The sequence below is a fragment of the Brachybacterium nesterenkovii genome, assembly GCF_900163655.1.
Lineage (GTDB): Bacteria > Actinomycetota > Actinomycetes > Actinomycetales > Dermabacteraceae > Brachybacterium > Brachybacterium nesterenkovii.
Map to the genome: position 1 here is coordinate 1 of NZ_FWFG01000014.1, position 52202 is coordinate 52202.

The window sequence follows — 52202 nt, forward strand, 5'->3', positions numbered from 1 at the left end:
CCGCGCGCCCACCGCCCGCTCATCTCTCCCCCGCCCGCCGGTTCATCCCCGTTCACGATGCCCACGATGTGAACGCGTCCTTGCCGCAGGCGAGACGGTCGGGCACTCTCGTGGCATGACCTCCGCCGCACACCGTGTCGAGGCCGCCTCCCCGGTGGCCTCCGCCGTGCTGCCCGCGGGCGCGATGCCCTCGATGCGGATGTCGATGATGCACATGCAGATGATGCGCATGCTGCAGCGTCAGCCGAGCCTCTGAGCTCGAGAATCCACGGCGAGAGCCACGGGGTCGGCTGACAGGAGCCGGCCGAGAGGCGCGGGCTCCAGGTGCCGCCGGGAGCACAGCCCCACGCCGCGACCGCCGATCCGCCGCAGGATCGTCACGACGCAGGCTCGGGATCCCGGGAGCCCCCTCAGCCGCTGAGTGCCGTGCGCTCGTGCCCCCTGGAGACCAGCATCATGACCATCGCCCTGGACCGTCCCGTCACCCTCACGATCGACCTGCCCGCGGGCACGCCCGACGTCGAGTCCGCCCGCCTCGCCGATGCCCTGCGCCAGCAGGCCCAGCGCCTGACCGCGGGGCGCCGGGCGCGGGCCAGCGTCGACGTCTCCTCGCCCCACCCGTTCACCGCCGCGGGGCCCCGCTCCTCGCGGACGCTCGGCCCCGCGGCGACCGCGACCGCCCCGGCGGCACCGGCGAGCACCCGCCGCCCCGGCGTCGTCTCCCCGTCCTCCCCCGCGCGTCGCGACGTGGAGATCGCCCGCCGTCGTGCCCTAGCGGCCACCGCGGTGAGCCCCTCGGCCGCGCCCGGCCCGACGACTGCCCTGGTCATCGACCTGTACGGGCGCCGCGTGCGCCTCGACGGCACCGACATCGAGCTCACCTACAAGGAGTTCGAGCTGCTGGCGCACCTGGCCGGGCGGGCGCGGAGCATCGTGTCCCGCGACGATCTCATGGCGACGGTGTGGGCCGACGCCGAGGGCGACACCGGCGAGCGCACGGTGGACGTCCACATCCGCCGGGTGCGCACGAAGCTGGGCCGCTACCGCCGCCTCATCTCGACCGTGCGCGGCGCCGGGTACCGCCTGGACCCGGGCAGCGACGTGGCGATCATCGGCTGAGGAGATCGGCAACGGCGAACCGGGATGAGGCGTGGACAATTGCACGTCCCGGCTTCCGTACGGCGGGCTCGGTACAGGTGATTCGACGCCCAGGACCGGGTACGAGGGGCCCATCCGCGGTGGCCTGCCCACGGGGCCTGTCGAGCACGGGCACTATGGCGGGGGCTGCGACGATATCGTCGCAGCCCCGCCATAGCGCCACCACTCGACACGGCCCGCCCCGAGACCCCGCAGACGAGCGAGCGGCCCGGAGCTCTCTCCCGTCATACGGGGGGCTCACGGGCCGCTCGACGACCTGTCGTCCGTCAGGGGGTGGGTGCGGGCGAACAGGCGGGACGAGCCACCGCAATGGTGGGGGAACCGGATCGGCGGCTCATCCACCGCCTTCCCCGAGGGGGGTCTGGGAAGGCGGAGCTTATGGGGTTGTCAATCGGTGCTGCGCCTCGAGCATCTCCGGATGCGGTGATGTCTCGAGTCCTGTGAGTCTAGGACCCCGGTTCGAGCGCTGTAAACGCAGGCGAGGGCCGAGAAGGTCAAGATTTCACCAAACCTCGCGGGGGCGGGTGTCCGCGACCTGGGGAGACGCCCGGAATGCCCCACCGGGGTATGCGCGCAAGGTCACTCTCGGGGCGCGGAGCGACCGACCGGGTGGATGGCGATCGTGGCGTCGTCATGCGGCTTGCGGGGACCTGCGCCGCACTCGACCAGGCGGTCCTCCGCGGTGCGGATCTCCGCGATCAGCGCCTGCGCACCCCCTGCCGTGCGGCACCGCCGCGCGAGGTCGGCGTCGTCCCCCAGGTCCAGCAAGTCCACTGCGCGCGTCACCCCGTCGGAGACGAGGATCGCGGCATCGAGATCGACGAGGGGCGTCGCGCCGATGAGGGCCTGCTCGGCGGCCTCGGGCTCGTGGCGCGCGAGCCAGAATCCGCCGGGGGCGTTGCGCTGGGCCTCGACGGCAGCGGGCGTCCGCTCGCGCGCGGTGACCTCGTCGACCCGCAGGTCGGTGATCCGGCGGACGCTCCCGTCGCGGTGGAGCAGCAGGAGGGATGAGTCGCACAGCACCAGGTGCTCCAGCATGCCGTCGCGCTCGCGGACGGCGACGACAGTGGCGGACGGGCCGCCGCGCTCGAGGTCGCAGGTGTCCGCGTGCAGGGACGCGACCTCGGTGATCGCCTGGGCGAGGGCGTCGCGCATCGTGAGCTCGGGGTCGGCGAGGGCTGCGGCCAGGGCGTCGGTGAGGGCGTGGGAGTACCAGGCGACTGAGTGCGAGCAGCCGGCGCGCCAGGCGGGACCGACACCGGCGCCGTCGGCGAGGACGGCGATGCCCGGGGCGAGGCGGGCGGAGTCCTCGTTCGGGGCATCTGGGCGCGCGGGGTCGGTGACGACGACGGCGGGAGTGGCGGGTTCAGAGGCGGCGGGCCTCGGGGCGGCAAGGGCCGGGGCCGACGGATCGGAGGCGACTGGCCGTGAGGTGGCGGGAGTCGGGGTGGCGGGATCGGGGACGGCTGCGGGCTGCGATCGGACCGGCATGCCTCCACGCTAACGGGGCGCCGCGCTTCCTCCACAGGTCGCTCTCCTCCACCGAGGTGCTCGTCCGTCGGGCCCCGCGCCTACCCTGGGTCCCATGCCCGCACGCCGCCTCCACCTGGTCGTCGACGCCGATCTCGGCCCGGCGCTGTGGGCGCGCGAGCAGACCGGTCCGGGGCGGTCGCGCGCGCTGGAGGATCTGGCCCCGCTCGCCGCGGGCGCGCCCGAGCCGCTGCAGACGGCACTCGCGCCACTGGGCGGCCGTCTGCGGCATCGCGTGCGCCTGGCGTCCGGGGGTGCTGCGGGCGGCGACCGGCGCGTGCCCGCCCGCGCGCTCGCGCCGCGTGAGCTGACCGCGCTGGTCACGGCGGTGCACGACCACCTCGACCGCGCCTCGGCCGCCGATGCCCCTCCCCTTCTGGAGCGTCTGGCCCCGCTGCTCGAGGCCGGGTCGTCGGCACGACTGACCGATGCTCTGATCGCGATGCCCGATCTCCTCGCGGCCCTCCCCGCGGACGAGGCTGCCCGCGTGCTGGTCGAGGCACGGCATGTGCTGCCCGTCCTCGAGGAGCGCTTCGGGCGGATGCGGGCCCGGTGGGCGCCGATCGGAGTCGACGGTGCGCGGCTCGAGGATCCGCTGCTCGGGGCCCTCGTCGATGCCCGGGCGCGTCAGGTGCTCGATGAGGTGCTGGCGCCCACCACGTCCGGGGCGCTCGCGGCCGGCGCATCCAAGCAGCCCGCAGTCGAGACATCCACGGCGCCCACGTCCGGCGCGTCCACCGCGCCCGCGGTCGACAGCGTGTCGCAGGCGCCTGCGGCAGCCGGAGTCCCCGAGCCCCAGGACCCGCTCGGCCTGCTCGCGGCCCTGTCCTCGAGCGCCGCTCCTGTCGACGCCGACATCCCCGTGGCCCGTCGCGTCTCCACCGCGTTCGACGCCTTCGCGACGTCGGCGCGCGCCACGGTGCAGCTGGCGTCGACGGATCTGGAGCTCGTGGTGCGTCTGCACGAGCCGCCCGTCGGCACGGCCTGGCCGCTGCAGACCTGCCTGCGGGAAGCGGACGGCACGGTGCACCCGGTGGCGGATCTGCGGGCCGTCGGGGATCTCACCGCCGCGGGCGCGGTGGAGGCCGCCGGGGAGATCCTGCGCATCTCCCCCGTGGTCCGCACCGCCGCCTGGGACGACACCGGTGTCGACTGGCTGCTGACCACGGCGGAGGCCTCGACGTTCCTGGCGCGCGACGCGCAGCTGCTCGAGGATGCGGGCGTGGTCGTGATGCTGCCGCGGCAGTGGACGAAGGTGCGCGCGAGCGTCCGCGCCGAGGTCGCCGATGCCCCTCCGGAGAAGACCGGTCCCGGGGTGGGGCTGCAGGCCATGGCCTCGTTCCGCTGGCGCGTGGCGGTCGGCGAGACCGAGCTGACCGAGGACGAGATCCAGGAGATCCGCGACGCCCAGACCGAGCTGGTGCGCCTGCGCGGGCAGTGGGTGCGCCTGGACTCGACGACGATGCGCGCGGCCGAGCGCTTCCTCGACGCCTTCAGCGCGAAGGCGCGGCGACGGGTGCGCGACGGCGGGGAGGACGATCCCGGGCACAGGGCGACGCCGGCGAGCAGCGGCACGGGAAGCGGAGCGGCCGTGAGCGGCGCGGGAGCGGCGAGCCCGTCGGGGTCGCCCGCGTTGCGCGGGATGTCCGGCCCCTCCGCCGCCGTCCCGCGCGGTGACGGCGGGCCGCACGGTGGTGCCGGGATACGCGAGGACGTCGAGCCGCGCGGGTATGCCGAGCCGCGGAGGGATGTCGGGACAGGCGGCGACGATGCCAGGACCGGCGGCGACGGCGGGCCGCACGGGGACGTCGGCCCGGGTGCACCCGGCACCGAGCCCGTGCCCGCTCCGGCGCCGGCCACCGCGGCCCAGGGCGACCTGACTCTGCGCGAATGGTTCGCCCTGCTGGGCGGCGAGGCCGCCGAGGGCACGGACGTGGACGCACTGGACGTGGGCGGGGAGATGGCGCGCCTGCTCGACGCCCATGCGCAGGCGCCCGAGCTGCCCGCCCCGGCCACGCTGCGGGCCGAGCTGCGGCCCTACCAGCGGCGGGGCCTGGACTGGATGTGGTTCCTCGACTCCCACGAGCTGGGCGGGATCCTCGCCGACGACATGGGCCTGGGCAAGACGATGCAGGTCCTGGCGCTGCTGTGCCGGGAGCGGGAGGTCGCCGCCGAGCGCGGGGAGACCGTGGGTCCGACGCTGCTGGTGTGCCCCATGTCGGTGGTCGGCTCCTGGCAGCGGGAGGCGGCGACGTTCGCGCCCGAGCTCGCGGTGCACGTCCACCACGGCGGGGCGCGGGTGCGCGACGCCTCCTTCGTCGAAGGCGCTCGCGAGATGGACCTCGTGCTCACCACGTATGCGCTCATGGCCCGCGATCTGCCGTTGCTGCAGCGGGTGCCGTGGCATCGGGTGGTCCTGGACGAGGCCCAGCACGTGAAGAACCCGCAGACCGCCGTCTCCCATGCGGCCCGCTCCCTCCCCGAGGGGAGGCGCCTGGTGCTGACGGGCACGCCCGTCGAGAACCGACTGGCGGACCTGCACTCGCTCATGGAGGTCGCCAACCCCGGACTGCTGGGGCCGCTGGCCCGGTTCCAGGAGCGCATCGCCACGCCCATCGAGACCGACGGCGATCCCGCGGCGGCCTCGCGTCTGGCGCGTCTGACCGGGCCGTTCCTGCTGCGGCGCGTGAAGACGGATCGGACGATCATCCGCGACCTCCCGGAGAAGACGGAGATCACCCAGAGCGTGAACCTCACGCCCGAGCAGGCGGGCCTGTACGAGGCGCTCGTGGCGGAGATGATGGCCGAGATCGATGAGGCCGGGCCCGATCGGCGCCGCGCCGTGGTCGTCTCGACGCTCACCAAGCTCAAGCAGGTGTGCAACCACCCGGCGCACTTCCTGGGCGACGGATCGGGCCTGCTGCGCGACGGCGCCCACCGCTCCGGCAAGCTCGAGCTGGTGGACGACCTGCTGGAGGCGGCCTTCGCCGAGGGCGAGAAGGTGCTGCTGTTCACCCAGTTCACGACGTTCGGGCACATGGTCGCGCCGTACTGGAGCGAGAAGTTCGGCATCGAGATCCCGTTCCTGCACGGCGGCGTCGCCAAGGCGGACCGCGACACGATGGTCGCCCGTTTCCAGGAGCGCACCGATGAGCCCGGGGCGATGCTGCTGTCCCTGCGCGCCGGCGGCACCGGCCTCACGCTCACGGCCGCCAATCACGTGGTCCACATCGACCGCTGGTGGAACCCGGCGGTCGAGAATCAGGCGACCGACCGGGCCTTCCGCATCGGCCAGCGCAAGGACGTGCAGGTGCGCAAGCTGGTCTCCGCGGGCACGGTCGAGGAGCGGATCGACCGGGTCCTGGCCGACAAGGCGCAGCTCGCGGATCTCGCCGTGGGGTCGGGCGAGGGGTGGATCGCGACGCTGGGCGATGACGAGCTCGCGGCGCTGCTGTCGCTCGATGCGGGCGAGGTCGACGCCGCACCTGACGAGCGGGGGCCAGGGGCCGCGGGCAGCGGTTCTGCATACGACGGCGACACCACGCAGAACGGTCGGACCGAACAGGGCGGCGGGGCTGACGGGCGAGGAGGCCGACGATGAACGTCCCCCTGCGCTCCCGACGCGGTCAGGTGGGCACGAGCCCGCTGGCCGTGTCCCTGCGCGAGCTGCTCGAGGCGCAGATGCCGCCGTCGCGCGCGACCTCCGGCAAGCGCGCCGCACGGGCCGGCCACGTGCAGTGGATCGACATCGCCCCCGGGGCGGCCCGCGCCGAGGTGCGCGACGAGATGACCGGCAACGGCGTTCTCGCCCGGCTCGACGTGCGGCCGATCCTGCCCGGGGACCGTGAGGTGCTGCTGCGGATCGCCCACGCCCATCCGGAGCTGCCGGCGCTGCTGGTGGCGGGGCAGTTCCCCGCCGATGTCGCCGCCGAGCTCGAGGCCGAGGAGATCTCCCTGCTGCCGCGCGGCATCGAGGAGCTGTCGCACGACTGCTCGTGCCATGACTGGCCGGGACCGTGCGTGCACGTGGCCGCCCTCGCCTACGTCCTGGTGGAGGCGGTCGACGCCGATCCGACCGTCCTGCTGACCCTGCGCGGGGTGACCCTCGAGGACCTCGCGGCGCCGATCCCTCGCGGCGGGGCGAGAGCAGGCGCGGAGCGCAGCAGCGCGGGGGCAGTCGCAGAACGAGCCGGCGCGGGGGCGGCCGCAGATCGCAGCGGCGCGGGGGCGGCCGCGGAGCGCGGGGGCGCAGCGGCTGGCACGGAGCCCAGCGCCGAGCCGATGGTGTCGGATCGCGAGGCCGCGGCGCCGGGAGACGATGAGCCCTCCGCTCCGGCAGACGCCTCCGACACCCCTGACACGTCCGAGGCCCCTGATGCGTCAAGCGCACCTGGCGCTCACGACGCCCCCGAGGCTCCGCGCTTCGACCCCTCCCGCGCCGACGCCGCGCTGCTCGTGGACGCGCTGGGCATGGACGTGGCCCGCGTCCTCGCGCGCTTCTACGGCGCGGCCGACCCCGCGGCTCCCGACGCACCCGGCTCCTGAGCAGCGCCACCGATCCCGCAGCTCCCGACGCGCCCGGCTCCTGAGGGCACAACCGCTCGCGCAGGCCCGGCTCGCTCGGCGCCTGCCTGACGGCGCCCGTCTTCGTCCGTCCCACCCCCGTCCTACAGTGGACGCCATGCCAGCTCACGACGCCGCCCCGCAGTCCCCCACGCCCGCACCCACCGCCGCGCAGTCCGGCGGGGCGATCCCCGCCGATGTCCTCGCGCGGATCGAGGAGCTCTTCGAGGGCGCCGTCACCGAGAACCGGACGGCGGGCATCGCGTGGGCGATCGTCGGCGGCCACGCCCATGAGCAGGACGTCCTGGCCGCAGGAGCCGCCGGCGACCAGGAGCTGCGCGACGGCTCCCCCGCCCCGGGCTCGCGCCCCGTGTCCGTCGACTCGATCTCCCGCATCGCATCGATGACCAAGTCGTTCACGGCCGCGTCGCTCCTGCGCCTGCGCGATGAGGGCCGCCTGCGCCTGGACGACCGCATCGAGGAGCATGTCCCCGAGGCCGCGGACCTCCTGGACGGCGACGCCGCGGGCATCCCGATCACGCTCCGCGACCTGCTGACGATGAGCGCCGGTCTGGTGACCGACAACCCGTGGGGCGACCGCCAGGAGGCGATGACCCGCGAGGACTTCGCCGCGATGCTCCGGGGAGGCCTCGGCCACAACTCCCGGCCCGGCACCGGCTTCGAGTACTCCAACACGGGCTACGCCATGCTGGGCCGTGTGGTGGACGAGGTCTCCGGCACCTCGTTCATGCAGGACATCACCGAGCACTGGTTGCGGCCGCTGGGCATGGCCGACACCGTCTTCTCCGTCGAGGAGACCGACCGCGAGCGCCTGGCGATCGGGCATCGGAACGCCGACCGCGACGACCGCACCCGCTTCGAGCCCGTCCCGTTCAGCGGCCCCGGCGTCTACGGGGCGATGGCCGGACTGTTCTCCACCTGCGCGGACATCGCCCGCTGGACCCGCTTCCTCGCCGCGGCCGATGCTCCCGTCGGCACCCCGGCCGCTTCCGCGCACGAGGACCTGCTGTCGAGCGCGAGCCGCCGCGAGATGCAGCAGCTGCATCGCGTCCAGATCGGCGCCGAGCTCCCCGCGGGCGAGGACGGCGCCTCCCCCGGCTTCGGCTCGATCCGCGGCTACGGCTACGGCCTGTTCGTCGAGCGCCTCCCCGGTATCGGCGACGTCATCTCCCACGGCGGCGGTTACCCCGGCTACGGCTCGTTCATGTGCTGGCATCGCGACTCCGGCGTGGGCATCGTGGCGCTGGCCAACGCGAAGTACGCCCCGGCCTCCGTGCTCGCGATGCAGGCCCTGCAGATCCTCGCCGCGGAGACGGACCTGCTCGCAGCCCGTCGGCCCGCGCCCGCGCCGCGCGCCCTGGAGGCCGCCGAGGCGGCCCTCGCCTGGATCCGCGAGGCCGATGATGCGGTGGCCGATGCCTGGTTCGCCGACAACATGGACCTGGACGTCCCGCGCGCCGAGCGGGTGCGTCGCCGCGACGCCGCCGTGGAGGCCGCGGGCCTGGGGCTCGACGCTCTCGGGGACCTCACGGCGGGCGATGCCCTCGCCGTCTCGCCCGCGCATCTGCAGTGGCGCGTCGACGGGGCCTCGGCGGAGCATCCGGCGCTGCGGATCGACATGATCATCGACCCGCGCCGCGCCGGTCTGATCCAGGCGATCGACCTGGCGGTATCGGACGCCCCGCGCAACTACTGAACGGCTGCGCGGTGCCCCTCACCCACGCACGCGGGCGAGGGGCACCGGGGCGTCAGCGGACAGGCTCGGCCATCACCGAGGGGTCGGACTCTGCGGGCTCAGCTGTAGACGTAGGAGCCGTCGGCCTGGCGGGCGCAGGACAGGTACGCGCCGTCCTTCGTGGTCCCGATGACGCCGAGCTCGGCCATCGAGCACTCCTGCCCGTCCTCGACGGTCGCGAAGCTCAGGTCCGTGGAGACCGTGGACGACGGCGTCGGGTCGGCGCCGTCGCTCCCGCCGTCCGAGAACACGCTGAGGAGGATCGCCGCGATGATGCCGCCGACCACGATCGCGGCGCCGAGGCCGGCGAGCACCGCGATGATCGTCGGGCGTCGGGAGGATGACGGCCCGGCGGCGCGGGAACCCGTCCCGGGGGCCTGCTGCCCCGTCGCGTGCTGCTGACCCGTCGGGACCGCGCGGGGTCGGACGCCCTGCGGGGTGGTGCCGCCGGCCGCGTACTGCTGGGAGAAGCTCCCCTGCCCGGGCGCTCCCTGTCCGCGGAAGCCCTGCGCGACACCGGCGACGCCCTGCGCGGCCGGGCCGCCGGGACGCTGGCCCGTCTGCGGGCTCGCCGACGGGGCCGAGCCGTAGGGCGAAGTCCCGACCCCGGAGCCGCCGCGCGGCGGGATCGACGGCTGCTGCCCGGCGGGACGCCCGGGGCCCTGCGCCCCCGACGCCGGGGCACCGGGCCCCTGGGCGCTGTGCCCTCGGGGCGTCATGGCCTGAGCTCCCGGAGTCGGCATACCCGGTGCCTGGGCACCGGGCCCCTGGGCACCGCTCGCCTGACCGCTCATCACCTGGGCACCGGGCGTCTGGGCGCCGGGCGCGTAGCCGCGGGCCACCTGGCCCTGGCGGATCTGCTCCATCGGCGCGGCCGCGGCGGGACGCTGCGGGCGGGCGGCCCCGGGGGCGTCCGGGGGCAGCGGCGGAAGGGTATCGGTGATGACCAGCGGCTTGCCGTCGGCGAAGGTGAGCGGGTAGCCCGCGGGCACGCGCGGCAGGGCGGCGCGCGCTGAGGGCGCATCCGCGAAGCGCTCCTGCGGTCGGGCCGCGAGCATGCGGCGCAGCACGGCCGCGAGCTTGGGCGAGACGTTGCGCAGGTAGCGGTCGAGCTCCTCGGGGCGGAAGGCGCCGTCGTGCAGCTTGATCGGGCCGTTGAGCGCCATCAGGGCGACGACCCCGGCGGCGTAGACGTCGTGCGAGGGCGCGGGCTCGGCGAGGTCGAACAGCTCGGGCGCCATGTATCCGGGGGTGCCGTTGACCATGCCGACATGCGTGAAGCGCACATCGGCCTCGTGCACGGCGATCCCGAAGTCCGCCAGGCGCGAGCGCGGCCATCCCTGCCCGGTGACCTCGAACATCAGGTTCGCGGGCTTGACGTCGCGGTGGATCCAGCCCTGGGAGTGGACCATCGCGAGGCCGTCGAGGAGCTGGTCGAGGATCACGACGACGGCGGGCTCGGCGAGCGGCCCGCGGGAGCGGACGATCGACTCGAGGGTGCCGCCGGAGACCAGCGGCATCGCGATGACCACGTGCTCGTCCTCGGCGCCCCAGCCGTAGGGGGTCAGCAGATGCGGGTGGTCGAAGCTCACGCCCTTCTCGCGCACGAAGCGCATGAGGTCGGCGGAGTCGCGCTGGCGCAGCACCTTGGCGGCGCACACCCGCTGGGTCTTGGAGTCCCAGGCGCGCCAGACCGACCCTGAGCCGCCCTTGGCGATCAGGTCGATCAGCGCGAAGCGCCCCACGATGACATCGGCCATAATGCCGCCAGCATAACGGGAGGCCTCCCCTGGCCGAGCGCCATCGCCGATCCGCCCCTGTGCCCGCCGCCCCTGTGCCAGCCGCCCCTGTGCCCGCGCGCACCCTCCCCGTAGACTGCGCTCGACGACGAGAGGGGGAACGATGCTCGCGGATGATGCCCTGTGGAGCCTGGGGCTCCCCGATTTCGCCCTCATCGGCATCTTCGCCGCCGTGATGGTGCTCGCCTCGATCGGCATCGTCGTGTGGGCCGCCGCCGTCCCCGAGAAGGCCCCGGAGCCCGAGGTCGACCACGCCGGAGAGATCGTCGCCCGGGCCCGCGCCCGCACCGAGCAGGTCGAGCACGACCTCGAGGACCAGACCGGGCGCTCCGACCCGGCCGTCGCCTGGACGCGGTGATCCGATGAGTCGGCCCCGCCCCCGCCGCCGGAGCGTCCCGGTCCGCCGTCGCGCCGCCGCGCTCCTCGCCGTCCTGGCCCTGGTGCCGCTCTCCGCCTGCGACGGCGGCGGCGATGCCGACCCGAGCCCCACGCCGACGGCGCTGTCCTCGCTGCGCGATCCCCTCGCCGACCTCGACCGGGGCCGCTGGGAGGTGGTCGACGCGCCGAGCATGATGGCGATCCCCGTCGACGAGGAGGGCATCGACAAGGCCGCATGGGCCGCGGCCGGGGTCGATGACGCCCGGATCCGCGCCGCGCGCCAGGCCCTCGCGGACTACGTCACGACCGCGTACATGCAGCCCGATGCGCTCCGCGAGACCGATGACGCGGCGGACCGGAAGACGATCGTCGACGCGTCGCCCACCGACGCCTGGGCCGAGGCGATGAACACGGGCTGGGATGAGGGGAATCGACAGCTCTACGGCACCGAGTTCGCACCGGACTACCGCGTGGTGGGGCGCCCTCGCGCGGTGGTCCACTGGTACCTGACCGAGCGCGAGGACCTGCGGCTCGTGGAGCTCGGCGGCACGATCGCCTACACCGTCCTGAACACCCGCACGGGCGACATCGGGATCTTCGCCCAGCGCGTCTCGGCGGCGGTGGTCCCCGGGGTCTCGGATGACACCCCGATCGACCGCGGCGACTTCCAGATCCTCCTGGCGGGCAACGACATCTGCGCGACCACCGACGCCGGGGGCCTCGTGGTCCCGGCGATCTCGGACGACGAGGCCGCCGCCTCGGCCCAGTCGGAGACCCGGCACCGGATCATCGACAAGCCGGACGTGAGCCGCACCGACATCGCGGCCGAGGAGGGCGGGGCGATGCAGTTCGACATGACCACCGTGGTGCCCTGCCCGAGCTGACCCGCATCGGGTGAGCGCCGGTTGAGCACCGGTGCAGGGGCGCCCGCCCTCTGCGGGTTCACGACGGGCGCCCGGGCGAGTGAGGCGGTGCCGTGCGAGTCTCGGCCGCCCTGTGCGGGTTCACGGGCGCCCGTCGCTGCGGGTCAGTCGCGTCGCGTGATCGCGGTGCGCAGGCGCCGCCACAGCCGCCGACGCCTCCCGAGCCTCTCCTCGAGCAGACGATCGCGGAGAGCATCCAGGTCCGGGGACAGGTGCGTGGCGTGGTAGGCGCCGTCGTGGACGGCGGGATGCGCGGGGACGGCCGTCGCCTCGGCGGGAGAGACCTCGAGGCCGAAGGCGATGCGCACCTCGCCGGCGCCGTCGGCATCCAGGACCACCTCGGTCGCATTGCGCCCGGCGGCGTCGTGCTCGTCCAGCCAGGCGTCGATGCGCTCGCGGGCGGCGGTGACCTCGCCCTGCGCCTCGGGTGCCGCCTCGAGCGCATCGGCCAGCGGCATCACGACCATGTTGCCCTCGCAGTCCAGCAGGGCGTGGATGACCTCGTGCGCGCCCGCGGGGCGTCCGGCCTCGGTGAGCGCGAGGCGCTGGAGGACGTAGCGGACGGCGTGCGGCGGGGCGACGGCGTCGAGCGCGGCCCGCAGCTGGTCGAGGCCGTCGACGTCCCCGTCCACGGGCACCGAGACGTCGCGGGGCAGGCGATCGCTCATCGCATGCGGACCTCGCGGGTCGGCACGAGGGCGCGCAGGAGCGGGGCAGGGCGAGGGCGCGTCACGTGCCCAGGGTAGACGGGCGGGCGAGTGCGGCTCGTCAGATGAGTCCCGATGCCGCCAGCGCGGACCGGGTCGGGCCACGAGATGCCCACGTTGCAGCGGATGGTGGAGCTCCCGTCCGCCCGGGATCGCGGCGGACGCCGATGCTCCGACAGGTGCACCAGCCCTACCCTCGCCTCATGAGCAGCGTTCCCCTATCGCCGTCCCAGCTCTCGGCTCCCGGTACCCGCATCCGCTCCGCCCGCCCCGAGGATGCCGATGCCGTGATCGCGATCCGCAACGACGCGATCCGCACCTCGACGGCCCTGTGGATCGACACGGTTCCGTCCGAGGACGCGGCGCGGGCCTGGGCCGCCGAGCACGTCGAGCTCGGGTCGATGCTCGTGGCCGAGCTGCTCGATGACGGCGCTGACCCCGACCTGGACTCCCCTGGCATCGACTCCGCCGATCGAACTGCTGACCATCCCGAGCCCGCAACCGCGCCGCCGGGCCGCGTCGTGGGCTTCGCGAGTCACGCTCCTCTGCGCCCCTACGACGGCTATCGGTGGACCGCCGAGGACTCGGTGTACCTGACCGCCGACGCCCAGGGCCGCGGGCTCGGCCGGGCACTGCTCGAGGCCCTCGTGCCGCTCGCGGCCAGTCAGGGCGCGCACTCGCTGATCGGCATGATCGAGGCGTCCAACACCGCCTCGATCGCCCTGCACGAAAGCTTCGGCTTCACCGAGACGGGCCGCATCCCCCAGGCCGGGCGGAAGTTCGACCGCTGGCTGGACCTGGTGATCATGCAGCGCCTGCTGTGACGGGCGCGCATCGCTGACGCACCCGACGGGCGGTGAGCGGACTCAGCCGGGACTCCGGTCGGGCGGCTGCGATGGCGGGCGCCGCTGCGCCCGAACGCGGACTCAGTCCCGCATGCCGCAGGCCTCGCGGACGAACACGACCTGGCGCCGCAGCGCCCACTGCGCCGCGGGGTCCTCCGTCATGATCGGGTAGTCGTGCTGGCCGCCGTCCTGATCGACGAGGACCACGGGCACGGCGGCCGCGCGCAGATCGGCCGCGAGCGCACGGGCATCGCCCGCGAGCATGTCGTCCGAGCCGGTGACGATCAGCGTCGGCGGGAGGCCCTCGACCGTGCCGAAGCGGGGGCTGATGCGGGGATCGTCCAGGGCGTAGCCGCCGGCATATCGCGCCGCGGCACGCCGGATGCCCGCGATGTCCAGTAGCTCATCACGCTCCGCGGCCTCCGTGACCTGCGGATCCGAGAGCGTGAGGTCCGTCCACGGCGCCGTCAGCAGCACCCCGGCCGGCATCGGCCCATGCTCGGCGCGCAGGCGCTGCAGGGCCGCGAGCACCACGCCGCCTCCGGCGCTGTCGCCCGAGAGCACCCAGTGCCCGTCGCGCACCTCGGCGCGCTCCGCGAGCTCCCGGATCACCGCCACCACGTCGTCGACGGCCGCCGGGTACGGGGAGCGCGGCGGCATCCGGTAGTGGACCATCGCGGCCGCGACACCGGCCCGGCGCCGCAGCTCCTCGAGCCAGCGCCAGTGCGCGGGCGACTCGCCCGAGAGGAAACCGCCGCCATGCACCTGGATCACCGCGGCACGAGCGGCGCGAGGGCGGTCGATCCAGGTCACGGGAACGCCCGGCATCGTGCGATCGACCGCGCCGATGCGGTCGCGGGCGACGAGCGCGGGGTCGACCACCCGGGCCGACGGCCTCGACGGGCGTTGCGTGCGACGCACGACAGCGTCGAGGGCCGGATCGGGCAGACGCATGAGGGCGCGGAAGACCCGGCCCTTCCCGCGCAGGGAGCGGGCGGCCTCCTCCGAGGCGCGCGGCGGCCGCTCGGGGGCGAGGTCGGAGGGCACGGCGGGGACGCCGGGAGCGGTCTCGCCGGATGCCGCCTCGCTGAGGGCCGGGGTGCTCGCAGAGGTCATGGCTGCATCCTTCCACGTCGGTCGCCGCACGGGCAGGCCGAGCCGGCGGGAACGGACCGGATGGACGGGAAAGCACGGCGTGCCCGCCCCGCTGAGCGGGACGGGCACGCCGGAGGATCATCGGCCGCAGAGCACGGGCACGGGCACGGGCACGGGCACGGGCACGGGCCGACGATCCAGGATCGCCGGGGATCAGCGCGTCACTTGCTGAAGCCGTCCTTGAGGTCGCCCACGGCGTCCTTGACGTGCTCGCCGGCCTGCTTGGCGCCGGCCTCCGCCTGGTCGCCAGCGCCCTCGGCCTGCAGCTTGGGGTTGTCGGTGGCGTCGCCCGCGGCCTCCTTCGCCTTGCCGGAGAGCTCCTGGGCCTTGTTGCCGAGCTTGTCGCCGAGATTCATACGGTCCTCCTGGGGTCGGGCTATCAGGGACGCGGCGCCGGATCGACGCCATGGCGCGCACCGTAGGCCCGCGATTCCGGGAGTTCCCGGGGAATCGACTGAACGGTCGGTGGGCGCCGAACGGGCCGCCGCACCGGCCGACGGCCGCCCCATGCCCCGTCGGTCCACGTCCTAGCCCGTCGCCCTTCCTCCACTCGTCCCACCTGTCCACGCTCTCTCCCGTGCGCGCGCCCGATGGGGGATGCTGGGGTCATGGACCTCGAGATCCGCTCCCTCGCCTTCCACGCGCACCGCTGCCCCCTGCGGCGACCGTTCGTGACCGCCCAGCGGCGCACCGAGGCGGTCGAGTACGTGGTCGCCGAGGTCGAGCTCGCCGACGGCACCCGCGGTCAGGGGTCGGCGGCCGAGACCCGCGCGGTCACGGGCGAGGACGCCTGGTCGATCATGGAGGCGATCGACGGGCCGCTGCGCGCGGCCCTCGTCGGGTCTCGCGGCGCGATCGCGGAGCTGTCCGAGGCGATCGGGGCCGCCCTGCCGCGCGCGACGAGCGCGAAGGCCGCCGTCGACGTCGCCCTCCACGACGCCTGGGCGCGGTCGGCCGGACGTCCGCTGGTCGAGCTGCTGGGCGGCGACCTCGCGGCGCGGTCGAGCATCGTCGACGACATGACCGTCTCGCTCGAGGACCCGGAGACGATGGCGCGACGGGCCCGGGAGGCCGCCGACGGCGGAGCCGGGATCCTCAAGATCAAGCTGGGGCGCGACGCCGCCGAGGACCGTCGACGCCTGGACGCCGTGCTCGAGGCGGTCCCGGAGGCCCGCCTGCGGCTGGACGCCAATCAGGGCTGGGATGCCGCGCAGGCGATCGCGATCATCACGGCGATGGAGCGCGACGGCCTGCCCGTCGACCTCGTCGAGCAGCCCGTGCCCGCCCGCGACCTCGACGCCCTGGCCCGCGTGACGGCGGCCGTCTCCACGCCGATCATGGCCGACGAATCCCTGTGGACCCCCGAGGACGCCCGCGAGATCATCGACCGCGGGGCGGCGGATCTGCTGAACATCAAGCTCGCCAAAACGGGCTCGCTGCGCCGGGTCCTGGACATCGCCGACCTCGCCGCCGAGGCGGGGCTGGAGTGCATGGTGGGTGCGATGATGGAGCCGCGGATCTCGATCACCGCCGCCGCGCACGTGGCCCTCGCCCACCCGGCGATCACGATGATCGACCTCGACGCCCCCGCCTGGTTCGCCTCCTCCGAGCCCGCAGGCGGCTTCGAGGAGACCGGAGGCGTCCTGCGCCTGCTGGGCGGTCCCGGGCTGGGCCTGGAACCGCTGTCCCCCGACACCGAGCCGCTCGACGGAGGCCCCCGATGACCACGCAGCCCGCAGAGACCGCGCAGCCCTCAGCGACGACGCATCCTTCGGAGACGACGCAGACTGCAGAGCCGTCGCAGCCCACAGCGACCGCACCCTCCGCAGACGCGACCACGCTCCCCGCCGACGAGACCCCGCTGCCCTCCGAGCAGGGCGACCTGTCCGCCGCCCCGGAGCCGCAGCGAGCAGCGCCCCTCGTGCCCGGGACCCAGGCCGTCGTCGCCGTGGCCGTCTCCACCGTGTGGGTCTCCCCCGACGCCCCGCGCCCCGGCATCGACGACCCGGCGCTGACGGCGCCCGTCGACCCCGACGCCTGGAACACGAAGCTGTGCGACGACGAGACCCGTGGTGCTCTCCTGCCCCTGCTGGAGACGCAGGCGCTGTACGGCGCGCTCGTGCAGGTGGACGAGGTGCGCGGCGACTGGGTGCGCGGGGTCGTGCTCGGCCAGGGGACGACCCGCGATGCCCGCGGCTATCCCGGCTGGCTACCCGCCCGGCACCTCGTGGTGGACCGGGAGTTCGCGCACCGGGTGCGCATGGCGCCGCGGGCGCTCGTCACGGCCCCCTTGGCCGAGCTCGCCGTGGAGACCGCTCCGCGCGGCGCCGTCCCCGCGCCCCCTGCCCGCATCGGATTCACGACGATGCTGCCCGTGATCGCCGACGACGACGGGCGCGTCCCTGCCGAGGACGAGGCGACGGTGCGGGTGGCCCTCCCGGGCGGCGGGGTGGCGGCGCTGCGCCGCGATGACGTCCTGCTGCGGTGCGGTGCCGGGGAGCACTACGGCACCGGGAGCGCCGAGGAGGTCATCGCCGACGGTGAGCGCTACCTCGGACTGCAGTACCTGTGGGCGGGGATGACCGCGTGGGGGTTCGACTGCTCCGGCTTCGTGCGCGCGATCCTGCTGGCGCACGGCATCGAGATCGCCCGGGACGCCGGCGACCAGCTGCGGGCCTCGGGCCTGCCGTTCGTCGAGCGCGAGGATCTCCGGCGCGGCGACCTGGTCTTCTTCTCCAACGGTCCCGGTGCCGAGTCCATCCGGCACGTCGCGATGTGGATCGGGGACGGGCGGATCCTCCACTCCCCCAACTTCCGCCGCACCGTCGTCGAGGAATCGCTCGAGGAGTACGACGTGCATGGCGAGTACGCGGGGGCCGTGCGCCCGCCGTACGCGGGGGCCTGAGCGGTCGACCAGCTCCCTGGCGAGCACGCCTGGCGGCGATCAGCGACCGGGCGAGCATGCCCGCGGCGATCAGTCGGCGAGGCGAACACGCCCGCGGTGATCAGCGTCCAGGCGAGCGCGCCCGGCGGCGGTCAGTCGGCCAGGTTCCCGAGCAGCTCCCGCGCGGTGCGGCGGATCGTGTCATCGGCCTCGGCAAGGGTGAGCCCGCTCGTCATGACCGCGAGGCAGCGCAGATCCTCCGAGCACGGGTCTCCGATGAACGCGACATCGTGACGGAAGCCGTCGACCTCCCCCGACTTCGAACCGGCATCCAGGCCCTCGGGCAGGACGTCGAGGATCACGCGCATCCGCTGGGCGCGCAGGGCATCCAGTGCGAGCCCGGTCGAGGCGGGCGAGAGCAGGCCCGGTCCAGGTTTCCGCGCGGGCGCCTTCGGTCCCCACGGCGCCCCCGACCCCCTGGGCGTCCCCGGCCCCACGAACGTCTCGGTCTCTGCGGTCGTCCCCGGCCCCACGAACGTCTCGGTCTCTGCGGTCGTCCCCAGCTCCCCGGCGACGAGCCCCGCCTTCGAGCAGGGGCCGGCGGGCACGCCGGCCTCCCGGCGCACGATCCGCCGCATCGTCTCGGCGAGATCGGCCGCGCAGGTCTCGTTGGTGAAACCCCGGGCGATAGCGGCGGCATCGCCGATGCGGCGCTCCGCCCGCGTCGCCCTCAGCCCCAGCTCCTCGATCACCGCCTCCACGGCATCGAGACCGACGAGGTCGATCACCGTGTTCGTGGCCTCATTGGACGAGCGATCGATCATCCGCACCAACAGCTCGCGCACCGAGACCGGGGTTCCGTCGGCCGGATGCGTCGGATCCAGATGGTCCCCGGCCAGCGTGAACGCCGAGCCGTCGACACCGCCGAAGGTGCGCGTGGCCGGGATGGTCGCGTCCAGCTCGATGTCCCCGGCATCGACCGCGCGCAGGGCCGCGAGCAGCACGTGCAGCTTGATGGTGCTGGCGGCGTAGAACGGTCGGGCGGACTCGTGCTCGGCGAGCACCGTGCCGTCGGCGTCGACCAGGGCCCAGGCGATCAGCGGTGCCGCCCCGGCATCGACCACGGGCATGACGGGGCGCGCGTCGGCGGATGCGGCGGACGAGGCGGAGGCGGGGTCGGCGGGCGGGGTGGGCGGCGCAGAGGCGGGCTTGGCAGGCATGGCGCGAGCGTATCGCCGCCGATCCCGGCCAGAATCTGCAGTCCAGCGGCATCTGCCTCGCATATTCCAGGGCATCTGCTGCTGACGTGCATCCTCTGGACGGCAGGCAGCCGCACCGCACCGTCCGCACTGCACCACGCTGGGCCGCACCGCTCCGCCCGCACCGCGGCAGTAGCATCGGAGCACTCGACGACGAGCCCCGAGGAGGTCCGATGCAGCCGCGCCCCGCACCCCTGGACGGCGCCCTCGACATCCCCCCGCTCGACGGCGAGGCCCTCGACCTCACGACCTGGCGGATCCTCACCACCGAGCACTTCGTCCCGCTGGACGTCCACCCGCTGTGCCCGCCCGAGGAGTTCGTCGGCCGGGTCTCCCGCATCGACCGCGGCCCCCTGTCGGTGTTCCGCATCGAGCACTCTCCCGCGGTGGTCGCCCGCACCCCGCAGCTCATCGCCCGATCCGAGCGCTCGAGCGCGATGATGAAGGTGAGCCTGCAGATCGAGGGCGACGGCCTGGTCGAGCAGGACGGCCGCGTCACGCTCCTGCACCCCGGGGACCTGGCCCTCTACGACACCTCGAGGCCCTACACGCTGCGCTACGACACGGCCACCCGCCTGATCGTGCTGTCCTTCGCCGCGGGCTCCCTGCCGGTGCCGCGCGAGGAGGTCGCGCTGGTCACCGCCACCCCCTTCCCCCTGCCGGCGGCGATGCCCTGGAGGATGCGCAGCCCGACGAGCAGGATCGGGGCGGCGAGGCCGATCCCGGTGTAGGTGGGCAGCAGACCGATGGCCGTGGTCGCACCGCCCATGAGGATCAGCGTGATCACCAGCATGGGGCGGCGTCCGATGCGGTCCCCGAAGTGGCCGGCGAGGAAGGCGCCCAGCGGCCGGAAGAGGAAGGAGAGGCCGATCGTCAGGAGCGACAGCAGGAAGCCCGCCGTCTTCCCCGCGGGCTCGAAGAAGAGCGGCGCGAACACGAGGTTCGCGGCGAAGGCGTAGATGAAGAAGTCGTACCACTCGATGGTGGTGCCGACGATGACGGCGGCGCCGACCTTGATGCGCTCGGCGGTCGAGGTGACGCGCTCGGCCGGAGCCGCGGTCGCGGGGACGGAACTCATGGGGGCTCCCTTGTCTCATGGGCTGGAGGGATGACCGGACGGGGTGAGAGGTCGCCGTCGACGCGGCGCTGTGCCGACGGCGGCTCGGAAGGACGCCGGGAAACGACCTGGAGGCGGGGGACCGGGACGACCGGGGCACGGATCGTATACGGTTGCGACGGATCGAATACGGTGACCGCGATCACGACAAGACCCGATCTTCGCGGCGGGTCGTGACCGCGTTCACTCCACCCCTTCCCGCGAGACCGCGGGATCGTATACGATCTCCGCATGGTCGACGCAGACACCGCCTCCGCAGCCCCCGCCACCGCGCTCGCCGCCTGGGACCTCCTCGGAGGCCGCCCCGGCACCGTGTACGCGATGCACATCGGCTACGCCGCGCGCGCCGCCCAGAAGGGGCGCACCCCCGAGGCTCCGGGCTATTTCCTCAAGACCGCCACGTCGCTCGCCGCCCCCGCGCCCGTCGAGGGCGAGACCGACCCGGCCACCGTCGTCGAGCTGCCCGCCGGCGCCGAGATCCTCGGCTTCGAGGGCGAGATCGCGCTCGTGATCGGCCGCGGCGGCCGCCGCATCTCCCCCGAGGACGCCTGGGGCCACGTGGCCGCCGTGACCGCCGCCAACGACCTGGGCGCCTTCGATTTCCGCAGGGCCGACAAGGGCGCCAACGTCCGCTCCAAGGGCGGCGACGGCTTCACCCCCATCGGCCCGACTCTCCTGCCCGCGGCGCAGATCGACCCCGCCGACATCGAGATCCGCACCTGGAAGGACGGCGAGCTGGTCCAGGCGGACTCCACGTCCACCCAGCTGTTCTCCCTGCGCGAGATCGTCGCCGACCTCTCCCAGCTCATCACCCTGGTCGAGGGCGACGTGATCCTCACGGGCACCCCGGCCGGCGCGAGCACCTTCCTCCCCGGCGAGCGCGTGGAGGTCGAGGTCAGCGCGGGCGAGCTGTCGACCGGACGCCTCGTGACGACCTCGGTGCGCGGCACGGAGCCCGTCATCGGCGTGAGCGCCCAGCCCAAAGCCACCCCCGAGCAGTGGGCCGACGCCTCCGGGCGTCCGCTCTCCGACTTCACCGAGCCCGAGGCCCCCGTCCTCACCCCCGAGCTGCGCGAGCGCCTGGGACGCGTGGCGCTGGCGACGCTCTCGAGCGCGCTGCGCAAGAAGGGACTGGACAACGTCTCGATCGACGGCCTGCGCTCCACGCAGCCGGGCACGACGATGATCGGCACCGTCCGCACCCTGCGCTACGTGCCCAACCGCGAGGACCTCTTCCGCTCCCACGGCGGGGGCTACAACGCCCAGAAGCGCCTGTTCGACTCGCTGCGGGAGGGCGACGTACTCGTGATGGACGCCCGCCAGCAGGACCGGTCCGGCACGCTCGGGGACATCCTCGCGCTGCGCGCCCGCCACCTCGGCGCGGCCGGGATCGTGACCGACGGCGGCGTGCGCGACCTCGACGAGGTCACCGAGATCGGCATCCCCACCTTCCACGCGGGCGGGCACCCCGCCGTCCTCGGCCGCCTCCATGTCCCGTGGGGCATCGACGAGACCATCGCCTGCGGCGGGACCTCCGTGCAGCCCGGCGACATCATCGTCGGCGGCGGCGACGGCGTGCTCGTGATCCCGCCCGCGCTCGTCGAGGAGGTCGTGGCCGAGGCCGAGGTCCAGGAGGAGCAGGAGGCGTTCATCGCCCGCATGGTCGACGAGGGCCACCCCGTCGACGGCCTGTTCCCCATGAACACGGAGTGGAAGGCCCGCTTCGAGGCCGAGCGCTCCGGCGCCGGCACCTCCGGCAGTGCGGGAGCGAGCTCATGAGCCCCTCCACGGCCACCGCGAGCGCGCCGACCGAGAGCGCGAGCAAGTCGCAGATCGCCTACACGCTGCTCCACGACCGCATCGTCGCGGGCGAGTACGCGCCCGGGGAGCGGCTCGTGCTGTCCCGCGTCGGCGATGAGATCGGCGCGAGCGTCGTTCCCGTCCGCGAGGCCATCCGCCGCCTCGAGGCCGAGGGCATGGTGACCTTCGAGCGCAACGTCGGAGCTCGCGTGGCCGAGATCGACGAGCACGCCTACCGCGAGACGATGGAGACCCTCTCGATCGTCGAGGGCGCCGCCGTCTCCCTGGCCGCGCCGTTCATCGCGCCGCGCGATCTCGCCACCGCTCGCAGCATCAACGAGCGCATGCGCGAGATCCTCGAGGACTTCGATCCCGTCGAGTTCACCCGGCTGAACGAGCGGTTCCACCGCCTGCTCTCGGACCCCTGCCCGAACTCCCATCTGGCCGATCTCGTCGACCGCGGCTGGAAGCGCCTGTCGCACCTGCGCTCCTCGACGTTCCGCTACGTGCCCGGGCGAGCCCGCGACTCCATCGCCGAGCACGCGGACATCCTGCGCCGCATCGGCGACGGCGCGAGCGCGATCGAGATCGAGCTCGCGGTCCGGCACCACCGCCTGGCCACCCCGCACGCCTACCTCCACCGCAGCGACCGCAGTCCGTCCCCGGTCGATATCGCCGCATCCGCCGTCCCTTTCATCGTCGAAGGAGGATCATGAGCCGCAAGCCCGAGGGCATCCCCTCCGTCATCCCCCACTACATCGACGGCGAGCGCGTCGAGTCGGTCTCCGGCGAGACCTTCGACGTGCTCGACCCGGTCACCAACGAGGCGTACACGAAGGCCGCCTCGGGCGACAAGGCCGACATCGACAAGGCCGTCGCCGCCGCGAACCGCGCCTTCCACGAGGGCCCGTGGCCGCGCATGAAGGCTCGTGCCCGCGCGAAGGTGCTCAACCGGATCGCCGACATCGTCGAGTCCCGCGAGGACGAGCTCGCGGCGATGGAGTCCTTCGACTCGGGTCTGCCGATCACGCAGGCGCGCGGCCAGGCCCAGCGCGCGGCCGAGAACTTCCGCTTCTTCGCGGACCTCATCGTGGCCCAGCGCGACGACACCTACAAGGTGCCGGGCATGCAGATGAACTACGTCAACCGCAAGCCCAAGGGCGTCGCGGGCCTCATCACCCCGTGGAACACGCCGTTCATGCTGGAGTCCTGGAAGCTGGGGCCCTCGCTCGCCTCGGGCTGCACCGCCGTGCTCCCGCTGGAGAGCCCTGAGCTGCTCGCGGACTTCTTCGAGCCGTTCCTGCTGGCCGCTCCCCGCACCGGCACCGCGCCCGAGGCCGATGAGCGCAGCGCCGAGCCGTCCGATCGGGATCGGCCGACCGGATCGCTCGGCGGGGAGGCCCCGGCCGCCGCCACGCTCGCCGTCAACGACCAGCTCAACTGACAGGAGGACCCGTCATGGCCATCGCCACCGTCAATCCCGCCACCGGCGCGACCGTGCAGACCTTCGAGGCGCACGACGACGCCGAGGTCGAGCGCAGGATCGCGCAGGCCGATGCGGCCGTCGCCGAGCTGCGCGCCACCACGTTCGCCCAGCGCGCCCAGTGGGCGCATGCGACCGCGGACATCCTCGACGCCGAGAACGAGCAGGTCGCGCAGATCCTCACGCTGGAGATGGGCAAGCCCATCGGCCAGGCCCGCGCCGAGGTGTCCAAGTGCGCGGCCGGCCTGCGGTTCTACGCCGACAACGCCGCGTCGTTCCTGGCCGACGAGCCCCTCGAGGACCCCTCGTCCGTGAACGCCTCCAGCGCGTTCTCCCGGTACCAGCCGCTCGGCGTGATCCTCGCGGTCATGCCGTGGAACTACCCGCTGTGGCAGGTGGTGCGCTTCGCCGCCCCCGCGCTGATGGCTGGGAACACGGGGGTGCTCAAGCACGCCTCGAACGTGCCGCAGACCGCCCTGTACCTCGACACTCTGTTCGCGCGCGGCGGCTTCCCCGAGGGGGCGTTCCGCACCCTGCTGATCGGCTCGCGCCAGGTCGAGGCCGTGATCGACGACCCCCGCGTCAAGGCGGTCACGCTCACCGGCTCCGAGCCCGCGGGGCAGGCGGTCGCGGCGCGAGCCGGGGACCGCATCAAGAAGTCCGTGCTGGAGCTGGGCGGCTCCGACCCGTTCATCGTGATGCCCAGCGCCGACCTCGACGCCGCCGTCGCCACCGCGGTGAAGGCGCGCACGCAGAACAACGGGCAGTCGTGCATCGCGGGCAAGCGGTTCATCGTGCACGCCGACGTCTACGACGCCTTCACCGAGAAGTTCGTCGCCGCGATGGACGCCCTGACGCTCGGCGACCCCGCCGACGAGTCCACCGACGTGGGCCCGGTCGCCACCGAGGGCGGGCGCCAGGACCTGATCGACCTCGTTGAGGACGCGAAGCAGGCGGGGGCGAGCATCCTGCTGGGCGGCAATGTCCCCGAGGGCGACGGCTGGTTCTACCCCGTGACCGTCGTGGCCGACCTCCCTGAGCATGCCCGCCTGGTGCAGGAGGAGACCTTCGGGCCGGTGGCCTCGCTGTACCGGGTCGCGGACCGCGAGGAGGCGCTGCGGATCGCGAACCAGACCACGTTCGGGCTCTCCTCGGCCGTATGGACGCAGGACGACGAGGAGAAGGCGTTCTTCGTCGACGGCATCGAGGCCGGGGGCGTGTTCGTCAACGGCATGACCGTCTCCTACCCGGAGCTGCCGTTCGGCGGGATCAAGTGTTCGGGCTACGGCCGCGAGCTGGCCGCCGCCGGGATCCGGGAGTTCTGCAACCTCAAGACGGTGTGGGTGGCCTGAGGAGGTCGACGGGGCCCCCGGCCCCTGGGCGACGGCTTCCGTCCCTCCAGGCAGGACTGCGGTCCCCCACCCGGGACGATTCCCGTCTCTGGCTGCCGCCCAGGGCCCCTTTTCACAGCCGAGGTCCCACCCGCGGCGCTTCTCACCGCGTGGCCGAGCCACTGCGCAGCAGACATGGGCGTCAGAGAGCCGGTCACCCGCATATGTGTGGGTGACCGGCTCTCTGACGCCCATATCTGTCGGGCCTCGCCAGCGAGGGCCGGCCCGCTGCTCACTCGCCCGGAGCCGGCCTGCTGCGCCCTCACCGGGGAGACCCGTCAGCTGATGAGCACCTCGGGCACGAGATCGCGTCCGCGCACGCCCTCGAGCAACGCCGCGTCGATGCTCTGACCAGCATGGACGATCGTCAGGGTGCCGCGGGTCTCGCAGATCACGAGCGCGGCGTCCTGCAGGCGGAGGATTCCCGCGCGCCGCAGCTGGATCCGCAGCTGGGCCTCGGTCATCCCGCGCCGGCGCAGGTTCTCGGGGACCGCCTCGCCGCGGACCATGACCACGCTCGGGCGCCTCCCTTCGAGGTGCCCGCTGCGGCGCAGCGCAGCGGTGAAGCGCCCGAGCACGGTCTCGAGCGCGAGCAGGGTGGTCAGGGCGACGGCGGCACCGCCGAGGGTGGGGAAGTCCCCGAGCATCGCGCGGGCGGTGAGGGAGCCGACGAGCGCCAGCAGCGCCCACGACAGCACCGAGGGGCTGGACATCAGGCGCGGGCCCGACACCTGCATGAGCAGCACGAGCACGACGTACAGCACGGTCGTCGCGATGACGACACCGAGGGCGCCTGCGCCTGTGATCCCGATGTGCGACCAGATCTCCGCCATGACACCCATTGTCCCGCGCGGAGCGGGCGCGGTGGGATCGGATGCCCGGCCCCGACGCCTGCGCTCAGCCCCCGATGCTCGCCTGGCGCAGGACCTCCCACTCGTAGACCTTCCGGTCGCGGCCCAGCTCCATGAGGGTCACGAGGGGATCCTCGACCACGAGGGGGCCGGTGGGCAGCACCGGCAGGAGGGCATCGACGATGTCGGCGGCGGGTGCCTCCCCGGTGCAGTAGCCGAGCGTCACGTGCGGCCAGAACTCACCCCACTCCCGCGGACCCAGGACATCGTCGATCACGGAGCGCTGCAGCGCGCACAGCGGGTCGAGCCAGACGGCATGGGCATCGGCGACCATCACAGACTCGAGTTCCACGAGCAGCGAGCCGCACACCAGGGGACCGTGGGGGAGGTCAGCGAGCCCGTCGAACACCCGACGCGAGATCTCCGAGAGCTGCACCTCCGTGACCTCGTCAGTGAATCCGACGCCGTTCATCGTCAGGTGCAGTCCCTCGAGCGGCACGGGTCCGATCTCGGGGAGGGTGTCGAGCACGGGCGCGACCGCGCGGGCAAGAGCATGGATCTCCTCGGCGCGCTCCATCGTGACGTGGAAGGTCGCCATGCGCCGTCCCTCGCGCCACCCCGGACGCCACCACCAGTGGTCGCGCGTCGTGGTCAGATCCCGGCCGAGCTCGAGCTTCATGGGGCACCTCTCATCGTCGTCGAGGCCGACGCTATCTCAGACCGCCCCGTCACCAGCCCGGGCTTCACGCCGCCAGCCCGGCCTCACGCCATCCGCCCGGGCCCTACGCCGCGTATCCCCCGCCCCCGGCCATGTCCTTGAACCGCGAGTAGCGGCCCTCGAACGCGACGGGGATGGTCTTGGTGGCGCCGTTGCGGTGCTTGGCGACGATGAGGTCCGCCTCGCCGGCGCGCGGGGATTCCTTCTCGTAGTAGTCCTCGCGGTGGATCAGGACGATGAGGTCCGCGTCCTGCTCGATCGAGCCGGACTCGCGCAGGTCGCTCATCATGGGCTTCTTGTCCTGGCGCTGCTCGTTGCCGCGGTTCAGCTGCGAGATCGCGATGACGGGCACCTCGAGCTCCTTGGCCAGCAGCTTGAGCGCACGGGAGAACTCCGAGACCTCCTGCTGACGGGACTCGACGCGCTTGCCCGAGCTCATGAGCTGCAGGTAGTCGATGACGACCACCTTGAGGTCGTGCTTCTGCTTGAGGCGCCGGCACTTGGCGCGGATCTCCATGAGCGACATGTTCGCGCTGTCGTCCATGAACAGCGGCGCGTTGGAGATGCGGGACATGGCCCGCGCGAGCGCCTGCCAGTCGCGGTCGTCCATGGAGCCGTCGCGCATGCGGTTCATGGGCACCTGCGACTCGGCCGAGAGCAGGCGCATGGTGATCTCGGTCTTGTCCATCTCGAGGGAGAAGATGCAGGCAGTCTGGTTGTTGTGGATCGCGGCGGAGCGCAGCACGTCCATGCCCAGGGTCGTCTTGCCCATGGCGGGGCGCCCGGCGAAGATGATCATCTGCCCGGGATGGAGGCCCTGCGTGAGCTCGTCGAACTCGGCGAAGCCGGTGGGGATGCCGGTGACCCGTCCGCCGCGGCCCTGCGTGGCCTCGATGACGTCCACAGTGGGCAGGATGACCTCGCCCAGCGGCACGAAGTCCTCGGACTGGTTGCGCTCGGTGACGGCGTACACCTGCGCCTGGGCCTCGTTGATGGCCTCCTCGACCTCGCCGCCGTCGGCCGCGTAGCCGAGCTGGACGATGCGGGTGCCGGCCTCGACGAGCCGACGCAGGGTCGCGCGCTCGGCGACGATCTCCGCGTAGTAGCCCGCGTTGGCGGCGGTCGGGACCATGTCGATGAGGTCCGCGAGATAGGCGCCGCCGCCCACACGCTGCAGCTCGCCGCGCTTGGTGAGCTCGTCCGAGACCGTCACGAGGTCCGCGGGCTCGCCGCGCCCGTAGAGGTCGATGATCGCCTCGTAGATGAGCTCGTGGGCGGGCCGGTAGAAGTCCGATGCCACCACCTGCTCGACGACGTCCGCGATGGCGTCCTTGGACAGCATCATGCCGCCCAGCACGCCGCGCTCAGCGTTGAGATCCTGCGGCGGCGTGCGCTCGAGGCCGCGATCGGGTCCGGGTTCGAGGGCTTCGGTGGAGGTCACCGTCTCAGTCTAGGGAGGGGGTCCGACGAACGAGCTCGCAGGATCGGGCCGCCGACGGCCGACGCCGGGGTCAGTCCGACGGGCGGCGCCAGGGTGGCCCGACAGGCGCGACGGATTCGAGCCCGATGGGCGCGCCGGACTCGAACCCGACAGGTGCGTCGGTTGCGGGACCGACGCTGGTCAGAACCCGAGCACCTCGACCCCCTCGTCTCGCGCGGCCCGAGCCAGGCGCTCATCCAGGGTCAGCAGCAGCGCGCCCGTCCCGACGGCGAGGTGGAGCACGGCCGCGTCCGGGAGCTTGAGGCCGGTGCGGGCACGGAGCTCGGCGAGCTCGACGCGCGCCTCGCGCCGGTGCAGGTCCGCGGGACCGTCCGGTTCCGCCGCCTCGATGCCGAGCTCGGTCAGCAGCCCCTGATACCGGGCGACGGCGTCGGCTCCACCCGCCCGGGCCGGCAGCACCAGCAGCTCTGTGTGCGTGAGCGGGTGCAGGATCCACGGGAGCCCGGCGGCCTCGTCGAGGAGCGACAGCACGCGATCATGCAACGGCTCGGCCGGGTTCTGCGCGGCGATGACGATGCTCGCATCGAGCACAGCGAGGTCTGTCGGCGCCGTCACTCCGGCCAATCCTCGCGCAGCCGTTCGTGAGCTCCGACGGGGAACCAGGCCGCGACAGCGGCATCCGGACGGCGCAGTCGGCGTCGGCGGCGCGCCGCGAGGGCCGCACGCTCATCCTCGGCGGCTCGCTCGCGGCCGATCTCCTCGAGCAGACGCGCGGCCACCTTGCCGCGGGAGAGCTCGGGCCATCGGCGCTGACCGGCATTGAGGGCGGCGCTCACCTGCTCGGTCTCGGTGATCATGTGACGCGGGAGTCTCGTCGGCATGACACGAGTGTAGCCCCGAACCCCTCGGTGCAGCACCGACAGCCTGCAGGGGCCCGACCTCTTGACATGACGGAGTGCACAAGAGGTACAGTGCCGGTATCACATCAGTGAACCTCTGGTACAGTACCACAGGTATCTTCCGAGGGGGAACGCCATGACCAGCACGACAGCCTCGACCGTCCCGACCAGTGGACTCACCCGGGCTCACGCGAGCCTCCTCCCCTACCTCCTCTGGCTGCTCGTTTCCGGGGCCGTGCTCCACGCTGCGATCGCCCTGACCGGCAACCGCATCGGATGGGCCGCGGCGATCGGCACAGGGATCATCGGCCTCGCCTACGCGGCGTACGCGATCCGCATGGGCCACGGGCTCTCGCGGGTCCGCTACGGGCGTCTGGTCGCCCACGCGCTGACGTACGTCGCCGTGGTCGGCGGCTACCTGCTGCACGCCTACGTCCTGCTCGCCCTCGGATCGCCCGCGATCGTCGGCGATGGCGGCCGCGCCCTCGACGCCGGCTGGATGGGGGCGGCGCTCGCGATGGGCGGCCTCTGGGCACCCGGCCTGCTCATCCACGGCTTCGGCGCCATCATGGACCGCGGGTTCGAGGGGACACGGGCGTGACCGGGCACCCCGGCGCGCGCGACGGATCCCCGGGCACGAGTGGCACCCTCCCGGGCGACGACGCCCGACACCCCGCGAAGACGGGCAAGGACCACGCCCTGTCGGACACGGACACGGAGTGGGTCGACGAACTGGTCCGCAGCTGGACCGAGGTCTACAAGAAGGCGGCCACCACGCTCGCGCTGCTGCGGATCATCCGGGACCGCGGCCCCCTGCCCGCCTCCGCGATCGCCCCGCTGTTCACCGAGGCCACGGGCTGGTCGATCACCGAGCGCGGCCTCTACCGCACCCTCCGCCGCCTGGCCGAGACCGGCGCGCTGCGCATCGAGAAGGTGGACGTCGCGCGCACGGGCGCCAAGCGCCAGGACTTCGAGCTCACGGCGATCGGCGCGGCCTACCTCGAGGGCATCGAGGCGCAGCTGCTCTGAGCGCCGCAGCCACTTCTGAGCGCCGCAGTCACTCCTGAGCGTCGAGGTCCATCCCGAGGACGTACGCCGCCTGCCCGATGTGCTGGGCGGCGTCGTCGACGATGCTCACCAGGCGCTGGCCGCGGGTGACCGGCGGATCCCAGGCCTCGTCGATGATCTCGCCGAGATCATCCTCCGCGAGAGTGCGGAGGTAGGCGATCATCGCGTCGGTGACGGCGCCGAGAAGCTCGACGAGCGCCGCCGGGTCCTCGACCCGGATGGACCGGGCCTGCTCGGGCGCATGCCCGTAGCCGACACCATCGCCCACCTCCCCCAGGTCCAGGCGGTCGCGGAAGCCCTGGGCCGTCCAGACCTCCTCCTCGCCGCTCAGCATGCTGAGCTGCACGTCCGCCTCCCGGGCGGCATGCCACAGGAGCCAGGCGATCGAGTTGTCGTGGCCGAGGGGGTGGAGGTTCAGCACCTCCGGGGTCAGGCGCTCGGCGATGTGCGCGACGGACTGCCGGGGGCGATCGGCGAGGTCGATGAGGATGTCGATGGCGTTCATAGCGCCACCGTAGGCGCTCCCCCTGACGGACGAGCCGGGAGCCGCACCCGCGACGCTGTCCACCCCGATCCACGACGGTTCGCACCAGGACGACCCCGCACCACGGCAGCACCGCACCGAGGCGACCCCGCACCAGGACGACCCCACGCCGCGTCCGTGCGACCGCTCACACTCCCCGGGACGCAGGGTTGAGGCGTGATTGAAGTTTCTCCTATCGTCGGGGGCCCGAGCACGACCCGCCGCACGACGCCCGCCGTCACCCCAGCGGCACCGCGCACCGCGCACCGCGCACCGCGCACTGCACCCCATCACCGGAGGACTTCCCATGGCCCACGCCGCCGCCCGCACCGCCAGCACGCTCCGCGACCTCGGCCTGCTCGCCGCCCGCATCGTCCTGGGCACGATCTTCATCGCCCACGGCTGGCAGAAGCTCACCGCATGGACGATCGCCGGCACCACCGAGGCCTTCGCCGGGATGGGCGTCCCCATGCCGCAGATCTCCGCGCCGTTCGTCGCGGGCCTCGAGCTCATCGGCGGCGCCCTGCTGATTCTCGGCGCCGCCACCCCGCTCGTCGGCCTCCTGCTCGCCGGGAACATGCTGGTCGCCGCCCTCATCGCCCACCTCGGCAGCGGCGTCTTCGTCGACGGCGGCGGCTGGGAGCTCGTCGGCGCGCTCGGCGCTGGCAGCCTCGCCCTCGCCGCCGCCGGTGCCGGTCGACTCTCCCTCGACCACGCGATCCTCGGCCGCCGCTCCACCGCGCGCCGCAGCCGCGCCGCCTCCGCATCGGCCGCGGGCTCCGCGGCCGCCAGCGCCGCCTGAGAGGCTCACCGCCCACCGCCCGCACCACCCACTGCCCTGAGGCGAACCGACTCTCGGGCGCGCCGCCCTCGGCGGACGACGGGCCGCACCGGATCGCCGGTGCGGCCCGTCATCGCGCTCAGCCCGCGTGCTCGAGGCGGGCGACGAGCTCTACGACGCGCGCGGCATGCTCGGCCTCGCCGCGCGCCTCCCATCCCGCCAGAGCGGTGCGCGCTGCCACCAGCGCGGCCATGCCCAGGCCCAGGCGGTCGAGCATCTCCGCCTCGCGGTCGGCCAGATAGACCTCCCAGAAGCCCCTGCGCTCCTGAGCGCCCTCGGGGGCCGCGGCGATCACGCGGCGGGCCTCGTCGCGGAGACGCGCGTGCTCCTCGCGCGCCTCCTTGTCGGCCCGCTCGCCGTCGAGCCGGGCCGCGGCGGCGAGGTCGGCCGCCAGCATCTGCCCGATGCGGGCGTCGACCTCGTGGTCCCACAGCTCGGAGGCCGGGAGCACGGGGCGCCCCGAGATGCGGTCGAGCCGCACGAGGATCCCCTGCGCCTCGCCCTGCGCCTCGTCGTGCAGTCCCACGTCGAGTGCCAGACGCACGACATCGCCACGGACGCTCAGCTCGATGCGCTGGAAGCGCTCGCGGTCGGCCCTGGTGGCCCCGAGGTCGTCCGCGAGCCAGCGCGCGTCGGTGGCCGCCCGGCGCAGGGCGGCGATGGCCTCGGCGGGGCGTCCCGCCAGGCGCAGGCCCTCCGCGCTCAGGCGGTCGATGCTCAGCAGGGCCCGGTGGTCGCGGTCGGCGCGGGCGATGCGCCGGGCCTCGGCGAGGAGATCGATCGCCTCCTCCGGGCGGCCGGCGTGGATGCGCTCGGCCGCGACGACGCGCAGGGCGCGGACGCGGTCGGAGGGATCGGGCAGGGTGCGCAGCAGGGACAGGAGGCGCCGGGCCGCGAACGCGGTCTCGCGGCGCAGGCCCGCCCGGTGCAGGTCCTCGACGAGCTCGCAGATGAGGTCGATGCGCGGCAGGGGCCGGTCGACGTCCTGCATGGCGATCAGCGCGACGACCGCATGGGACGCGGCGAGAGCGGGGGCGCTGTCGCGCAGGGCCTCGGCGAGGATGGTGTGGGCGCTCGTCCCGGAGCGCTCGACATCGACCGTCCCGCGGCGGCCCTCCCGCTCGGCGAGCTCCTCGAGCACCGTCCGCGCCTGGAAGACCGCCTCATCGGTCCTGCCCCGGCGCACCAGCACCTCCGCCAGGCGCAGCCGCAGCAGGGGGTCGGGGTCGCCGAGGATCAGGGACGCGGCCTCCGGGTAGGCCTCGAGGGCGGTCATCATCCGCCACTCCTCGGCCTCGAGCGCGCTCTCGTCGAGGTGGGCGCGGACGGGAGGGATCGGGCGCGACAGCCCCTGGACGACGGCCAGGACGGCCTCGTCGACGTCGTCCTCGGTCACCTGCGCGAGGGGGTCCTTGCGGCGGCGCCCGCGGGCGGGACGCGACGGGGCGGTAGGAGAGGACGGGGCGAATGCGCCTCCGTCGTCGTCGCCGGGCGCGGGGGCGGTCATGAGCCCCAGCTCGAGCATCGCCGCCTTCGCGTGCTCGCGGTACCCGGCGCCGTCGATGAGGGAGACCATCTCCCGCAGGATCTGCTCGGCCTCCTCATCGCGCCCCTCGGCCCGCCGGGCGAGCGCGGAGGCTCGCAGCAGCTCGATGCGCTCGGCCATCGGGGCGGGCTCATGGGCGAAGACGCGGGACAGGACGCGTGCCTCGCGGTGGCGGCCCTGCTCGGAGAGGTCGAGGATGCGGTGCGCCGCCCCCAGCACGGTGGTGGGGTGCGGCAGCGGCAGCGCCGGCGGGCGCAGGGCCGCGCGCAGGTCATCGAGGGTCGGCGGCACGGACAGCCCGGGCATGAACGGGGCCTCGGCGGGCAGGAGCTCGACCTCGGCCGGCGCCTCGGCGATGCGTCCGGTCCGCTCCCTCTCGGGGGAGGCGGAGCCGGGCGACGTCATGCCGAGGAATTTACCAAGCCTTGAGGAAGACTGGGAGGGCGGACCGCGCCCCGGCGACCCGCAATCACCCCGGAATCCGGGGCGCACCGGCGTCAGGCGCGCGGCACCTTCGCGGGCCACCAGATCCGGTCGCCGATGAGGATCGCCAGCGCCGGCACCAGGAACGTGCGCACCACCAGCGCATCCAGCAGCACGCCGAGCGCCACGATGATCGCCAGCTGCAGCAGGAACTGGATCGGCAGCACCACGAGCGCCGCGAAGGTCGCCGCGAGCACCACGCCCGCGCTCGTGATGACCCCGCCGGTCAGGCCCAGCCCCCGCAGCGTGCCCTCGCGCGTGCCGTGGACCAGCGACTCCTCGCGCACGCGCGTCATGAGGAAGATGTTGTAGTCGATCCCGAGCGCCACGAGGAACACGAACCCATACAGCGGCACCGTCGGGTCCGAGGCGTCCTGGCCGATCAGGCGGAAGATCACGGCCGAGATCCCCAGTGCGGTGCCGAAGCTCAGCACCGTCGTGGCCAGCAGCACGAGCGGGGCCACGAGGGAGCGCAGCAGCAGGGCGAGCATGATCGTGATCGCCACGAGGACGACGGGGATGATCACGCCGCGGTCCCGCTCCGCGGTGTCGTTCGTGTCGAGGTCCGTCGCGGTGGTGCCGCCGACGATCGCGTCCTCGGCCCCGCCGGCGCCGTCGAGGGCGGTGCGGATGTCCCGCACCGTGTCCTCCGCCTCGGCGGAGTCCGCGGCCGCTCCGAGAGTGGCCTCGAGCAGCACATCGCCCTCGGAGACCGTGGGCGCGGCCCCGGCGAAGGGCCCCTGGGCGGCGAGGGCACCGTTCTCGTCGACGGGGACGGTGCCCGACGGCGAGTCCTGAGAGGCCAGTGCGAGGGAATCGACGCCGTCGACCCCGCTCACCGCCGCGGCGATCGCGGGCAGGCTGTCCTCGGGGGCGATCACGTAGGTGGGAGTCCCGGTGCCGCCGGCGAAGTGCGCATCGAGCACCTCCTGGCCGTCGCGCGCCTGGCTCTGCCCGAGCACGAACTCGCTGGTGGGGACGCCGCTGGCGTTGAGCTGCGTGAGGCCCAGGCAGCCGACGGCCAGCAGCACTCCGACGATGGCCGCGATGCGCCCGGGCGCGGCGGCGATGCGGCGGCCGATGCCGGCCCACACGCCGCGCGCGTCGGGGCCCGTCACGACGGGATGGGCCGAGCCCGGCTGCGGGGTGCGCGGCCAGAACACGCGGCGGCCGACGAGCGCGAGCATGGCCGGCAGGAACGTGAGCGAGGTGAGCATCGCCGCGACGATGCCGACGGAGGCCACGGGTCCGAGCGCCGAGTTCGAGACGAGGTCGGACAGCATGAGGCACAGCAGTCCGACGATCACGGTGCCGCCGGAGGCGACGATCGGCTCGACCGTGCCGCGCAGCGCGGCCAGCGTCGCGCCCCATGCGGTCGGATGGTCGCGCAGCTCCTCGCGGTAGCGGGCGATGTACAGCAGGGAGTAATCGGTCGCGGCGCCGATGACGAGGATGAACAGGATCCCCTGGATCTGGCCGTTGATCGTGACGATCCCGGCCTGCGCGAGAGCGACGTTGACCAGCACGGCGGCGCACAGGGCCGTCATCGACGACAGCAGCACGAGCAGTGGCAGCAGGGGCGAGCGGTAGACGGCCACGAGGATCACGAGCACGACGGCCAGCGCGACCAGCAGCAGCACGCCGTCGATGCCGCCGAACGCGGCGGAGAGGTCGGCGGTGAAGCCGGCCGGGCCGGTGACCCAGGAGCCGAGGCCGTCGGGCAGGTCCTCAGCGGCGGATGCCTCGAGCGCCTCGACGGCGGTCTCGACGTCGGCGTCCGAGGGGATGGCGACGACCACCTGGGCGGCCTCGCCGTCCTCGGAGGGGATCGGGGGCGAGACCTCGATCCCGTCCGCGTCGCTTCCGGCCGCGTCGCCGATGGCCGCGGGCGCGTCGTCGGCGAGCGCCTGCAGGGCGGCGAGGTCGTCGGGGGTCAGGCCGCCGTCGCGCTCGGCGACGACGATCGCGGGGATCGCGTCGGAGCCGAGGAAGGCGTCGAGGCGGTCCTGCACCTGGGTGGACTCGGCCGAGGCGGGCAGGAAGGACGAGCGGTCGTTGGTGGCGACGTCGCTGATGCGCCCGAACGCCGGGCCGCCGAGTCCCGCGATCGTGATCCACACCAGCACGAGCAGTGCCGGGATCAGGATCCGCAGGGCCCGCGGCGGCGCGGGAGCGGGGGCGCGGTGGGTGTTCTCGGTGCCGGATCGCGCGCTCATCATCGCCCCATGCTCTCAGGCGGCGCCGAGGGCGCGGTTCCCAGGCCGGATCCGTGCGGGTCAGCGGCGGAACGGCAGATGCGGCCGGAACTGCGCCTTCGCGCTCGCCCGACGCCGTCCGCGCACCGGAGCAGCAGGGGCGTCGGCGCTCGCCGAGGGCTCCTCGCTCGCCCCCTCGGGATCGGCGCTCTCCGGGGCCTGGACCTGCTCGGTCTCCGCCTCCGCCGCGGCCTCGCGCAGGCGGCGGCGCTCCCCGCGGGCCTCCGTCATCCGGTAGAGCACCGGCACGATCACGAGGGTCAGCAGGGTCGAGGAGACGAGGCCGCCGATCACGACCACAGCGAGGGGCTGGGAGATGAAGCCGCCCTCGCCGGTGAGGCCGAACGCCATGGGCAGCAGCGCGAAGATCGTCGCGGCGGCCGTCATGAGGATGGGCCGCAGTCGGGTGGTGGCGCCCCGGACGAGGGCCTCGTCGAGCCCCATGCCAGCCCTCCGGTACTGGTTGACCAGGTCGATGAGCACGATCGCGTTGGTCACGACGATGCCCACGAGCATGAGCAGGCCGATCATCGACGGCAGCCCGAGCGGCACCCGGGTCAGGACCAGCAGGCCGAGGGCGCCGGTCGCCGCGAAGGGGATCGACACGAGTAGCACGAGCGGCTGGATGAGGGACTTGAAGATCCACACGAGCAGCACGTAGGTGAGCAGGACCGCGGCGAGCATCGCCAGGCCCAGCTGCCCGAAGGTCTCGTCGATCTCGGCCGCGGCGCCGCCGATGCTCGCGCTCGCCCCGTCGGGCAGGTCGACGGCGTCGATCGCGGCCTGCGCGGCCTGCGACGCCTCGCGCGTGGACTCCCCTGCCGGGGTCAGGGCGATGGTGACGGTCTCCCGGGTGTCCTGGGTGCGGATCTGCGGCCGCGAGGGCTTCTCCTCGACGCTCGCGACGTCGGTCAGGGGCATCCCGGCGATGGTCAGGGCCTGCAACTGCTGGTACGTCGTGACGGGTGCGGCCGATCCCAGGTAGATGCTGAGGTCCTGCCCGTCGAGCTGCACGGTGCCGATGGAGCTCGGTCGCAGCTGCTGGGCGACGAGGCCGACGACGGCCTGCTCGGTCAGCCCCCGCTGCGCGGCCTTGCCGCGGTCCACGGTGATGACGGCGGTGGGCTGGTCGGCCTCGAGGTCGGAGGACACCTTCTCGACACCCTCCGGCGCATCCCCGAGCTGCGCGAGGATCGCGTCGTTCGCCTGCTGGCGGGCCTCGGCCGTCGGCCCGGTGACGAGGATGTCGACGGTGGAGGAGCCGCCCATGCCCTCGGTGGCCTGCTCCTCGACGTCGCCGGGGTCGGGCAGGGTCTCGAGGGTGTCGAGGATGTCGGTGCGGACCTGCTCCTGATCGGCCTCGGGGTCGGTGGTGATCGAGTAGCTGATCTCGTTGCTGGCGCCGCCGCCCATGGCGGGGCCGAACGACGAGGCGCCGATGGTGGTCTGGACGGTCTGGACGCCCTCGATCTCCACGAGGGACTCCTCGGCCTCGGCGGCCTTGGACGACGTGTCCTCGAGGCTCGTGCCCGCCGGGAGCGTCTGGGTGAACGAGGCGAGGTTCTGCCCGGAGTCGCCCAGCAGGTTGATCTTCAGCAGGGGTGCGAGGAACGCGGTGCCCACCAGGACGAGAGCCGCGAGTCCCAGGGTCGCCAGGCGGTGACCGAGCGCCCAGGTGAGCACGGGGGTGTAGGCGCGGTGGAGGCGGGAATCGTGCTCCTTCTCCTCCGCCGCCGCCCGGATCTCCGCCTCCGCGGCGGTCGTCCCCGCAGCGGCCGTACCCGCGGCCGGGCGCGGGGAGCGCAGGAACCAGTACGCGAGGACGGGCACGATCGTGAGCGACACGAGCAGCGAGGAGAGCATCGCGATCGCGACGGTCAGGGAGAACGGCCGGAACAGCTCGCCGGTCATCCCGGAGACGATCGCGATGGGCAGGAACACGACCACCGTGGCGAGGGTGGAGCTGGTGACGGCGCCGGCGACCTCGCCGACGGCGTCGATGATCGCCCGGGTCCGGGCCTTGCCGTAGGACAGGTGGCGGGTGATGTTCTCGATCACCACGATCGAGTCGTCGACCACGCGGCCGATGGAGATGGTCAGGGCCGCGAGGGTGAGCATGTTGAGGGTGTAGCCCGCCACGAGCATCCCGATGAACGCCATGAGCAGCGACAGCGGGATCGAGATCGCGGTGACGATCGTGGGGCGCAGGGCCCGCAGGAACAGCAGGATCACGCCGATCGCGAAGAGCAGGCCCAGCAGGCCCTCCTCGGCGAGCGACACGATGGACTTCTTGATGAACGGCGCCTGGTCGAACACGACGTCGCTCTCGGCGTTCCCGCCCACGCCGGGCAGGGTCTTGTCGAGGGAGGACTCGACGCCGCGGGAGACGTCCACGACGTTGCCGTCGGCGGTCGCGGTCACGACCAGCACGAGCGATTCGCGGCCGTTGGTGCGGGAGATCGACGTGGCCTCCTGCTGGGTGCGTTCGACCGTGGCGACCTGGCCGAGGGTCACGACGTCCTCGACGGGGGCGTTCGGGGCCGCGCCCTGGGCGTCGGCCTGCTGCGCGTCCGCACCGCCCTCCCCGTCGCCCGTCGCCCCGTCGCCCGTCGCCCCATCCTGGGCGGTGCCCGATGACGGCATGACCACGATGGCCGCGAGGTCGTCGACCGACGCGATCCGCTGCCCGACCGTGACGTCGAGGGAGCGGCCGCCGTCGGTGACGGTGCCGCCGGGCACGGACAGCCCGGACGCGTCGATCGCGGCGGTGATGTCGGACTCGGCGAGGCCCGCGTCGGCGAGCTTCTGCGCATCCGGCGTGATGCGGACGATGTCGGTGGGAGCGCCCGCCAGCATGACGGAGGCGACGCCGTCGACGCGCTCGAGCTCGGGGATCACGTCGGAGTTCAGGCGCTGGGCGAGGACCGCGGGCTCCTCATCGGAGGAGACGGACAGGACCACCGCGGGGATGTCCCCGCTGCCGCCCGCGATGACCTGCGGATCCGCGTCCTCAGGCAGCTGGTCGTCGATGCGGGAGAGCGCGGCGTCGACCTGGTTGGCGCTGCGCGCAGTGTCCGTGCCGTAGGCGAGCTCGACCGTGACCATCGAGACGCCGGGCTGCGAGTCCGAGGACGTCGACTCGACGTTCTCGAGGCCGCGCACGGCTTGCTCGATCGGCCCGGACAGGCGCGAGGAGACCTGCTCGCTCGAGGCCCCGGGCTCGGCGGTCACGATCTGGATCTGCGGCAGCGAGATCGACGGGATGAGCTCCTGGCGCAGGGTCTTCATCGACAGGGCGCCGATGAGCGCCACCACGATGCAGACGAGGGCGATGAAGGAGCGGTTGGCGAGGCTGAGGTTCGCGAGGCGGCGCATGAGGACCTTCGGGCACGATGCCGTCGGCGCTGAGCGCCGACGAGGGGCGGAGCGACCGCGGAGCGCGCGGTCGGTCTCATTCGATCACGCGACCCTGACATCCGAGACCCTACGGAAGGAGGAGATCCGCGGGAGGAGGCGACCTGCGAGAGGGCCGTCGGCCCCGGCGGCTTCCGGTCCGCACAACGCGCCCTCCGCGCTACTGCCACGGCACCGCAGGGCTGTCACAAGGGCCGATGCAGTGACCATGACGTTCGCCCGATATTGCCAGCATTGCCGCTCTCGTCACATCTGGGCGTAGTCTTAGGGAGTTCTGGGAAAGCCGTGGGAATGCGCGAACCAGTGGATTCTCGCGGTGCTCGCAGATGCCATCCCCCGCACGATGCGCACGCGGCCGTGCCGGTCGCAGGACAGGACGATGACGGTGACCTCCCCTGATCAGACGCCCCCCGGGCCCGCGGAGGAGCCGACGCCGGCTGTCTCCGGCACGGCCCCCACCCCTCCGCTGGACGGCTCGGAGCTCCCCGAGGGCTACAACCGCCCGTCCCCCTCCGAGGCCCCGACCGGCAGCGCGGACTACGCCTGGGACGGCGCCGGCTCGGACGACACGACGACGACGCTGCCGGCGTTCGGGTCGGAGGCGCCGACCCACGAGATGCCGCCCGCACCTCCCGCATACACCGGCTCCCCCGCGCCGTGGTCAGGTGCATCGCCCGATGCGCCTCCGGCTCCGGGCGCCTATCCCCCCGCCTCGGCGGACCAGGTCCCGGACGGATACCCCGGTTCCCCCGCGGCGTTCTCCCCCGCCGCCGGTGCGCAGCAGTCCGCAGCCCCGGCCCCCGCCCCGTCAGTCGACCTCGCGGCCGTGGGCGTCAAGGCGACGGCCCTCGGCATCTCGAACCCCCTGCCGGCACTCGCCGTCGCGGGCGCCACCTGGGTCGGCGGCCTCGTGGCCGCGGTCATCACCCTGGTGCTCCTGAGCATCGTCGGCGCCGTCCTCGGCGGCAGCGGGATGTCCTCCTCGCCCCTGCCGAGCGAGCTCGAGGACGTCTCGGCGGGAGCAGGCACCCTGTTCGCCGCGCCCTTCCAGCTCCTCGCCCTCGCAGGTCTCGGGTCCTTCGGCGCCCGGATGGAGGTCCCTCTCATCGGGAACGCCTCCCTCTCGCTGCGCTTCATCCCGCTGCTGGCCACGCTGGCCCTCGTGCTGCTGCCGTACTTCGGGGCGCGCTTGGTGGTGCGCCGCCGCGGCCCCGCGCGGATCCTCGGCATCGCCGTAGAGGCGCTGCTGGCCGGCTTCGTCGTCGCCCTGCTGGTGACGCTCGGAGCCCTGATCTTCGCCGTGAGCGTCCCGCTCGAGGACATGGTCACGCTGCGCCTGCACGCCGCGGGCGCCGACTCCTTCTTCGGCACCTGGCTGATCGTCGGCGTCGCGTACGCCATCGGTCAGATCCTCGCCAGCCGGGGCCCCTCGCGCCACGGCCGCTTCACGGATCTCCTCGCTGGGGTGCGCCTGGCGATCCTGCACGCCGTGGTGTTCTCCGCCGTCGTGTTCGCCGGGATGTGGATCTGGGCGATCATCCAGTCGATCCGCGAGGGCGACGGCGTCATGCTCGCGATCGTCGGCCTGCCGCTGCTCGCGCTCGCCTTCCTCGGCCAGTTCATCGCCAGCGCCTGCGGCCTGGGCATGCTCGGCTCGCTCGTCGCCAGCGGCGGCCTCGGCTCCTTCGGCCTGGGCGGCACGGGCGTGGGGGCGACCCAGTACGCCTCGATCTTCTCGGCCCCCTGGTGGGTGTGGCTGCTCGTGCTGCTGGCCGGTCTCGTGGTGCTGGTCCTCATGTCCGCGATCTGGGGCGCCGGGCGCACGATCGTCCCGGGCGACCTGACCGCGAAGATCATCTCCTGGGCCGCGCTCCCCGCCGTGTACTTCGCCGGCGCCATCGCTCTGGCCATCCTCGCGCACGTCGGCTTCACCGCCTCCGCGGAGGGGGAGGGCACCGTCGGCGGCAGCCTGGGCCTGGCCCCCTGGGTGCCGTTCCTGGCGCTCCTGGTGGGAGGGGCCGTCGAGGGACTCTCCCGCCTGGTCTCCCCGCTGGTCGGCGGCATGGTCCCCGCCGTCGCCGAGCGCCTCGTGCGCGGCCGTGCCGACGCCGCGGCCCCGGTCTCCGGCGCCCCGTCCGTGCTGAGCCCGACCGGCGCAGCCTCCTCGGCCGCCCTCACGGGCGCCGCCGCCCCGGCCGCGATGCAGACGGGCTCCGCCGATGCGCAGACCGGCTCCGCGGCGTCGGCGTCAGGGCCCGCCCCGGCCGCCGCTCCCGTCCCGCTGGGCGGCGCCTCGCAGCGCGAACCCATGACCAAGGAGGCCAAGCGGCGCCTGCTGCTGATCCTCGGCCTGCTCGGCGCGGCCGTCGCGCTCGTGATCGCCGCGATCGTGGCGATCGTCGTGATGAGCTCGACGATCTTCTCGCCCAAGCACGAGGTCGAGTCCTACCTCGACGCCGTGACCGCGGGCGACTACGGGACCGCGGCGCAGATCGCTCAGCCGAACGCGCCGAACGCGAACCGTGTGCTGCTGACGGACGGCGTCGGCGCGAAGACCGAGAAGCGGATCACCTCGTACACGATCGACGATGTCGAGGTCTCCGAGGACACGGCCATCGTGACCGCGACCCTCGATCAGGACGGTCAGCGCACGCAGCGGACGTTCACCGTCGACCGCGCGGGCAACCGCTTCCTCGTGTTCCCGGAGTGGAAGCTCGGCGAGGTCGAGTACACATCGCTCTCCTTCTACGTCCCCCAGGGCGTCGAGAAGGTCACCGTGAACGGCGTCGAGGTCGAGGTCGCGAAGCTCGAGACGACGTCCGACGAGATGGGCTACGCGGTGGCGGCCCTGCCCGTGCTGCCGGGCACGTACGCCTTCTCCGGACCGGCGCTGGGCGAGTACATCGAGGCCGAGCCCGTCAGCACGACGGTCGCCGCGGACGGCGCCGTCGCTGATTCCAGCGGCGGGTACGTCTACCTGAACTACATCATCAACGATGCCGGTCAGAAGAAGGTCCAGGAGGACGTGAACGCCAAGATCGACGAGTGCGCCGCCACCGGACAGCCGGAGCCCAGCGGCTGCCCCCTCGACGCCTACGCGTACAACGCCACCTCGGGCACCTGGACCGTCACGTCCTACCCGGTCGTGACGCTCCAGCAGGGCGAGGAGGGCTCGTACTACCTGTCGACCGATTCCAACGGCGCGGCGACGTTCTCGTACACGTACGACTCGTTCGGCACGCCGACGCCGATGACGATGGAGGACTCCATCTCCGTCACCGGCACGGTCACGTACGACGACAAGGGCGAGCTCGTGATCGAGTACTCCGACTACTGATCGGAGACCCGGCCGCGCCGGGACGCCTGCACGACGCGGAGGGCGTCGGGACGACGAGCTCGTCCCGACGCCCTCCGAGCACCTGGGGGCAGGCCCCGCCATGCCCCCTGGGACACTGGAGGACGTGCCCACATCCCCCGTCCCCGCACCCGACCCCGACGCCGCCCCCTCGCCGCGCGCCGCCCGCACGATCGTCGACCGCGACATCCTGCGCCTGGCGATCCCCTCGCTCGGCGCCCTGGTGGCCGAGCCGCTGTTCGTCATGGCCGACTCCGCGTTCGTCGCCCGCATCTCGACCACGTCGCTCGCGGGCCTGGGCCTGGCCTCGACGGTCCTGACTACGGTCGTCGGCCTGTCGGTGTTCCTGGCCTACTCGACGACGGCCGGCGTGGCCCGGGCCTTCGGCGCCGGGAAGCACCGGGAGGCGATCTCCCGCGGCGTCGACGCGTGCTGGCTCGCGCTCTTCATCGGCACCGCGTGCGCCGCCCTCCTGCTGCTGGCCGGACCGTTCATCCTGGGCCTGTTCGGGCCCAGCGGCGGCGTGCTCGCCGAGGCCGCCGTGTATCTGCGCATCAGCGCCCTGGGACTGCCGGCGATGCTCGCCGTCCAGGCGGCCACGGGCCTGGTCCGCGGCCTGCAGGACGCTCGCCTGCCCCTGCTGGTGGCGGTCGGCGGGGCGCTCGCGAACATCCCGCTGAACGCGGCGCTGATCTTCGGCGCGGGCCTGGGCATCGCGGGCTCGGCGATCGGCACCGTCATCAGCCAGACGCTCATGGCCGCGGTGCTGCTCGCCGTCGTGGCCCGGGCAGCGCGCCGGGAGGGCGTCGCACTGCGCCCGCACGTCTCGGGCGTGGCGTCGGCGTGGAGCGAGGCGGTGCCGATGCTCCTGCGCACGGTGAGCCTGCGGGCCGTGGTGCTGGTGACGGTGCTGGTCGCGACCGGGCTGGGCGAGGTGCAGCTGGCCGCTCACCAGCTCGCCTCGACGGTGTTCAACCTGCTGGCCCTGGCGCTGGACGCGCTCGCCATCGCCGGGCAGGCCCTCGTGGGCCGGTACCTGGGCGCCGCGGATACGCGCACCGTGCACGCGGTGACGCGGCGGCTGATCACCTGGGGCGTCGGCGGCGGCGTGGTCGTCGGCCTGCTGCTGCTGGCGGCCTCCTACCTGGTGCCGTCCCTGTTCACTCCGGACACGGCGGTGCAGGAGAGCCTGCGGGCGGCGCTGTGGGTGCTCGTCATCGCCCAGCCGCTGGCGGGCTACGTGTTCGTGCTCGACGGCGTGCTCATGGGCGCCGGGGACGCCCCGTACCTGGCCCGCGCGGGCATGATCACCGCGGCGGCGGTGATGCCCGGGGCGGCGCTCGTGGCATGGTGGCATCCGGCCGGACCACTGGGGCTCGCGGCGCTGTGGGCCGCGTGCAACCTGCTGTTCCTGGCCGTGCGGGCGATCGCCCTGGGCATCCGGGTGCGGGGCGACGCGTGGATGCGGACGGGCGGCTGAGCGGCGCGCACCCGGAGGAGCGCAGAGCACGGGAGCCTGACGGGCCCCATCCCGGCAGGCCCCCGTACGGGGCGCGCTCGTTCAGCCCGGCGCGCCCGGCCCATCATGCGCCATCGACGCCCCTGACCGGGGACGACATGCCGCGGCCCCTCAGCCGTCGGCCGCTCGCGATGTCTCCTCCGCCGTCTCCTGCAGCAGACGGAACGCCGGGCGCTCGCGCCCCTCGGCGTCGAGCACCCCGAAGCGCTCGGTGTCGTCCTCCTGATCGCGCAGCGTGTAGAAGTGCACGCTGCGCGCCCTCGAGGCCGTGAGGGAGCGCAGGTAGCGCGCGTACGCGCCGGCCTGCTCGGCGACGGTCGAGCAGGCCGCGCAGGTCTTCACGCCGATCTCGCCCACGTGCACCGGCTTGCCGTAGCGCTCGGCGAGAACGTCCAGGTACTCCACCAGATGCACGAGCGCGGACGATCCGGTCTCGGGGTAGGCGTCGACGGTGATCGCGTCCAGATGCGGGGCCAGCACGTCCAGCAGCGTGGTCCACCGCTCGAGGATCGCGGCATCGACCGGGAAGCCGTACAGGTTGGTCGTGACCTCCGAGCCCGGCATGACGGCATGGATCGCCTCGCGGACGGCGCCGAGCAGCGCCGCGAGCCGATCCACATAGTCGGGTCGCGCGAGCGGGTCGAGCATCTCGTAGGTGCGGAAGTCGGACCCGTCGGGCTCGTTGAGGATCTGCCACTGCGGGGTCCGGGGGGCGACCGCGGCGGCGAGCGCACCCCAGTACGACGCCATGACCTGCGGCAGCAGGGCGTCCGGGAGGTCCTCATGGGGGTAGACGCCGATGCCCATCGCGCAGACCGCCAGGCCGTGCTCGGCCGCGGCGTCGAGGGCCGAGACGATCACGCCCGTCCACGCCTCGTCGAGCACCACGGGACCGACGACGGCGCCCCCGCGCACGCCCCAGTCCGCCGCCGATTCGTGGATCGGGAGGCTGAAGCGCACCGAGCCGAGCCCGAGGTCCCGGACCACCCGGAGGTCCTCCTCGAAAGGCTCCATCGCATCGAGCACGGGGCCGCGGATCGTGAAGCCGAAGCGGGTGAGGTCCTCCGCCGCGAGCTCCGGGATCCGGACGCCCTCGAGCCCCGCCGGGGCCCGCGTCGCCAGGTGCGCGGCCGCCGCTCCCCCTGCAGCGACCGCGCCGGCGAGCGCGGCTCCGGTCAGCAGGGTCCGGCGCCCGGGGCCGCGACGACCGGGCTCGGGGTGCTCAGGCGCAGGGTGCTCAGGCGCAGGATGTTCGGGCGCCGTCTCCGCGGTCATCGTCAGTACTTCTCCGGCTCCCAGAGCACGTCCTCGACCGCCCCGGTGAGCGCGGCGTCGACGGCCTGGATCCCCTGGGCCCAGGAATAGTCCTGGTTGCAGGACTCGTAGCGCCAGCCGCCGAAGCGGCCGCGGCTGCGGATGTCATGGGTCAGGAGCTCGGCGTCGGCGTCGCGGAGGAGGGCGTCGCGGCCCAGGGTGGGGACCGGGTAGGCCATGGGGATGTCCGTGCTCCACGTGGTCACGAGCGCCGAGGGATCGGCGCCGAGGATCGCGAGGGAGTCGATGCAGGCGGCCGTGGCGTCCTCGGTCGACCAGCGCCGGCCGCCGACGGCCTCCATGTCGGGGACCTCGACGAGCATGCTCCAGCAGCCCTCGGGGGAGGTCCCGGGGTCGTAGGTGCTCATGACGGTGCCGCGGTACCACGGCACATCGCGGTCGGGGCAGTACAGCCAGGTCATGCCGCGCAGGGCGGCGGGGACCTCCCCGCGGTAGCCGAGTCCGATCGCGGTCCCGGAGCTCGCGCGCAGGAGCGCGGCGTCGTCGTCGCGCCCGATCTGGCGCAGCATCCAGGTCATCGGGGCGGTCGAGATGAGGTGCCGGTACCGGACCTCGGTGCCATCGGACAGGAGCGCCCGGTGCCCCTGGACATCGAGGGAGTCGACGCGCACGCCGAACCGGAAGGCCTCGGGCCGGGCCTGGGTCTCGATGATCCGGCGCCAGAGCTCCCCCGTGCCGCCCCGGGGGTAGGGGAAGGTCTCGGCGGAGCGCACGAAGTCCTTCGCGAGCGTGAGACGGGGCACGTTGCGGCTGCTGCCACCGCTGCGCAGCGAGGTCCAGGCGTGGTCGACCTCCTCGAGCGGGATCGTCCACATCTTCTCGTTGTAGCCGGTGAAGAAGCGGTCGACGAGGTCCTGGCCGAAGGAGTTGCGGTAGTACTCCGCCAGGTTCGCCGCGGGCGCGTGCGGGTCGATGTCCTCGGGGATCGCGTCGAGCTGGGCCTGCAGGGGCGCCGGCACGAGGGAGTCGGGGTCGTCGCCGCGCAGCCACACCCAGCCGTTGCGCAGCACCTGGTTCATGGGGGCTCCGGAGGCCTCGACGGCCGCGTCGAAGCTCGGGAAGTGGCTGTGGATCACGTGCCCGCCGAGGTCCCACGCGAATCCGGAGTCGTCGGAGAACGTGCCGGCCATGCCGCCGGGCGCGTCGAAGGCGTCGACCACGAGGTGGTCGGTCCCGGTCTCGGCGAGCCGGACCGCGGCGCCGATACCGGTGGGGCCAGCGCCGATCACCAGGACGTCGGTGCTCAGGAGACCGTCGCCTCGGCGAGGGTCGTCGGTGCGATCGCTGGCGGTCATGCTGCCTCCCTTGGACGGCGACGGGCGCCTGGCCGTGCGGTCCCCGCGCCTGCGGACGGTGCTGCGCGGCGTCCGCCGGGCGCGACCCTATCGGCCCTGCCTCCCCGCGCGCCGCGCCCTGTGACGCACCTCCCCCGCGATGCGTGAAGGACGCCACGAATGCAGACACGACACGGTGCCAAATGGTTGAGTATTGTACGGCACGGACAAGCGGCACCTGGCTCTCCCCGTGGATCGTCACACGCCGGATTCCCCGCATCATGCCGTGCTTCCCGCGCGCACGGTCCGCTCCCCGGATTCCCAGCTCCCCCTCGGATCCGGTGCTCGCCTTCTCCGAACGTCCCCGTCCCGAAGCGTAGAGACATGACCGCCACACCGCCGCACCTCGTTCAGGACCGTCCCGCCGATCACCCGGCCCCCGTCCCCGAGCCCACTGACGATCCGGTCGCCGTACCGGCTCCGACGGCCCCCGACGCTGCGCGTCCGGTCGCCTCCCGCATCCGCGTCACCGCCGCCGCCCGCGCCGTGGAGGGGCTCTCCGCATTCACCCACGGCCCCGGCTCCCCGCGACGCCGAGCGCTCCTGTCCACGCTCCTCGTGATCGCCGTGATCGCCGCGATCTCCGGCATCGTCCTCGCGATCGGCGATCTCGATGCCCGGGCGTTCCGCCTCCTGCTGCTCTTCGACGCGGCGTTCTTCATCCTGACCCTGTCCACGGGCATCAACCGCACCATCCGCAGCGCCTGGACCGCGATCCGCTCCCCGCTGCTGTCGATGCAGATCCTGGCCGTGGGCCTCTCTCTGGTGTTCCTCGCGGGCGTCGACCTGGCCTCGCTGCGCGGCCTGCTCGAGATCGGCATCGGCACGGGCGTGGTGCTCGCCGCCCTGCGCCTGGCGATGCACGTGATCTTCCACCCTCGTGTGGTCGCGGTGACCACGCACAAGGAGCCCGGACCCGCCTCGCCGCGGGACCGCGCACGGATCTACGCGGTCGTCGATGCCGCGGACGCATCGCAGGCGGACCTCGTCGAGGCGACGATCCGCGCCGTCGACCGCGTCCACGCCGACGTCGTGCGCGTGGACGGCAGCATGAGCCCGGAGGCGCTGACCCAGCTGAGCTGGGGCCTGCGCTCGCGCGAGATCCCGCTGCAGCTCGACCTCATCGCCGGGACGGTGACCCCCAGCCGCGTGGTCGCGACCGAGCGAGGGGGCGGCTCGCTGCTCGTCGCCCCGCCGCAACCTTCCCTGCTGACCCACGGGATCAAGCGCGCGATGGACATCCTGGGGTCCGCGTTCCTCATCTTCCTGCTCTCGCCGCTGCTGATCGTCACGGCGATCGCCGTCAAGGCCACCGACGGCGGCCCGATCATCTACCGCCAGGAGCGGGTGGGCATGGACGGCGAGCCGTTCGGCATCTTCAAGTTCCGCACCATGGCCGTCGACGCCGACGCCCGCCTCCAGCAGCTGCTGCGTGAGCAGAAGACCGACGGCACGCCGCTGTTCAAGGTGCAGAACGATCCGCGCCTGACCCGGATCGGCAGCTTCCTGCGGCGCTACTCGATCGACGAGCTGCCCCAGCTGTTCAACGTCCTGCTGGGCACGATGAGCCTGGTGGGCCCACGCCCCCAGCGCGACGCCGAGGTGGCGCTGTACACCGGCACCGCCGACCACCGCCTGGGCGTTCGCCCGGGCATGACTGGCCTGTGGCAGGTCTCGGGCCGCTCGAACCTCTCGTGGGAAGAGGCCCAGCGCCTCGACGTGTTCTACGCGCACAACTGGTCGATCGGGCTGGACCTGTCCATCTTCCTGCGCACCTTCAAGGCCGTGCTCGGCAAGGACGGCGCGTACTGATGCGCATCCTCCATCTGATCCACGCGACGACGTTCGGCGGGGTCGAGGCCGCCGCCGAGCACCTGCGGCGCGCGCTCGGCAGCGGTCGTCCCGACGCCGCCGCGCAGGGCACCGTCGAGCAGGGCGCCGTCGAGCACCGGAATGCCGCGCACGAGGACATCTCCTACACCGTGGCGGCCCTCGCGGGCGCGCCGGCGGGGCAGCAGGCCGTCGAGGCCGACATCGCGGGCGAGGGCGTCAACAGCCCCCGCGCGGCACTCCGCCTGCTCCGCGAGGTGCGGCGCACCCGTCCGGACGTGCTGGTCACGTCGCTGTGGCGCGTCGTCGCCCTGGGGCCCCTGGCCCGCCGTCTCTCCCCCGGGACCCGCTGGGTCGCCTGGGTGCACCTGTCGCAGTACACGAACGCCGCCGATCGGGCGGTCCACCAGTGGGCCCTGCCCCGCGCCGACCTCATCCTGTGCGACTCCGACGCCTCCTACGAGGCGATCGTACGGCCCGCGCTCGCCCGCGCCGGCGCCGCCGTGCCGCTGCGCATCGTGCGCCCCGAGTCGACCCCCCTGGTCGCAGACGGCCCCGGCCGCACGGCCCCCGCCTACGACGAGCCGCTGCGGCTCGTGTTCTGGGGCCGCATGGCGCGCCAGAAGCGGCTGGACCTCGTGATCGAGCTGGCAGACGAGATCGGGCGGCGCCGCGAGGCCGGTGTCGAGCTGCTCATCGCCGGGCCTGACGACGGCGAGCGGGAGGCCCTCGAGGCCCGCGCCGCCGCCGGTCCGGGCACCGAGATCACGTTCTCCGGCCCGCTGGATCGCGACGGCGTGGCCGCCGCGGCCTCCTGGGCGCACATGTACGTGCAGCTCTCGGACTTCGAGGGATTCGCGATGGCCGCGCACGAGGCTCTCGCCGCGGGCATGGTCTGCGTGCTGACCCCCGTCGGCGATCTCGCCGTCGACGTCACCGACGGCGTCGATGCGATCCTCCATGCCGGAGACGTGCCCGCGACCGCGGACCGCGCGATCGCCCTGGCGGCGGACCCTGCAGCGTTCGACTCCCTGGGCCGGGCCGCGCGCTCCACCGCGACCTCGACCTTCGCCGACGACTTCGCGGCCGCCTGCCGCGACGCGGTCCGCGGCACCGGGGGCGGCGAGGCCTGATGGCGATGCGGGGTCTGGGCAACCAGCTGGCGGTGGTGGTCATCGCCGGCTGCGCGATCGTCGCCGCGCCCTGGATGCGCGGGATCCTCCCCGGGCAGTTCCTGCTCGACGACGCGCATCTGCGCGACTCCATCGCCGGGAACCTGCTGCTGGGCGACGCCGAGGGGTTCGTCGCGGTGGCCGGCTACTACCGCGCGCTCGGGCTCGCGGGCTCGCCGCCGGCCGCGGCCCTCGTGGCGATCGTGCTGTTCACCGCAGCGATCTTCCTGGCGATCGGCTGGGAGCGCCTGCGCGATCTCGACGTGATCGGGCTCGGCGCCATCGGGGCCTCGTACGTGCTGGCCCTGGCCTACCTCGCGCAGTACTCCAAGGAGCTGTTCACGCTGGCCGTGGTGACCGCGGCCCTCGCGATGCCCCGCAGCCGGTGGGGCGATGCGGGCATCGTGCTCGCGTGCCTGGCCTACGCGGGGACGGTCCGCTCGTACTGGGTGATCATCGCCGTCCTGTTCGTCCTCTGGCGGATCGCCCTGGCCCGGCTGCGCCAGCCCCTCCTGCTCCTGCTCGTACCGGTCCTCGCCTATGCGGCGATGGCACCGGTGTTCGACGCGATGCTGGGCGGTCTGCAGTCCCAGCGGGAATGGGCCAACGCGGAGCGCGCCTCGACCTCCGACGCCGCCTCGCTCATCCAGAGCCCGATCCCGGGCGCCACCGGGGTGCTCGGCGTCGTGTCCGCGCTCATCATGGTGGTGCTCCTCATCGCGCCGGTGCCGCTGGCCGCGAGCGGCTCCCCGTACCACGTGGCGAGCGCCGCGCTGATCCTGGGCATCTGGTGCGTCGCGCTGCATCCGGTGGTCACCGGGCGTTTCGGCGCACGACCGGCCGTGATGAGCGTCCGGGCCGCCCGCGCCGCGTCCCTCCTGCTGTCCCTGCTGCTGGTGCAGTCCCTCTTCGAGCCCGACTACGGCTCCTACCTCAAGCACCTCACGCCGATGCTCCCCCTCGTGATCGCCCTGCTCCCGGCCGCCTCCTCGACGCGGCCCGGCAGCGCCGCCGACGCCCCCGTCGGAGCCCCCGACGGCGTCGGGGGCTCCGACCCCGGCACCGCCACGCCCGCCCCGTCCTCGACCGCCCCCGCAGGAGGCCGCCCGTGACCGTCCGCATCCTCCACGTCACCGACGCCTCGTCCTCCGGCGTGCTCGCGGCCGTGACCTCGTTCGCCCGCGCCCAGGCCGCCGAGCCCGGTGTCGAGGCAACCTTCGCCTATGTGCCGCGCCACGACTCCCCGGAGCTGTCCGCGATCCAGGAGATGGCCTCCCCGGCCGTGCGGGTCGAGCGCCTCACCGCCTCCGCGCGCGCTGCCGTCCCCGTCCTCGCAGCGCGCCTGCCGCTGCTGCTCGCACGCGGCCGCTACCACGTCATCCACGTCCACTCCTCGCGGGCCGGGCTGCTGGGCCGCATCGCCGCGCTCGTCACCGGTCGGCGCTCCCGCGCCGTCTACTCGCCCCACTGCTTCGCCTTCGACCGCACCGACGGAGCGGCCGCGAAGCTCGCGGTCTTCCGCGGGCTCGAGCAGGCAGGCACCCTGGTCGGGCCGCGGCTCGTGCTGTGCTCGGCCTCGGAGGAGGAGCTGGCCCGGCGCACCCTGCCGGGCGTCCGCACCGCCGTCCTCGCCAACTCCGTCGACACCCGGGCCCTGTCCGACCTGGCCCAGCGCGTCCGCGCCGAGCGCCGGACCGCGGGCGCCGAGCGCCCCCTCCGGATCGTCCACGTCGGCAGGATCGCCGCGCAGAAGCGCCCGGCCGAGTTCGCCCGCATCGCCGCGGACTGGACCCGCCGCGCCGGCAGCGATCCCGACGCCCTCCCGGCCGCGGAGTTCCGCTGGCTCGGCGAGGGGGACCGCGCGCTGCTCGGGCCCGAGGTCTCCGTCAGCGGGTGGCTCTCGCCCGCACAGCTCCACGCCGAGCTCGCCGAGGCCGACCTGATGCTCTTCACCTCCGCCGGCGAGGGCATGCCGATCTCGGTCATCGAGGCCCAGGCGATGGGCGTCCCCGCCGTCGGGCACGCCGTCACCGGCGTCACGGACGTGGTCCGGGACGCCACCACCGGAATCCTCGCGGAGGGCACCGACGAGCTCGCCGTCGCCCTCGAGCGCCTGGCCCGGGACACCGACGAGCGCAGCCGCATGTCCGAGGCCGCCGCCGCCCACGCGCGGACCTCGTTCGACACCTCAGACCTGGCCGCGCGCTCGTTCGCGGCCTACCGGACCATCGGAATCGACCTCACAGGAGACCACTCATGAGCACCGACGCCCTCTGGCACACCCTCCACACCTCCTGGTGGCTGATCGCCCTCGGAGCGCTGATCGGCGCGCTCCTGGCGGCGGGCGCCCTGATGGTCGCCCCCAAGAGCTACTCCTCGACGTCGACGGTGCTGGTGACCGCCGCCCCCGTGGACCCGGCCTCGACCGAGGACACCCTCGACTTCGCGCAGAAGCGCCTCCCCAACCTGGTGCAGATGGCCGGCTCCGGCGAGAGCCGCGCCCAGATCGCCGCGGCCGGAGGGATCGATGAGTCCGCCGTGGACTCGGCCGTCTCGTACGACATCCCCGAGGAGACGACGGTCATCGAGGTCACCGCCTCGGGCGAGACCGCCGAGGGCGCGCAGTCGCTGTCCGACGCCGCAGCGCAGACGCTCGTGCAGCACGCCGCGGACTCCTCCACGCAGGGCATCACGATGAGCGCCGAGGTGCTCGATGCGGCCGGCACCGGCGAGGTCGCGTCCCCGGGCCTGCCGATCGCGCTGGTCACCGGCGCGCTCCTGGGAGCCCTGCTCGGTCTCGTGCTCGGCCTCGTCCGCGGGGCCCGGCGCCGGGTCTGATCCCGCGGCCCCTGCCCCAGCCCCCTCCGTCC

41 protein-coding genes and 2 pseudogenes are annotated in these 52202 nt (G+C 73.5%); 25 read left to right on the forward strand and 18 right to left on the reverse strand.

Translation table 11 applies throughout. The features are described 5' to 3' along the window. Positions 1-115: 115 nt before the first annotated feature. Positions 116-256, forward strand: a complete 141-nt coding sequence (locus FM110_RS14020; protein WP_159457943.1) for a hypothetical protein — start codon at positions 116-118, stop codon at positions 254-256. Positions 257-456: 200 nt separating this feature from the next. Continuing rightward, complete coding sequence (locus FM110_RS01570; protein ID WP_087102021.1) at positions 457-1119, forward strand: winged helix-turn-helix domain-containing protein; 663 nt, start codon at positions 457-459, stop codon at positions 1117-1119. A gap of 618 nt (positions 1120-1737) precedes the next feature. On the opposite strand, the gene FM110_RS01575 is transcribed toward FM110_RS01570, so the two are convergent. Then, positions 1738-2649: a protein phosphatase 2C domain-containing protein gene (locus FM110_RS01575; protein ID WP_087102022.1), complete on the reverse strand. Its 912-nt coding sequence runs from the start codon at positions 2647-2649 to the stop codon at positions 1738-1740. A 94-nt stretch (positions 2650-2743) separates the two neighbouring features. Between FM110_RS01575 and FM110_RS14400 the strand changes: the two genes are divergently transcribed. From FM110_RS14400 to FM110_RS01590, 3 genes are all read left to right on the forward strand, one after another. Further along, a complete protein-coding gene (locus FM110_RS14400) occupies positions 2744-6289 on the forward strand; it encodes a DEAD/DEAH box helicase (RefSeq protein ID WP_234991832.1) in 3546 nt (1181 codons plus the stop codon). After that, positions 6286-7233 carry an SWIM zinc finger family protein gene (locus tag FM110_RS01585; protein ID WP_087102024.1) on the forward strand — a complete coding sequence of 316 codons (948 nt, stop codon included), beginning with the start codon at positions 6286-6288 and terminating at the stop codon, positions 7231-7233. The genes FM110_RS14400 and FM110_RS01585 overlap by 4 nt, the downstream gene beginning before the upstream one ends. A 136-nt stretch (positions 7234-7369) precedes the next feature. After that, the gene (locus FM110_RS01590; RefSeq protein WP_087102026.1) at positions 7370-8968 is read left to right on the forward strand and encodes a serine hydrolase domain-containing protein; all 1599 of its coding nucleotides are present in this window, start codon (positions 7370-7372) and stop codon (positions 8966-8968) included. Between the two features lie 98 nt (positions 8969-9066). Here the strand turns inward: FM110_RS01590 and FM110_RS01595 are convergent, their stop codons facing one another. Next, positions 9067-10767 (reverse strand): serine/threonine protein kinase, encoded by a 1701-nt coding sequence (locus tag FM110_RS01595; protein WP_087102028.1) that lies wholly within the window; start codon positions 10765-10767, stop codon positions 9067-9069. A 142-nt stretch (positions 10768-10909) separates the two neighbouring features. On the opposite strand from FM110_RS01595, the gene FM110_RS01600 reads away from it, so the two are divergent. Next, a complete protein-coding gene (locus FM110_RS01600) occupies positions 10910-11164 on the forward strand; it encodes a hypothetical protein (RefSeq protein WP_087102030.1) in 255 nt (84 codons plus the stop codon). A gap of 4 nt (positions 11165-11168) precedes the next feature. Beyond that, entirely contained in the window at positions 11169-12068 is a 900-nt protein-coding gene (locus FM110_RS01605; RefSeq protein WP_087102032.1) for a hypothetical protein, read from the forward strand. A gap of 143 nt (positions 12069-12211) precedes the next feature. Here the strand turns inward: FM110_RS01605 and FM110_RS01610 are convergent, their stop codons facing one another. Beyond that, on the reverse strand, positions 12212-12775 hold the full coding sequence (locus FM110_RS01610) for a hypothetical protein (protein ID WP_087102034.1): 564 nt from the start codon (positions 12773-12775) through the stop codon (positions 12212-12214). A 242-nt stretch (positions 12776-13017) separates the two neighbouring features. Here FM110_RS01610 and FM110_RS01615 point away from each other — a divergent pair, with 242 nt between their 5' ends. Then, the gene (locus tag FM110_RS01615) at positions 13018-13638 is read left to right on the forward strand and encodes a GNAT family N-acetyltransferase (protein WP_087102090.1); all 621 of its coding nucleotides are present in this window, start codon (positions 13018-13020) and stop codon (positions 13636-13638) included. A gap of 102 nt (positions 13639-13740) precedes the next feature. Here the strand turns inward: FM110_RS01615 and FM110_RS01620 are convergent, their stop codons facing one another. Beyond that, a complete protein-coding gene (locus tag FM110_RS01620) occupies positions 13741-14775 on the reverse strand; it encodes an alpha/beta hydrolase (RefSeq protein ID WP_087102036.1) in 1035 nt (344 codons plus the stop codon). A 200-nt stretch (positions 14776-14975) separates the two neighbouring features. Beyond that, positions 14976-15170, reverse strand: coding sequence for a CsbD family protein (locus tag FM110_RS01625; protein ID WP_087102038.1), 195 nt, complete (start codon positions 15168-15170; stop codon positions 14976-14978). 252 nt (positions 15171-15422) lie between these two features. On the opposite strand from FM110_RS01625, the gene FM110_RS01630 reads away from it, so the two are divergent. After that, positions 15423-16538 (forward strand): dipeptide epimerase, encoded by a 1116-nt coding sequence (locus FM110_RS01630; protein WP_234991833.1) that lies wholly within the window; start codon positions 15423-15425, stop codon positions 16536-16538. After that, complete coding sequence (locus tag FM110_RS01635; RefSeq protein ID WP_087102041.1) at positions 16535-17719, forward strand: C40 family peptidase; 1185 nt, start codon at positions 16535-16537, stop codon at positions 17717-17719. The genes FM110_RS01630 and FM110_RS01635 overlap by 4 nt, the downstream gene beginning before the upstream one ends. Before the next feature lie 131 nt (positions 17720-17850). On the opposite strand, the gene FM110_RS01640 is transcribed toward FM110_RS01635, so the two are convergent. Beyond that, complete coding sequence (locus FM110_RS01640) at positions 17851-18918, reverse strand: serine hydrolase (RefSeq protein ID WP_234991834.1); 1068 nt, start codon at positions 18916-18918, stop codon at positions 17851-17853. Positions 18919-19130: 212 nt separating this feature from the next. On the opposite strand from FM110_RS01640, the gene FM110_RS14405 reads away from it, so the two are divergent. Then, on the forward strand, positions 19131-19688 hold the full coding sequence (locus FM110_RS14405) for a cupin domain-containing protein (RefSeq protein WP_159457944.1): 558 nt from the start codon (positions 19131-19133) through the stop codon (positions 19686-19688). On the opposite strand, the pseudogene FM110_RS01650 reads toward FM110_RS14405, so the two are convergent. After that, positions 19586-20035 (reverse strand): annotated as a pseudogene (locus tag FM110_RS01650) (MFS transporter); the annotation flags it as partial. The gene FM110_RS14405 and the pseudogene FM110_RS01650 sit on opposite strands and share 103 nt — an antisense overlap. Before the next feature lie 270 nt (positions 20036-20305). Here FM110_RS01650 and FM110_RS01655 point away from each other — a divergent pair. From FM110_RS01655 to FM110_RS01670, 4 genes and pseudogenes are all read left to right on the forward strand, one after another. Next, positions 20306-21853 (forward strand): fumarylacetoacetate hydrolase family protein, encoded by a 1548-nt coding sequence (locus FM110_RS01655; RefSeq protein ID WP_087102046.1) that lies wholly within the window; start codon positions 20306-20308, stop codon positions 21851-21853. Beyond that, positions 21850-22590 (forward strand): GntR family transcriptional regulator, encoded by a 741-nt coding sequence (locus tag FM110_RS01660; protein ID WP_087102048.1) that lies wholly within the window; start codon positions 21850-21852, stop codon positions 22588-22590. The genes FM110_RS01655 and FM110_RS01660 overlap by 4 nt, the downstream gene beginning before the upstream one ends. Beyond that, a pseudogene (locus FM110_RS01665) lies at positions 22587-23165 on the forward strand (aldehyde dehydrogenase family protein); the annotation flags it as partial. The gene FM110_RS01660 and the pseudogene FM110_RS01665, both read left to right, overlap by 4 nt. Positions 23166-23332: 167 nt before the next feature. Further along, positions 23333-24709, forward strand: coding sequence for an NADP-dependent succinic semialdehyde dehydrogenase (locus FM110_RS01670; protein ID WP_087102051.1), 1377 nt, complete (start codon positions 23333-23335; stop codon positions 24707-24709). A gap of 317 nt (positions 24710-25026) precedes the next feature. On the opposite strand, the gene FM110_RS01675 is transcribed toward FM110_RS01670, so the two are convergent. The 5 genes from FM110_RS01675 to FM110_RS01695 all read right to left on the reverse strand — a co-directional run bounded on the left by FM110_RS01675 (position 25027) and on the right by FM110_RS01695 (position 28639). Beyond that, complete coding sequence (locus FM110_RS01675; RefSeq protein ID WP_087102053.1) at positions 25027-25581, reverse strand: YetF domain-containing protein; 555 nt, start codon at positions 25579-25581, stop codon at positions 25027-25029. A 64-nt stretch (positions 25582-25645) separates the two neighbouring features. Continuing rightward, positions 25646-26278, reverse strand: coding sequence for a 2'-5' RNA ligase family protein (locus FM110_RS01680; RefSeq protein ID WP_087102055.1), 633 nt, complete (start codon positions 26276-26278; stop codon positions 25646-25648). Between the two features lie 103 nt (positions 26279-26381). Further along, a complete protein-coding gene (gene dnaB / locus FM110_RS01685) occupies positions 26382-27758 on the reverse strand; it encodes a replicative DNA helicase (protein WP_087102057.1) in 1377 nt (458 codons plus the stop codon). Between the two features lie 180 nt (positions 27759-27938). Further along, positions 27939-28373 carry a type II toxin-antitoxin system VapC family toxin gene (locus tag FM110_RS01690; RefSeq protein ID WP_159457945.1) on the reverse strand — a complete coding sequence of 145 codons (435 nt, stop codon included), beginning with the start codon at positions 28371-28373 and terminating at the stop codon, positions 27939-27941. Next, positions 28370-28639 (reverse strand): hypothetical protein, encoded by a 270-nt coding sequence (locus tag FM110_RS01695; protein ID WP_143276204.1) that lies wholly within the window; start codon positions 28637-28639, stop codon positions 28370-28372. The genes FM110_RS01690 and FM110_RS01695 overlap by 4 nt, the downstream gene beginning before the upstream one ends. 154 nt (positions 28640-28793) lie before the next feature. Here FM110_RS01695 and FM110_RS14410 point away from each other — a divergent pair, with 154 nt between their 5' ends. Beyond that, positions 28794-29258, forward strand: a complete 465-nt coding sequence (locus tag FM110_RS14410) for a hypothetical protein (protein ID WP_087102062.1) — start codon at positions 28794-28796, stop codon at positions 29256-29258. Further along, positions 29255-29686 (forward strand): helix-turn-helix transcriptional regulator, encoded by a 432-nt coding sequence (locus tag FM110_RS14415; protein ID WP_234991835.1) that lies wholly within the window; start codon positions 29255-29257, stop codon positions 29684-29686. The genes FM110_RS14410 and FM110_RS14415 overlap by 4 nt, the downstream gene beginning before the upstream one ends. Positions 29687-29714: 28 nt before the next feature. On the opposite strand, the gene FM110_RS01710 is transcribed toward FM110_RS14415, so the two are convergent. Beyond that, on the reverse strand, positions 29715-30230 hold the full coding sequence (locus FM110_RS01710) for a mycothiol transferase (RefSeq protein ID WP_087102064.1): 516 nt from the start codon (positions 30228-30230) through the stop codon (positions 29715-29717). A 325-nt stretch (positions 30231-30555) separates the two neighbouring features. On the opposite strand from FM110_RS01710, the gene FM110_RS01715 reads away from it, so the two are divergent. Next, positions 30556-31050, forward strand: a complete 495-nt coding sequence (locus FM110_RS01715; RefSeq protein ID WP_087102066.1) for a DoxX family protein — start codon at positions 30556-30558, stop codon at positions 31048-31050. Between the two features lie 118 nt (positions 31051-31168). Here FM110_RS01715 and FM110_RS01720 read toward each other — a convergent pair whose 3' ends face one another. The 3 genes from FM110_RS01720 to FM110_RS01730 all read right to left on the reverse strand — a co-directional run bounded on the left by FM110_RS01720 (position 31169) and on the right by FM110_RS01730 (position 38748). Continuing rightward, on the reverse strand, positions 31169-33040 hold the full coding sequence (locus FM110_RS01720) for a hypothetical protein (protein ID WP_087102069.1): 1872 nt from the start codon (positions 33038-33040) through the stop codon (positions 31169-31171). Between the two features lie 92 nt (positions 33041-33132). Beyond that, entirely contained in the window at positions 33133-35337 is a 2205-nt protein-coding gene (locus FM110_RS01725) for an MMPL family transporter (RefSeq protein WP_234991836.1), read from the reverse strand. Positions 35338-35394: 57 nt separating this feature from the next. Continuing rightward, positions 35395-38748 carry an efflux RND transporter permease subunit gene (locus FM110_RS01730; protein WP_087102071.1) on the reverse strand — a complete coding sequence of 1118 codons (3354 nt, stop codon included), beginning with the start codon at positions 38746-38748 and terminating at the stop codon, positions 35395-35397. 424 nt (positions 38749-39172) lie between these two features. Here FM110_RS01730 and FM110_RS01735 point away from each other — a divergent pair, with 424 nt between their 5' ends. Together FM110_RS01735 and FM110_RS01740 are read left to right on the forward strand one after the other, a co-directional pair. Further along, a complete protein-coding gene (locus FM110_RS01735) occupies positions 39173-42124 on the forward strand; it encodes a zinc ribbon domain-containing protein (protein ID WP_143276205.1) in 2952 nt (983 codons plus the stop codon). 124 nt (positions 42125-42248) lie between these two features. Beyond that, complete coding sequence (locus FM110_RS01740; protein WP_407641020.1) at positions 42249-43622, forward strand: MATE family efflux transporter; 1374 nt, start codon at positions 42249-42251, stop codon at positions 43620-43622. Between the two features lie 150 nt (positions 43623-43772). Here the strand turns inward: FM110_RS01740 and FM110_RS01745 are convergent, their stop codons facing one another. Beyond that, positions 43773-44936, reverse strand: a complete 1164-nt coding sequence (locus FM110_RS01745; protein ID WP_087102077.1) for a glycoside hydrolase family 5 protein — start codon at positions 44934-44936, stop codon at positions 43773-43775. A gap of 2 nt (positions 44937-44938) precedes the next feature. Beyond that, positions 44939-46291 (reverse strand): protoporphyrinogen/coproporphyrinogen oxidase, encoded by a 1353-nt coding sequence (locus tag FM110_RS01750; RefSeq protein ID WP_087102079.1) that lies wholly within the window; start codon positions 46289-46291, stop codon positions 44939-44941. A gap of 363 nt (positions 46292-46654) precedes the next feature. On the opposite strand from FM110_RS01750, the gene FM110_RS13630 reads away from it, so the two are divergent. Genes FM110_RS13630 through FM110_RS01775 form a run of 5 tightly spaced genes read left to right on the forward strand, consistent with a single transcriptional unit; the run spans position 46655 to position 52170 of the window. Beyond that, a complete protein-coding gene (locus tag FM110_RS13630) occupies positions 46655-48142 on the forward strand; it encodes a sugar transferase (protein ID WP_159457946.1) in 1488 nt (495 codons plus the stop codon). Beyond that, a complete protein-coding gene (locus FM110_RS01760; RefSeq protein WP_087102081.1) occupies positions 48142-49293 on the forward strand; it encodes a glycosyltransferase in 1152 nt (383 codons plus the stop codon). The genes FM110_RS13630 and FM110_RS01760 overlap by 1 nt, the downstream gene beginning before the upstream one ends. Further along, positions 49293-50444 (forward strand): hypothetical protein, encoded by a 1152-nt coding sequence (locus FM110_RS01765; RefSeq protein ID WP_087102082.1) that lies wholly within the window; start codon positions 49293-49295, stop codon positions 50442-50444. Before FM110_RS01760 ends, FM110_RS01765 begins: the two co-directional genes overlap by 1 nt. Next, a complete protein-coding gene (locus FM110_RS01770) occupies positions 50441-51592 on the forward strand; it encodes a glycosyltransferase family 4 protein (RefSeq protein ID WP_087102084.1) in 1152 nt (383 codons plus the stop codon). Before FM110_RS01765 ends, FM110_RS01770 begins: the two co-directional genes overlap by 4 nt. Then, a complete protein-coding gene (locus FM110_RS01775) occupies positions 51589-52170 on the forward strand; it encodes a Wzz/FepE/Etk N-terminal domain-containing protein (RefSeq protein ID WP_087102086.1) in 582 nt (193 codons plus the stop codon). Before FM110_RS01770 ends, FM110_RS01775 begins: the two co-directional genes overlap by 4 nt. The last annotated feature ends 32 nt before the right edge of the window (positions 52171-52202 follow it).

Excerpts from the sequence above, each read along its gene's own strand:
- FM110_RS01575 (WP_087102022.1), bottom strand. The coding sequence starts at position 2,649 with ATGCCGGTCCGATCGCAGCCCGCAGCCGTCCCCGATCCCGCCACCCCG.
- FM110_RS14400 (WP_234991832.1), top strand. The coding sequence starts at position 2,744 with ATGCCCGCACGCCGCCTCCACCTGGTCGTCGACGCCGATCTCGGCCCG.
- FM110_RS14405 (WP_159457944.1), top strand. The coding sequence starts at position 19,131 with ATGCAGCCGCGCCCCGCACCCCTGGACGGCGCCCTCGACATCCCCCCG.
- FM110_RS01600 (WP_087102030.1), top strand. The coding sequence starts at position 10,910 with ATGCTCGCGGATGATGCCCTGTGGAGCCTGGGGCTCCCCGATTTCGCC.
- FM110_RS01590 (WP_087102026.1), top strand. The coding sequence starts at position 7,370 with ATGCCAGCTCACGACGCCGCCCCGCAGTCCCCCACGCCCGCACCCACC.
- FM110_RS01610 (WP_087102034.1), bottom strand. The coding sequence starts at position 12,775 with ATGAGCGATCGCCTGCCCCGCGACGTCTCGGTGCCCGTGGACGGGGAC.
- FM110_RS01675 (WP_087102053.1), bottom strand. The coding sequence starts at position 25,581 with ATGGCGGAGATCTGGTCGCACATCGGGATCACAGGCGCAGGCGCCCTC.
- FM110_RS01595 (WP_087102028.1), bottom strand. The coding sequence starts at position 10,767 with ATGGCCGATGTCATCGTGGGGCGCTTCGCGCTGATCGACCTGATCGCC.
- FM110_RS01720 (WP_087102069.1), bottom strand. The coding sequence starts at position 33,040 with ATGACGTCGCCCGGCTCCGCCTCCCCCGAGAGGGAGCGGACCGGACGC.
- FM110_RS01570 (WP_087102021.1), top strand. The coding sequence starts at position 457 with ATGACCATCGCCCTGGACCGTCCCGTCACCCTCACGATCGACCTGCCC.
- FM110_RS01725 (WP_234991836.1), bottom strand. The coding sequence starts at position 35,337 with ATGATGAGCGCGCGATCCGGCACCGAGAACACCCACCGCGCCCCCGCT.
- FM110_RS01745 (WP_087102077.1), bottom strand. The coding sequence starts at position 44,936 with ATGACCGCGGAGACGGCGCCCGAACATCCTGCGCCTGAGCACCCTGCG.
- FM110_RS01680 (WP_087102055.1), bottom strand. The coding sequence starts at position 26,278 with ATGAAGCTCGAGCTCGGCCGGGATCTGACCACGACGCGCGACCACTGG.
- FM110_RS01670 (WP_087102051.1), top strand. The coding sequence starts at position 23,333 with ATGGCCATCGCCACCGTCAATCCCGCCACCGGCGCGACCGTGCAGACC.
- FM110_RS01765 (WP_087102082.1), top strand. The coding sequence starts at position 49,293 with ATGGCGATGCGGGGTCTGGGCAACCAGCTGGCGGTGGTGGTCATCGCC.
- FM110_RS01655 (WP_087102046.1), top strand. The coding sequence starts at position 20,306 with ATGGTCGACGCAGACACCGCCTCCGCAGCCCCCGCCACCGCGCTCGCC.
- FM110_RS01710 (WP_087102064.1), bottom strand. The coding sequence starts at position 30,230 with ATGAACGCCATCGACATCCTCATCGACCTCGCCGATCGCCCCCGGCAG.
- FM110_RS01715 (WP_087102066.1), top strand. The coding sequence starts at position 30,556 with ATGGCCCACGCCGCCGCCCGCACCGCCAGCACGCTCCGCGACCTCGGC.
- FM110_RS13630 (WP_159457946.1), top strand. The coding sequence starts at position 46,655 with ATGACCGCCACACCGCCGCACCTCGTTCAGGACCGTCCCGCCGATCAC.
- FM110_RS01585 (WP_087102024.1), top strand. The coding sequence starts at position 6,286 with ATGAACGTCCCCCTGCGCTCCCGACGCGGTCAGGTGGGCACGAGCCCG.
- FM110_RS01695 (WP_143276204.1), bottom strand. The coding sequence starts at position 28,639 with ATGCCGACGAGACTCCCGCGTCACATGATCACCGAGACCGAGCAGGTG.
- FM110_RS01605 (WP_087102032.1), top strand. The coding sequence starts at position 11,169 with ATGAGTCGGCCCCGCCCCCGCCGCCGGAGCGTCCCGGTCCGCCGTCGC.
- FM110_RS14410 (WP_087102062.1), top strand. The coding sequence starts at position 28,794 with ATGACCAGCACGACAGCCTCGACCGTCCCGACCAGTGGACTCACCCGG.
- FM110_RS01660 (WP_087102048.1), top strand. The coding sequence starts at position 21,850 with ATGAGCCCCTCCACGGCCACCGCGAGCGCGCCGACCGAGAGCGCGAGC.
- FM110_RS14020 (WP_159457943.1), top strand. The coding sequence starts at position 116 with ATGACCTCCGCCGCACACCGTGTCGAGGCCGCCTCCCCGGTGGCCTCC.
- FM110_RS01620 (WP_087102036.1), bottom strand. The coding sequence starts at position 14,775 with ATGACCTCTGCGAGCACCCCGGCCCTCAGCGAGGCGGCATCCGGCGAG.
- FM110_RS01775 (WP_087102086.1), top strand. The coding sequence starts at position 51,589 with ATGAGCACCGACGCCCTCTGGCACACCCTCCACACCTCCTGGTGGCTG.
- FM110_RS01625 (WP_087102038.1), bottom strand. The coding sequence starts at position 15,170 with ATGAATCTCGGCGACAAGCTCGGCAACAAGGCCCAGGAGCTCTCCGGC.
- FM110_RS01640 (WP_234991834.1), bottom strand. The coding sequence starts at position 18,918 with ATGCCTGCCAAGCCCGCCTCTGCGCCGCCCACCCCGCCCGCCGACCCC.
- FM110_RS01730 (WP_087102071.1), bottom strand. The coding sequence starts at position 38,748 with ATGCGCCGCCTCGCGAACCTCAGCCTCGCCAACCGCTCCTTCATCGCC.
- FM110_RS01760 (WP_087102081.1), top strand. The coding sequence starts at position 48,142 with ATGCGCATCCTCCATCTGATCCACGCGACGACGTTCGGCGGGGTCGAG.
- FM110_RS01615 (WP_087102090.1), top strand. The coding sequence starts at position 13,018 with ATGAGCAGCGTTCCCCTATCGCCGTCCCAGCTCTCGGCTCCCGGTACC.
- FM110_RS01630 (WP_234991833.1), top strand. The coding sequence starts at position 15,423 with ATGGACCTCGAGATCCGCTCCCTCGCCTTCCACGCGCACCGCTGCCCC.
- FM110_RS01750 (WP_087102079.1), bottom strand. The coding sequence starts at position 46,291 with ATGACCGCCAGCGATCGCACCGACGACCCTCGCCGAGGCGACGGTCTC.
- FM110_RS01635 (WP_087102041.1), top strand. The coding sequence starts at position 16,535 with ATGACCACGCAGCCCGCAGAGACCGCGCAGCCCTCAGCGACGACGCAT.